Here is a 40,559-nt window from a genome sequence, read left to right on the forward strand (position 1 = left end):
GTCGCCGATGCTCTCGAAGGCCATCGCGTCCACGATGTTGAGGGCCTCGTTGAGCATCACTTCCTGGCCGCGCCGCAGCTCGTCGAGCTCGACGTTGGGGCTGACGTTCACGCGGAGCTTGCGGCCACCGGTGAAGATGTCGGCGGTGCCGTCCTCGTTCTGGCTGAGGAAGACGCCGAATCCGGCCGGGGGCTGTGCCAGCCGGTCCACTTCCTCCTTGAGGGCCACGATCTGGTCGCGGGCCTCTCGCAGGGTGGAGGCGAGCCGTTCGTTCTGGGCGGTCACGCCGGCCAGGTTGGTCTGGAGCTCGACGATCCGCTCTTCGAGGACTCTCGAATTGCGCGGCGAGTCGGCGAGCTTGCGGCGCAGGACGGCGATTTCCTGCTCAAGGTACGAGACCTGAGCGGTCTCGTCGGAACCACGAGCGGGCCTGCCGGTGCTGCGGTTGTAGTCGTCATCGTGGGCTGCCACGGTCCTCACCTCCTCCGGGGAGCTGGACGCTTCCAGACCCTACCTGGGACCAGGGGTCCGTAAACCCCTAGATCAAGAAAGATGGAACGGGCGTGTCCGATCTTCGCCCTCGCGTGCTTCCCCTCTGCTAGGGGGATACCCACCGCGCACCGGCCAAAGCGGACCAGATGTATCGTCGATCGAGTCGATATCCGATCGCGACCGCTGCCTGAGGTCCGATCGTTGTACGAATGGCGGGAATGCCCCGCGCGGGGACGTCCCGGGACAGAAACGGCGGAAAAGCATGTCGGTGAGCGAGTCGGAGACGGAGACCGGACCACTGGAGGTCTGGATCGACCAGGATCTGTGCACCGGCGACGGCATCTGCGCGCAGTACGCGCCCGAGGTCTTCGAACTGGACATCGACGGCCTGGCCTATGTGAAGGGCGCCGACGACGAGTTGCGCCAGCAGCCCGGCGAGACGGTGCCGGTGCCGCTGACGCTCCTTCAGGACGTGGTGGACTCGGTGAAGGACTGCCCGGGCGACTGCATCCACGTCCGCCGGGCCGCCGACCGGGTCGAGGTGTACGGCCCGGACGCGGAGTAGGCGCCCCCGGTCCTGGCGGAGTTCAGGTCCGGCTGAGCGGGGCGGCGGTCTGGGAACGGTCCCAGCCGCCGCCCTTGCGCGTCCAGGTGAGGTCGAGTGAGATGTCCGGTTCGAAGCGCGGCACGTCGTCACCGGAGTAGCCCTGGGCGTGGCCGGTCACGGCCCCGTCGCTGCGCAGCGCCAGCCGGCCGACCGTGAGGTTCTCACGCTCCGACAGCAGGGTGGCCAGGACGACGGGTCGGCCGCCGGCGGGGCCGGGGCCGAGCAGGTAGACGGCGTCCGGCGGGGTGCCGTTCTCGGCCGCGCAGTGCGCGGCGGCGACGGTGCCGGGCCGGCCGTCGCCCAGGTCGGCGGCGAAGCTGATGGCGATCTTGACCGGGAACGGTCCGCAGTCCAGGGGGAGTTCGGCCGCGGCCGGGTCGGGGGCGACGGCGGCCGGAAGGGCCTTCGGGGTCGGCCGGGCCGGGCCGGGGGTCCCGGTCGCGGGGGCGGCGGCGAGTGCGGCCGCCACCACGGCGGCGCAGCCGGCGACGGTGAGGGCCCAGTGCCAGGGGGCGGTCCCGGCCCGGCCGGGCGCGGTGCCGCCCCCGGGGCCCTGCCGTCCGGAAGTGTGCTGTCCAGCCGTCGTCCCGACCGCGGTCTCCACCAGGCGTCCCCTCCAGTGGTCTGTGTGAGCGAGCATCGTCCCACACCGGGGCGGCCGTTGGAGGGCCCGGGGTGCCCCTCCGGGCAGCGCGAAGGGGCGGTACGACGACGCGTACCGCCCCTTCGACGGAGTGCTAGCCGAGGTCGGTCGGACCGTCGGTCTCGGTACGGGCTGCGGCGCGGGCCGCGGCGCGCTCCTGCAACGAGCGCTCGGGCGACCCGTTGTCGTAGTCCTCGCCGTAGGCGCCCTTGGCCGGGCGGCGGCGGCGCAGCGGCGGCTCGACGCCGTCGGCCAGCCGGCGGGAGGTGAGCAGGAAGCCGGTGTGACCGATCATCCGGTGGTCCGGGCGGACCGCCAGGCCCTCCAGGTGCCAGGTGCGGACCATGGTCTCCCAGGCCTGCGGCTCGGTGAAGGTGCCGTGCTCGCGCAGCGCCTCGACGGTCTTGGACATCTGCGTGGTGGTGGCCACGTAGCAGCAGATGAGGCCACCGGGGACGAGCGCCTTGGAGGCGACGTCCAGACACTCCCAGGGGGCGAGCATGTCCAGGATGACGCGGTCGACGTCGGCCTCGACCAGGTTGTCCTGGAGGTCGCCGACGGTGAGCTTCCACGCCGGGTGGGGCCCGCCGAAGTAGCGCTCGACGTTGCCCTTGGCGATGTCGGCGAAGTCCTGCCGGCGCTCGTAGGAGGCGAGCATGCCGGTGTCTCCGACGGCGCGCAGCAGGTAGGTGGAGAGCGCGCCGGATCCGACGCCGGCCTCCACCACGCGGGCGCCCGCGAAGATGTCGGCCATCGCCAGGATCTGCCCCGCGTCCTTGGGGTAGATCACGGCGGCGCCGCGCGGCATGGACAGGACGTAGTCGGGGAGCAGGGGGCGCAGCGCGAGGTACGGGACGTTCCCCGTGGTGCGCACGACCGTGCCCTCGGGGGCGCCGATCAGCTCGTCGTGGGGGAACGCACCCTTGTGGGTGTGGAACTGGTTCCCGGCCTGGAGCGTGAACGTGTAGTGGCGGCCCTTGGGGTCGGTCAGCTGGACCTGGTCCCCGACCTGGAAGGGCCCGCGTCGGCGGGTGGCACCGGTCGGTTCGGACATGCGGACAATCCTAAGGGAAGCGGACGGCCCCGCCCGACCGGGGTGATCGTCGGCCCCGGCGGCGCGGTCAGGACCGGCCGGTGACCGCCGCGGTCAGACGCTGTTCGATGTCGGTGAGCGCGGCCACCCCGTACACCCGGCCGTCCTCCTCGACGACCAGGTACTCGCCGGCCGGGGTCGCCCGGACGGCACGCAGCAGGTCCTCGCCGGCGAGGTCGGCGGAGAGCCGCAGGCCGGGTTCGAGGTCGCGGGCGAGCGGGCCGACGGCGACCCAGGGACGGCGGTGCTCGGGGATGCCCCGGACGGCGGACTCCCGGACGATGGCGATCGGGTCGCCGCGCCCGTCGACCACGACGACGGCACCGGCCCCGGCCTCGCCGGCGCGGCGCATGGCCTCGCCGAGCGGGGTGTCGGCGGTGACCTCGACGGTCCGGCGGGCGAGGTCGCGCAGCCGCAGCCCGGGCAGGACCTCCTTCAGCCGGGCGTTGCGCAGGGCGCCGCCGGCGCCGTTCCAGATGACGGCGGCCAGGACGGCGGCCAGGACGGCGTCGATCATGGTGTCGGTGCGGCTGCGTTCGAGGTCGCGGGCGGCGCTGACCAGGGGCAGCCCGATCAGCACGGCGACGGCCAGGCCGCGGCCGGCCCAGGCGGCCGCGACGGTGCCGGCCATCGGGCGGCCGGTGGCCGCCCAGACCACGGCGCGCAGCATCCGGCCGCCGTCCAGCGGCAGGCCGGGCAGCAGGTTGAAGGCGGCGACGACGAGGTTGGAGACCATCAGGCCGGTGAGCAGCACCCCGGGGACGGTGGTCAACTCGACGGCCTGGAGCGCGAGGAAGAAGAGACCGCCCAGGACCAGCGAGAGCAGCGGTCCGACGAAGGCGAGCCAGAACTCGCGCCCGGGGCTCTCGGCCTCCTTCTCGATCTCGGAGACGCCGCCGAAGAACTGGAGCTGGATGCGGCGGACACCGAGCCGGTAGCGGAGCGCGACCAGCGTGTGGGCCAGCTCGTGCACCAGGACGGAGCCGTAGAACGCGACCGCGAAGGAGAACGCGACGAGGTAGCGGGCGCCGCCGAGCTCGGGCAGGACGCGGTCGAGCTGGCCGCCGAAGACCCAGGTGATCAGCGCGGCGATGACGAACCAGGACGGGGTGACGTACACCGGGACGCCGAAGGGGCGGCCCACCAGGATGCCGCCGCGGGGCTCCGGGTCCTCGGACGGCGGGGCTCCGGGACGGTTGCCGCCGCCGTGCGGTGGCTGGTCGGAGGTCTGCTGCCCCCTGCTGTCGCTCACCGGTGTCCCTTCGTCCGTCTCCCCCGCGCCGCGCCTCACGCCGGTGCGCCCACGCTACGTGATCGGGACGGCCGGGCGCCGCGCGCCCCTCGCTTCTCCCTGCCTCATACCCCGTGGCGGGTTCCGGCAGCACCGTGGCAGCGGGATGACGGCGCAGGGCAATAGGGTCGGGGTATGCAGCAGACCGACACCAGCAGCGCCGAGGTGGTCGCGCCCCGCCCGGCGGCGCCCCCGACCGGCCTGTCCCCGTCCCGCGCGGGGGACTTCCTGACCTGCCCGCTGCTGTACCGGCTGCGGGTGATCGACCGGCTCCCGGAGCCGCCGAGCTCGGCGGCGACCAGGGGCACCCTGGTGCACGCGGTGCTGGAGCGGCTGTTCGACAGCCCGGCGGCCGAGCGGACGCCGGAGCGGGCCCTGGGCCTGCTGCGCCCGCAGTGGGAGCGGCTGCTGGGCGAGCGCCCGGAGCTGTCCGGCCTCTTCCCGGAGGACCCGGACGGCGCGGCGCTGACCCTCTGGCTGGCCGACGCCGAGAAGCTGCTCGCCCAGTGGTTCCGGCTGGAGGACCCGACCCGGCTGCATCCGGTGGAGCGCGAGCTCTACGTGGAGACGGCGCTGGACTCCGGGCTGCTGCTGCGCGGCTACATCGACCGGGTGGACGTCGCCCCCACCGGCGAGGTGCGGCTGGTCGACTACAAGACCGGCCGGGCGCCCTCGCGGGACTTCGAGGGCAAGGCGATGTTCCAGATGAAGTTCTACGCGCTGGTGGTCTGGCGGTGGAAGGGCGTGATCCCCCGGCGGCTGCAGCTGGTCTACCTGGGCGGCGGCGGGGACGTGGTCAGCTACGACCCGGACGAGGCCGACCTGCTCGCGGTGGAGCGCAAGCTGCTGGCGCTGTGGGAGCGGATCGGCCACGCGGTGGCGACCGGTGACTTCCCGGCGACCCGCAACCGGCTCTGCGGCTGGTGCGACCACCAGGCCAGCTGCCCGGAGTTCGGCGGCACGCCCCCGCCGTACCCGCTGCCGCTGGCGCGCACGTCTGACGAGGACGATCCCACGGGGGATCCGATGAGCAAGGAGTCCTAGGTGACGATCCGAGTGCTGCTGGTCGACGACCAGCCGCTGCTCCGCACCGGTTTCCGGATGATCCTGGAGGCCGAGTCCGACCTGGTGGTGGTCGGCGAGGCCGGCGACGGCCAGCAGGCCCTGGACCAGGTGCGGGCGCTGCAGCCCGACGTGGTGCTGATGGACATCCGGATGCCGCGGATGGACGGCGTGGAGGCGACCCGCCGGATCGCCGGTCCGGGGCGGGACGGCCCGGCCAAGGTGCTGGTGCTGACCACCTTCGACCTGGACGAGTACGTGGTGGAGGCGCTGCGCGCGGGTGCGAGCGGCTTCCTGCTGAAGGACGTGCCGGCCGAGGAGCTGGTGCAGGCGATCCGGGTGGTGGCGGACGGTGCGGCGATGCTGGCGCCGTCGATCACCCGGCGGCTGCTGGACATGTACGCCACCAAGCTGCCCTCCGGTGAGGAGGCCCCGCCGCAGGCGCTGAACGCGCTGACCGAGCGGGAGCTGGAGGTGCTGAAGCTGGTGGCGCGCGGGCTGTCGAACGCGGAGATCGCCGCGGAGCTGTTCGTCAGCGAGACGACGGTGAAGACGCACGTCGGCCACGTGCTGACCAAACTGCAGCTGCGCGACCGGGTGCAGGCGGCGGTGTACGCGTACGAGAGCGGGCTGGTCCGTCCCGGCGCGCTCTGACCCGGACGTGCCGGAGGCCCGGCCGCTCCCCTGCCGGGGGGCGGCCGGGCCTCCGTACGGGGGCTACTTGCCGACCCGGCCGATCTCCCAGAAGCGGAAGAAGCCGGTGGTGTCGACGGTCGACTCCACGCCGGTGATGTTGGAGCGGGAGGCGAAGAACGACTTGTTCTGGAACAGCGGGATCAGCGGGGCGTTCGTGGCCACGATGCCCTGGATCTGGCCGTAGGCCGTCGTCGCGGCGGCGCGGTCGGCCTGCTTGAGGGTGTCCGGCACGAGCTTCTGGCTGATCTGCGGGTCGTCCCAGCCGTGGTGGTAGGCGCCGCCCTCGACGACCAGCGGGGCGACGTAGTTGTCCGGGTCCGGGTAGTCGGCGAACCAGCCGATCGTGTACATCTGGTACTTGCCCTCGGCCCAGCCCTTCTTGAAGGCGTCCCAGTCGGGCTCGTGCTGGACGGTCACCTGGAACAGGCCGCCGGCCTCAAGCTGCTTCTTCAGCGTCTCGGACTCGGCGCCCTCGGCGCGCGAGCGCGACCAGGTGAGGGTGATCTTGACCGGCGTCTGGACCTTGGCGGCGGTGAGGATCGCCTTCGCCTTGGTGACGTCCTGGTCGCCGTAGCGGTCGAAGAAGGCCGTGTTGTGGCCGCTGACGCCGGCCGGGACCATCGAGTAGAGCGGCTGGACGGTGCGGGCGAAGACGTCGCGGGCCAGGGCCTTGCGGTCGACCAGCTGGGCGGCGGCCTGCCGGACGGCGACGTTGCCGCCGACCGGGTCCTTGGTGTTGAAGACCAGGTAGCGGGTGTCGCTGCTGTCGCCCTCGACGACGCGCAGGTCGGTCTTGCCGCCCTGCTGGTCGGAGAGGATCTGGGCGGCGGTGTTGGGCTCCAGGCTGTTGTCGGCGAGGTCGACCTCGCCCTTGTCCAGCGAGGCCTTGAGGTCGGCGGGCTTGTCGAAGTACCGCAGGGTGAACTTCTTGTTCCGCAGCTTGGCGTCGCCGGTGTACTTGTCGTTGGGCGACAGCACGACCTTGCCCGGGCCGCCGGTGCCGCCGGCCATCGGCTCGATCGAGTCGATCTTGTACGGGCCGGAGCCGACCAGCTTGTCGTTGCCGAGCAGCTTGTCGGCCGGGAAGACCTCCTGGTCGACGATGGCGCCGGCCGGACCGGCCAGCTTGGCCGGGAGGGTGGCGTCGGGCTGGCCCAGGTGGAAGACCACCTCGGTGTCGCCCTTGGCCTCGACCGACTTGATCGAGGAGAGCAGCCCGGCCGGGCCGCTCTGGTCGTTGATCTTCAGCGTCCGCTGGATCGAGAAGACGACGTCGGCGGCGGTGAGCGCGTGCCCGTTGGAGAACTTCAGGCCGGACTTCAGCGTGCAGCGGTACTGGGTGGCCTCGCCCGCGGTGAACTCGCAGGACTGGGCGGCGTCCGGGCCGGGCGCGCTGGAGGCGGCCGGGTAGCTGAGCAGCGACTGGAAGGTGTTGCGCAGCAGCAGCCAGGAGCCGGCGTCGTACGCGCCGGCCGGGTCCAGGGCGTTGGTCACCGAGGTGGTGCCCATGGTGATCGCCTTGTCGCCGTCCCCCTTGACGGCGTCGGTCACCGAGCCGCAGCCGGCCACCGAGGCGGCCACGAGTCCGGCGCAGCCGAGCACGGCCAGTCGTTCAGCTGAAGTCTTCACGGGTCGCGTCCTTCGGGGTGCGGTCCGGCCGGAGGGCCGGGGGCCCGCGAGCCGGTTGCCTCCTGGGTTGCGGAGGGGGGCGCGCGCGAGCCGGGCGCCCGTGCGACCGCGGGCAGGACGGGGTTGCCCGTCAGCGGCGGTGCCTGGGCTCGGGGGTGGGGAACGAACTGGAGTAGCGTGCCATATCGAACACACACCCCCGATACCCCCACAGGTGACAGTTGGGACACGGGGGGACGGCACCGGACAGGGCCGTCCTGCGAGTTGTCAGCCAATGCCCGTTTTCTCCCCGGGCCGTCGAGGGCCGGAGCCGGTCCGGACCGACTACCGGCCGGTAGTGCTCATGTGCAATGAGACGACAATCACACCCGTGAGGCGACGAGGGAGCGGAGCAGCTCGAGGTCGACCTGCTCCAGCGACGACAGCACCAGCCGGCCGGGCGCCGGCTCGATCGCCGCCACCGAGGGCACCGCGATCACGGGACAGCCGGCCGCCTCGGCCGCGCGCACCCCGGTCGGCGCGTCCTCCACCACCACGCAGCGGGCCGGATCGGCGCCCAGCCGGCGCGCCGCCTCCAGGTACGGGTCAGGGTGCGGCTTGGTGCGCGGCACCTCGTCCCCCGCGACCGTGAAGGCGAAGTGCTCGGCGCCCAGCGAGCGCAGCACGATGTCGATGATGTGCCGGTGGGAGGCGGAGACCAGGGCGGCCGGGACGCCGTGCGCGGCGAGCGTGTTGAGCAGCCGCTCCGCACCCGGCATCAGCGGCACCCCGCCGGCCAGCAGGTCCACGAACCGCTGGTTGATCAGCACGGTCAGGTCGGCCGGTGCGAGGTCCACGCCCGTGGTGGCGAGCAGGTAGTCGATCACCCGGCTCATCGGGCCGCCGACCACCTGCGCACGGTCCTTCTCGTCGAGCGCGTAGCCGAGCTCGGCGAAGAGCGAGGCCTCCGCCTGCCACCAGTAGTCCTCGGTGTCCACCAGCGTTCCGTCCATGTCCAGCAGCACCGCCTGCAGGCCCTGCCCGTCGCCCGGGTCGAGGGTCTGGATGGCGGTGGAGATGGTGGTCATGGCGGGATCCTTCCGTCCGTGCCCCCGGATCGGCTCCGGGGATGACACAGGCCGGCCCGCTGGTGAGCGGACCGGCCCGTTCAGGATCATCAAGGATACGCCCGGCCCGTCCGGATCGGGCGAACGCTGCGCAGCATCCGGATTACCGCGCGTTGAAGTACTTGGCCTCCGGGTGGTGGATCACGATCGCGTCGGTGGACTGCTCCGGGTGCAGCTGGAACTCCTCGGAGAGGACCACGCCGATCCGCTCGGGCTTCAGCAGGTCGGCGATCTTGGCGCGGTCCTCCAGCTCCGGGCACGCCCCGTAGCCGAGGGAGAACCGCGCGCCCCGGTACTTCAGCGCGAACATGTCCCGGACGTCCTGCGGGTCCTCGTCGCCGAAGCCCAGCTCGAAGCGGACCCGGGCGTGCCAGAACTCGGCCAGCGCCTCGGCCAGCTGGACGGAGAGGCCGTGCAGCTCCAGGTAGTCGCGGTAGGAGTTGTCGGCGAACAGCTCGTTGGCCGCCTCGGAGATCCGGTTGCCCATGGTGACCACCTGGAGGCCGAGCACGTCGCGGACCCCGGACTCCTCCGGGCGGAAGAAGTCGGCCAGGCAGAGCCGGCGCCCGCGCCGCTGGCGCGGGAAGGTGAAGCGGGTCCGCTCGGTGCCGTCCTCGTGGAAGACGATCAGGTCGTCGCCCTTGGAGTTGGCCGGGTAGAAGCCGTAGATGACGGCCGCCTCCAGCCATCCCTCGGTCTGCAGCCGGTCCAGCCACATCCGCAGCCGCGGCCGGCCCTCGGTCTCCACCAGCTCCTCGTACGAGGGGCCGTCCCCGCTCCGGGCGGCCTTCAGGCCCCACTGGCCCTTGAACAGGGCGTCCTCGTCCAGCCAGCTCGCGTAGTCGGCGAACGGCACGCCCTTGACGATCCGGTCGCCCCAGAACGGCGGCTCGGGCACCCGGTTGTCGACGGCGACGTCCGAGCGGATCTGGCCGAGGTTGACCTCCTCGGGCTCCTCGACCTCCACCCGTGCGTGCCGGCGCTGCTTCAGCTCCGGCAGGGTGGCGCCCGGCACACCGCGCTTGACCGCGATCAGCGCGTCCATCAGCCGCAGGCCCTCGAAGGCGTCCCGGGCGTAGCGGACCTCGCCCTCGTAGATCTCGTGCAGGTCCTGCTCGACGTAGGCGCGGGTGAGCGCGGCACCGCCGAGGATCACCGGGTAGTCGGCCGCCAGCTTGCGCTGGTTCAGCTCCTCCAGGTTCTCCTTCATGATCACGGTGGACTTCACCAGCAGGCCGGACATCCCGATGACGTCGGCCCGGTGCTCCTGCGCGGCGTCCAGGATCGCCGAGACCGGCTGCTTGATGCCCAGGTTGACCACGTTGTAGCCGTTGTTGGACAGGATGATGTCGACCAGGTTCTTGCCGATGTCGTGGACGTCGCCCTTGACGGTGGCCAGCACGATGGTGCCCTTGCCCTCGTCGTCGGACTTCTCCATGTGCGGCTCCAGGTGCGCCACCGCGGTCTTCATCACCTCGGCGGACTGGAGCACGAACGGCAGCTGCATCTGGCCGGAGCCGAACAGCTCGCCGACCACCTTCATGCCGGCCAGCAGCGTGCTGTTGACGATCTCCAGCGCCGGGCGCTCCGTCAGCGCCTCGTCGAGGTCGGCCTCCAGGCCGTTCCGCTCGCCGTCGATGATCCGCCGCTGCAGGCGCTCCTCCAGCGGAAGCGCGGCCAGCTCCTCCGCCTTGGACGCCCGGACGGAGGCCGAGGAGACGCCCTCGAAGAGCCGGAGCAGCTTCTGCAGCGGGTCGTAGCCCTCGCTGCGGCGGTCGTAGACCAGGTCGAGGGCGACCTCGCGCTGGTCCTCGGGGATCCGGGCCATCGGCACGATCTTGGAGGCGTGCACGATCGCCGAGTCCAGGCCCGCCTCGACGCACTCGTTCAGGAAGACCGAGTTGATCACCATGCGGGCGGCCGGGCTGAGGCCGAAGGAGATGTTGGACAGGCCGAGGGTGGTCTGCACGTCCGGGTGGCGGCGCTTGAGCTCGCGGATCGCCTCGATGGTCTCGATGCCGTCGCGGCGGGACTCCTCCTGCCCGGTGCCCAGGGTGAACGCCAGGCAGTCGACCAGGATCGAGCCCTCGTCGATGCCGTACTCGGTGGTGAGCTGGGCGATCAGCCGCTCGGCGATCTCGACCTTCTTGTCGGCGGTGCGGGCCTGGCCCTCCTCGTCGATGGTCAGCGCGATCAGGCCGGCGCCGTGCTCGCGGGCCAGCGAGGCGATCCGCCCGAAGCGGGTGTCCGGGCCGTCGCCGTCCTCGTAGTTCACCGAGTTCAGCAGGGCGCGCCCGCCGAGCGACTCCAGACCCGCGCGCAGCACCTCCGGCTCGGTGGAGTCCAGCACGATCGGCAGGGTGGAGGCCGTCGCCAGCCGGCCGGCGATCTCCTTCATGTCGGCGACGCCGTCGCGGCCGACGTAGTCCACGCAGAGGTCCAGCAGGTGCGAGCCGTCCCGGATCTGGTCCCGGGCGATCTCCACGCAGGCCTGCCAGTCGCCGGCCAGCATCGACTCGCGGAACTTCTTCGAACCGTTGGCGTTGGTGCGCTCGCCGATCGCCAGGTACGAGGTGTCCTGGCGGAAGGGCACCGCCTGGTAGAGCGAGGCCGCCGAGGGCTCGGGACGCGGGTCGCGCACGGTGACCGGCCGGCCCTGGACCCGCTCGACCACCTGGCGCAGGTGCTCGGGGGTGGTGCCGCAGCAGCCGCCGACCAGCGACAGCCCGTACTCGCGGGTGAAGACGTCGTGCGCGTCGGCCAGCTCGGCCGGGCTCAGCGGGTAGTGCGCGCCGTCCTTGCCCAGCACCGGCAGACCGGCGTTCGGCATGCAGGAGAGGCCGATCCGCGCGTTCTTGGCCAGGTACCGCAGGTGCTCGCTCATCTCGGCCGGGCCGGTGGCGCAGTTCAGCCCGATGTAGTCGACGCCGAGCGGCTCCAGCGCGGTCAGCGCGGCTCCGATCTCGGAGCCCAGCAGCATGGTGCCGGTGGTCTCCACGGTCACCTGGACCAGCACCGGGAGGTCGAGGCCCGCGTCCGCGAGGGCGGCCTTGGAACCCAGGATCGCGGCCTTGGTCTGCAGCAGGTCCTGGCTGGTCTCCACCAGCAGGGCGTCCGCACCGCCGGCGATCAGGCCCGCCGCGTTCTGCCGGAAGCCCTCGCGGAGCGTCGCGTACGGGGCGTGGCCGAGGGTCGGCAGCTTGGTGCCGGGGCCGATCGAGCCGAGCACCCAGCGGGTCCGGCCGTCGGTCCCGGTGTGCTGGTCGGCGGCCTCGCGGGCGATCCGGGCCCCGGCCTCGGAGAGCTCGAAGACGCGCTCCGGGATGTCGTACTCGCCGAGCGCCGAGTGGTTGGCGCCGAAGGTGTTGGTCTCCACGCAGTCCACGCCCACCGCGAAGTACGCGTCGTGGACGGAGCGGACGATGTCGGGCCGGGTCAGGTTGAGGACCTCGTTGCAGCCCTCCAGGTCCTGGAAGTCCTCCAGCGTCGGGTCCTGGGCCTGGAGCATGGTGCCCATCGCCCCGTCGGCGACCACCACACGGGTGGCCAGCGCCTCACGCAGCGCGTTCGCGCGGCTCTGCTGGGTGACGGACGGGTCGGCTGCAGTGGCCATGGGGCTTCTCCCTGGGTGCGACGGCTGTCGGCTTTGCGCACCCGCTGAGTCGGGGACGCACGTGGCCAGGGTATCCGGCCCCTGCTGGGAGCAGAGCACCCATTTCGTATCCTGAGCCCTCGTCCGCGAGGGGAGAGCGACGCTATGGGTGGATTCCGGACACGTGCGGGTCGGATCGGGGCGGTTCCCGCCGCCTGGGCCCGGGCGCTGCGCGTCCGCTGGCGGAGCTGGTCCCGATGGCGGAAGTCGCTGGCAACGGCGCTGGTGGCGCTGGCCGTCGTGGTGGTGCCGATCGGCTCGGCGGCCCTCGCGCTGCGCCTCCAGTACGTCGGCGACCCGTCGCCCGAGGCGCGTACCCGCGGTCGCGACGCGGTCTGGCTCGGCCACGCCTGGGTCGACGGCCGGAAGGGTGACGCGGACATCGCCGCGCTCGCCCGGCGGCTGGCCGGAACCGGCATCCGGGACCTGTACGTGCACACCGGCCCGCTGGAGCACGACGGCTCCCTGCCGCCCTCCGTGCACCCCCGGGCCCGCTGGTTCACCGAGGAGGCGCACCGGGCGCTGCCCGGGATCCGGGTGCAGAGCTGGCTGGGCGACGAGGTCAAGCCCGAGAAGGACGCGCTGGACCTGGAGGACGCCGCCACCCGGGACCGGGTCACCGCCTCCGCCCGCCAGGTGCTCGATCTCGGCTTCGACGGCGTGCACTTCGACATGGAGCCGATCCGGCCCGGTTCGAAGGGCTGGCTCGCCCTGCTCGACCAGGTCCGCCCGGTCACGGCCGAACGCGGCACCAGGCTCTCGGTGGCCGTCCCGCAGATCGATCCGCTGCCTTACCAGCACAACGTGGCCATCGCGTTGACCGACCACGGCAAGTGGTGGGATCAGGCCTATTTCGCCGAGACCGCCCGCCGGGTCGACCAGGTCGCCGTGATGACGTACGACTCCAGCATGCCGACCGAGTCGCTGTACGGCGGCTACAACGCCTACCAGACCGAGCTCGCGCTGGAGGCCACCCCGGAGGACGTGGACCTGCTGATGGGCCTGCCGTTCTACTGGGAGGACAAGTGGGGCCACTGGGGTCGCGCCGAGACGGTGACCGCCGGCATCCGGGGCATCCGGCTGGGCCTGGGCCGGTACGACCTCGACCGGCAGAACTTCGGTGTCGGGCTGTACGTGGACTTCGCCGCGACCGAGCAGAACTGGACGGACTACCGGCGCCACTGGGTCCGCTGAGCGGGGCCGGGGCCCGTACGGGCCCCGGCCTCAGGCCGGCGAGGCGGGGAGCGGGGCGGCCATCCGGTGGGCCAGGTCGCCCAGGAAGCGGCGGACGGTGGCGTCCTCGCCCGTCACGTAGTGCAGGACGGCCCGGTAGAACGGTCCGTAGACCTCGCCGCGTTCGGTGACGGTCAGCGTGCAGCCCCCGCCGACCGGCGTCAGCCGGTACGTCCAGGTGCCGCCGTACGGGAGGTCGCGGTCCGCGATCCCGGTCACCAGGCGGTGCGGGGCCTCGCTCTCCAGCACCTCGTAGGTGGTGTGCCCGTGCCGGCCGTACTCGCGCCAGCGGGCCAGGCCGTCGGCGGTCGCGGGCAGGACCTCGACGTGGGCCAGGCCCTGGCGCCAGGCCGGGTGGAGGCCGAGGTCGGTCAGCACCTCCCAGACCGCGCCGGGCGACTGGGTCAGCTCCAGACCGCCCTCGCTGACGTGCTCCACCGGCAGCCTCCGACCGGCGGCCAGCGTCGCCAGTACCGCACCGGCCCCGGTCGCCAGCACCACGCCGGCACCGGTCCACAGCCGTCCGTTCATCCGTCGGCTCCTCACGCCCCGCGTCCGGCCCCGCCTCCATCATCGCGCCGCACCGCCGGGCGGGCGCGCCGCGGCGGCCAGGCAGCGCGGCGACCGCCCGGACGAGCGGGGGGAGGAGGGGCCGGCCGGGGAACGGGCGAGCGGCGGGATAACCGCTGGATCGTGGCGCCCGCCTCCCCCAGACTGTCCCGGTGCCCGCCGGAACGGGGCTTCAAAGCCCGTAGGCTGGGCAGGTAGGGACCATGGAGCGAGGCGTTCCATGGGTGACGAGAGGTTCGACCGTCGGCATCCGGCCCGCCGGCATCCGGGCACGGCCGGATGGGGCGGCGGCAGCCGACCGGAGGGAGACGCTGGGTGATCGAGCTGGAAGATGTTCCCGAGTTGATCGACCCGGTGATGGTCTGCGCCTTCGAGGGGTGGAACGATGCGGGCGACGCCGCCTCCGCGGCACTGGCGCATCTGGACGAGACCTGGGGCGGCAAGGTCTTCGCCGCCCTCGACGCGGAGGACTACTACGACTTCCAGGTCAACCGGCCCACGGTCTGGCTGGACGGCGGCGTCCGCCGGATCACCTGGCCCACCACCCGGCTCTCGGTGATCCGGGTGACCGAGCCGACCACCCGGGACGTCGTGCTGGTGCGCGGCATCGAGCCCAGCATGCGCTGGCGCTCGTTCTGCAACGAGCTGCTCAACTTCGCGCACGAGCTCGGGGTCGAGCTGGTCGTGATCCTGGGCGCCCTGCTCGGCGACACCCCGCACAGCCGCCCGGTGCCGGTCAGCGGGGTCACCTCCGACCCCGATCTGGCCCGCCGCCTGGAGCTGGAGGAGAGCCGGTACGAGGGTCCGACCGGGATCGTCGGGGTGCTCCAGGAGGCGTGCACGCACGCCGGGGTGCCGGCGGTGACGCTCTGGGCCGCGGTGCCGCACTACGTCGCGCAGCCCCCCAACCCGAAGGCGACCCTCGCGCTGGTGAACAAGCTGGAGGACCTGCTGGACCTGCGCATCCCCCCGGGCGAGCTCGGCGAGGACGCCCGGGCCTGGCAGCTGGGGGTGGACCAGCTGGCCGCCGAGGACAGCGAGGTCGCCGAGTACGTCCAGCAGCTGGAGGAGGCCCAGGACACCGCCGACCTGCCGGAGGCCTCGGGCGACGCGATCGCCCGCGAGTTCGAGCGGTACCTGCGGCGGCGGGAGAACGTCGGACCGACCGGTGAGAAGCCGGTCGCCGGGCACGCCACGGCGGAGCGCCCGAGCGAGCCGGAGTCACCCGGCTCCCGGGAGAGTCAGGACGGCGCCGAGGAGGACTGACACCTCCCCGCGCGGTCGTCGGCGCAGCCGCTCACCGCACTCCACCGCCTGCGTCGAGGGGGTGACGGGACCGTGGTCCCGTCACCCCCTCGACGTGTCCGCGCCCGCGCGGCGGTGGCGTCCTCGGCCGGACGCCCGCGCCGCGGAGCGGCCGACGGCTACAGCGCGATGCCGAGCAGCGCGTCCACGGTGCGGGTGACCAGGCCGGGCGCGCCGATGTCGGACCCGCCCCCGGTCTGCTGGCGCTCCGCCCAGCGGTCCACCGCGGCGAGCGCGGCGGGCGCGTCCAGGTCCTCGGCGAGCGCCGCGCGGACCTCGGTGAGCAGCTGCTCGGCGTCCGGTCCGTCCGGGCGGCTGACCGCGGCGCGCCAGCGGGCGAGGCGCTCGACGGCCTCGTCCAGGGTGGCCTTGGTCCACTCCCAGTCCTCGCGGTAGTGGTGCGAGAGCAGGGCGAGGCGGATCGCGGCCGGGTCGACGCCCTCCCGGCGCAGGGCCGAGACGAAGACCAGGTTGCCGCGGGACTTCGACATCTTGTGCCCGTCCAGGCCGACCATGCCGGCGTGCACGTACGTCTTGGCGTACGGGTGGGCGCCGGTGGCGACCTGGGCGTGCGCGGCGCCCATCTCGTGGTGCGGGAAGGACAGGTCGCTGCCGCCGCCCTGGATGTCGAAGGACATCCCCAGGTACTGCAGGGCGATCGCGACGCACTCGATGTGCCAGCCGGGGCGGCCGTGGCCGAGCTCGGTGTCCCAGGCCGGCTCGCCCGGACGGGCGGCGAGCCAGAGCAGCGCGTCCAGCGGGTGGCGCTTGCCGGGGCGGTCCGGGTCGCCGCCACGCTCGGCGAAGACCGGGTGCATGGCCTCGCGGGCGAGCCCGGAGACCTCGCCGAAGTGCGGGTCGGACTCGACGGAGAAGTAGATGTCGCCGTCCAGCTCGTAGGCGGCCCCGCTCGCCAGCAGCTTCTGGACCAGCGGGACGATCCACGGGATCGACTCCACGGCGCCGATGTAGTGGGCCGGCGGGAGCAGCCTCAGGGCGGTCATGTCCTCGCGGAAGAGCGCGGTCTCGCGCTCGGCCAGCACCGTCCAGTCCTGTCCGGTGGCGACGGCGCGCTCCAGCAGCGGGTCGTCCACGTCGGTGACGTTCTGGACGTACAGGACGTCGTGGCCGGCGTCCTTCCACACGCGCTGCACCAGGTCGAAGGCGTTGTAGGTGGCGGCGTGGCCCATGTGGGTCGCGTCGTAGGGCGTGATGCCGCAGACGTAGATCCGGGCGGCGCCGTCCTGCGGCACGACCTCCCGGACGACACCCGTAGCGGTGTCGTGGATACGAAGGGGGAGCCCCTGACCAGGCAGGGCGGGAACCTCGGAAGCGGGCCAGGCATGCATGGGAATGACTTTAACCGCGCGAACATTTGAAAGCCTAACCAGTCGGGAAGATCGACTGGATTCGCCTGCTTTCGTTGCCTGAGCGGTTCTGGACTGATAGTGCGCATGGCTTGACGACCCCTGCCCGTTGGTGGGAGGGGTCCGATCGAGGCGCCCGGCCGGCCCTGCCGCCGACCGGGCGCTCGCGACCCACTGGTGATACGGCCGGAGCCGCTACAGCCGCTGCCAGAGGGCCGGAACGTTCGGCGGCTCCCAGCCCGGGAAGGCTGTGTGCCCCTGGAGGCAGCGGTAGGAGACGCCGGCATAGGTGACGCGGTCGCCCGCGTTGTAGGAGGTGCCCACGGTCCACGTCGTGGTCCCGCCCGTGGGGGTCGACGTCGGGGTCGAGGTCGGGGTCTGGGTGGGCGTCTGGGTGGGGGTCTGGGTCGGGTTGGGCGTCTGCGGCACGTTGAGGACGAAGTCGTACGTGCCCTCCTTCGCCGACCCGACCTGGCGGACGTTCATCAGCAGCCGCGCGTCGTAGATGGTGTCGGTGCTGTTGCGCGGCTCGTTCGGGAAGTAGAGCTGGGTGGTGAGCACCGGCCGGCCGGGCGCCTGGAGCTTGACGTGGATGTGCCGGGTGCGGCCCGGGTAGAGGCCGGGCACGATCGTGGTCAGGCTGAACGCGCCCTTGGCGTCGGTGAACTGGTGGCCGCGGAAGTTGAAGCCGGCGTTGTCGTAGGCGCCGTTGACGTCGGCCTGCCAGAAGTCCAGCAGTACACCGGAGATCGGCAGGCACGCGCGGCCGAAGACGAAGCCGCTGACGGTGAGCCGGGTGCCCGGCGTGCTGCTGGTGATCAGCGAGCTGCGCAGCGGGGAGTTGGGCTTGAAGTACGGGCCTTCGGTCTGCTCGATGGTGGGAGCGTCGCCGTCGTGGCAGGCCGGGGTGAAATCGGGGGTCTCGCCGGTGCCGACCCGGTCACGGGCCAGTGCGACGCCACCGCCGACCAGCAGCGGTGCGGTGCCGAGCACGGCGGCGGCCCTCAGGACGGTCTTGCGGCTGATCCGGCGGTCGATCGGACCGTCCGTCCCGGTGGTGGGCTCTTCGGACGCGGGCATGCGCCGACTCCTTCGGTGTGAGTGTGGGGGATCGTTCGTGCCAGGGGTAGGGGGACGGTGCAGGGACCCGCACCGGAGCCCGTGGGGGGCGGTCTGGGGGCGGCCCTTGCCATGGTGGGGGCATGACAAGGACCCGGCCGGCGACCGACCCGCTCGCGCCGGGCGGGCCGCCGGTGGCCAGCAGTCAAACTACGGGCCGTCCGGAGCCGCCGCGATGGACCTGATCCGGGGATCGTGGTGATTTCCTCCGACCCGGGTACGGAACTCCCCCGGCGTCATCCCGGTCTCCCGGCGGAAGAACCGGCAGAAGTACGCCGGATCACCGAACCCGGCCTCCCTGGAGACCTGGCGGACCGTCAGTTCGGTGCAGGCCAGCAGGCGTTTCGCCTCCAGGGTCTGCTGCTGGCGGATCAGCCGGCCCGGCGTCCGACCGGTCGCCTGTTTGACCATGGCCTGCAGGTGGCTCACCGAGACGCCCAGCTCGTGGGCGCAGGAGGCGACCGAACGCTGCACCCCGCCCGAGGTCGCGACCAGCCGGGTGAAGGCGGCGGCCAGATCGCCGGTGCGACCGGGGGACGCCCCCGGCCCGGCCGGCGAACAGGCCCGCAGCGCACGGACGATGAGAATGTGCAGACTGGCCCGCAGGACCCCCGGGTAGCCGGTCGGCCGGGCCCGGAACTCCTCCTCCATGTCGGCCAGCAGCGCGGCGATCGGGCCGGCCTGCTCGCCCAGCCGCACGGCCGGACGGGCCGCCAGGGTGCGCAGCGCGGCGAGGTCCTGGGGGTGGGCGAGCAGGAAGTCCTCGTTGAAGAGGACCACCTGCCCGGTGAGGTCGTCCGCGTCCGCCCAGTAGTGCACCTGGCCGGGCGCGATCACGCACAACTGCGGTGGTTGCAGCGACCGGTGGGCCAGGTCGAGGACGTGGGCGCCGCGTCCGCCGGTGACGTACACGATCTCGTAGAAGGAGTGCCGGTGGGGGAAGCCCGCGCGGGAGAGCGGGCCGATGGTGTCGAAACTGCCGATCGCGAAGGGGAGCAGATGCGGCAACGGGACCTGTAAGCGGTGCAGCGGCAGGTCCAGGTGGGGGGTGGTCCGTCGCTCGTCCATCGTCGCAGTGTGCGGCCGGTCCGGCATACCGGTCCAGACCACTTCCGGCTGCGGAGGCCCGTCGGACGCACGGGCGCGGCCGCGGCCGGGTGGTTCGGACACGGTGGTGTCGCGACGGGCCGGGCGCTACGGGCCGGATTCTGCGGCCGGGCCCCACCGCAGGGTTCCACGGCCGGGTCCTACGGCAGGGCGCCGCGGGCCGGGCTGCACGGCCGGACGGGGCGCTCCCCGCCCGGGTGTGCCCGGGTCAGATCGGCGGCCACGGGATGGACGGCCAGTCGTCGGACGGCAGCGGGTGGGCCCCGGTGACGCGCAGCGCCGCCACCCGCGCCCGGGTGGCGTCCAGTTCGGCGACGGTCAGGTGCGGCGCCAGCCGCGCCCCCAGCGCGCCGTCCAACTCCTCGGCCAGTCCGGCCAGCACCTCCGCGGACTCGGCGGGCAACGGCTGCCCGGCCCAGCCCCAGAGCAGGGTGCGCAGCTTGCCCTCGGTGTTGAAGGTGACGCCGTGGTCGATGCCGTAGATCCGGCCGTCGGCGGCCGGGATCAGGTGGCCGCCCTTGCGGTCCGCGTTGTTGAGCACGGCGTCCAGCACCGCGAGCCGCCGCAGCCGCTCGTCGTCGGGGTGCACCAGCAGGGCGGTGCGCCCGCCGCCCACCTCGGCCCGGACGATCGGCAACCAGCCCGCCTCCGCGCCGCGCGGGTCCTGGAGTGCGAGCAGCGGCTCGGCGTCCGGGTCCGGCTCCACCCAGAGCTGCACCATGCCCGGCCCGTGCGGGCCCTCGCGCAGCACGGTCGGCGGGATCAGCGCCCAACCGGTGGCGGCCGACACCTCGTACGCGGCGATCTCGCGGCCGGCCAGGGTGCCGTCCGGGAAGTCCCACAGCGGACGTTCGCCGGCCACCGGCTTGTAGACCGCCTGGGCGGTGCGGTCGTCCAGCGCGACGGTGCAGTAGAGCGCGGCGTTGGAGGCGTCGGTGAGCCGCCCGTGGACGGTCAGCGTGCCCTCGCGGAGCAGGCGCAGCGCGGTGGACGGGTCGGCGGCGAGCGCGGCGGCCGCCGCCGGGTCGGCCCGGGGCGCCTCGACGGTGTCGGCGCCCGTGTCGCCGTCGGTGGCCGTGTCACTACCGGTGGCCGTGTCGCCGTCGGTGGCCGTTCCGGGCCCGGGGGCGTCCGGCGCGGCGGTCGCGGGCCCGGCGGCGTCGGGGCCCTCGGCCCGGGGCGGGGTCCCGGTGTTCAGCGCCGGTAGCCGTTCGCGCGCGGGCACAGGTGGCCCTCCGGGTCGAGCGGCAGGTTGCAGAACGGGCAGGGCTTGCGACCGGCCGCCACCAGGTCCAGCGCCCGCTTGGCGAACACCCGGGCCATCGCGCCGGAGAGCCGCACCCGGAGCATGTCCGGGCCGTTCTCGTCGTCCTCGAAGACGGCGGCGCCCTCCTCCTCCTCGTCCTCGACCAGGGCCTGCGCCTCGACCACCAGGCAGCTGTCCACGGTGTCCCACGCCAGCGCCATCGTGCCGACCCGGAACTCCTGCTCCAGCGGCAGGTCCAGCGGCGCGGTGTCGAGCAGGTCCTGCGGGGCGGTCGGCGGGATGGACGCCGATCCGCCGCTGCGGCGCAGCGCCTCGTCGAGGACCTCCTCGATCCGCTCGGCGAGCGCGGTCACCTGGGTCTTCTCCAGCAGCACGCTGGTGATCCGCCCCCGGGCGCTCGCCTGGAGGTAGAACGCCCGGGCGCCGGGCTGGCCGACGGTGCCGGCCACGAACCGTTCGGGCTGGTCGTAGAAGTAGACCTGACGGGGCACGCTCTCGCTCCGGATCGTCTCGATCGTCGTAGGGATCGTTCGGGGATATGGGGGTCGGCCGGGGTCCGGGGGACTCATGGTCACCCTACGACCTCCCGGGCCGCGCCGGGGAGCCGAGCCCCGGGCGGGGAGGCCCGCGAACAGGGCACCGCGGGCGGAGGTTCGCCGCGACGGGCTGTCCGGCGCGGCCCCGGGCCGTGCGGTGGTGCTCAGGCCGTCCCGGTGGAGCCGCCGACCACGGCGTCCCCGCTCGACGCCGGGTCGCCCTCGGGCGCCCCCGGACCCCCCGGCCGGCCCGGGCCGGCCGGCCTCGGGGCCAGCGAGGTGAGGTCGCCGGAGTCACCCATCCTCAGCACGAAGGGGCGCCGCGCGGTGTAGCGGATCGCGGTCACCGAACAGGGGTCGACGTTGATCCGCTGGAAGTGGTCGAGGTGCAGACCGAGCGCGTCGGCCACCACCGCCTTGATCACGTCGCCGTGCGAGCAGGCGATCCAGACCGCGTCCTCGCCGTGCTCGGCCGCGACCTTCTCGTTCCACTCGCGGACCGCGCCGACCGTCCGGTGGCTCAGTTCGCGCAGCGACTCCCCGCCGGGGAACGCCGCCGCCGCCGCGTGGTCCTGGACGGTGCGCCAGAGCGGCTCCTTCGCCAGCTCCGCGAGCGGCCGGCCGGTCCAGTCGCCGTAGTGGCACTCGCCGAGCCGCTCGTCGAGGGCGGGCTCGCCCGGTGCGGAACCGCCCCTCTCGGGACCGGCCAGCTCGGGCCGGACCGCGAGCAGCGGCTCCAGGGTCTGCCGGCACCGCTCCAGGGGGCTGCTGACCGCCTGGACCAGCGGGATCCCGGCGAGTCGGCCGGCCAGCGCGGCCGCCTGCTCGCGCCCGGTGTCGTCGAGGTCCACCCCCGGGGTCCAACCGGCCAGGATTCCGGCGGTGTTCGCGGTGGAGCGGCCGTGGCGGACGAGCAGCAGGGTCGGCATGGGGCCCACCCTACGGCTTCCCGGCTCCCCGCGGGGTCGAAAGGATCTTGCCGGGCCGGGCTGAGGATCGCGCCGAGCCCGGCCGACGGCCCGCACCGCCGGTCGCGGCAGGTACCCCCCGGGGCGCCCCAGGGGCGACAATGACCCGCATGATCGTCCACTGCGCCATCTACCGGGACGGCCGCCCGGTCGCGACGCCCGCGGACCCCGCCGGCTCCCTCGCCGCCGCGCGGGCGGCAGGCCGGGGCGGCTTCGTCTGGATAGGCCTGTTCGAACCCACCACCGAGGAACTCGACGAGGTCAGCACCGAGTTCGGTCTGCACCCGCTGTCGGTCGAGGACGCGGTCAGCGCCCACCAGCGCCCCAAGGTGGAGGTCTACCAGGGATCGCTCTTCGTCGCCCTCAAGACGCTCGGCTACCACCCCGACGGCCACGCCGTCACCAGTGGCGAGGTGATGCTCTTCGTCGGCGAGGACTTCGTGATGACGGTCCGCCACGGTGCCGACACCCCGCTCGGCGAGCTGCGCCACGAGCTGGAGGAGCAGCCCGAGCTGCTCAGGTACGGCCCGAGCGCCGTGCTGCACTCGGTCTGCGACCGGGTGGTGGACGGGTACGTGGACGTGGCCGTCGGGCTCCAGGCGGACCTCGACGAGCTGGAGGCCGACGTGTTCGCCCCCGGCCGGGTCGGCCGCGACATCGCGAGCCGGATCTACGGATACAAGCGGCAGCTGGTGACCGTCCGCCGGGCCACCGGGCCGCTGCTCGACCCGATGCTGCGGCTGGAGCGCGGCGGCGTCCCGTTCGTCCGGCCCGAGGCGCTGCCCTACCTGCGGGACGTCGCCGACCACCTGGCCCGGGCCAACGACCAGGTGGAGGGCATGGACCGGCTGCTCTCCGACATCCTCGCCGCCAACCTGGCGCAGGTGAGCGTGCAGCAGAACAACGACATGCGGAAGATCTCCGCCTGGGCGGCGCTGGCCGCCGTGCCGACGATGATCGCCGGCGTGTACGGCATGAACTTCGACGACATGCCCGAGCTCCGCCAGCCCTGGGGGTACCCGGCCGCGGTCGGGGTGATGGTGACGGTCTGCCTGGTGCTGCACCGGGTGTTCAAGCGGCACGGCTGGCTGTGAGACGGGCCGGGGCGGGGGCCTCGCGCCACCTCCCCGGCTCCGGTCCCTCCACCCCGGTCCCCGGTCCCTGCTCCGGTCCCGCTCCGGCCCCGGCCTCGCGGGTCCGCCCCGGGCCCGCTCCGGCCCCGCGGGTCCGCCCCGGGCCCGCTCCGGCCCCGCGGGTCAGGCCAGCCCGGCGCGCTCCAGCGCCTCGACACCGGTGCGCAGCGCCCGGAGCCGCTCGTCCAGGGTGAAGCCGGACGGCGCCAGGGTCAGCGTGGTGACGCCCGCGTCCGCGTAGGCCTGCATCCGGTCGGCGATCCGCGCGGTGTCGCCGACCAGCGAGGTGGCGTCGATCAGGTCGTGCGGGACGGCCGCCGCGGCACCGGCGTAGTCCTTGGCCAGGTAGCGCTCCTGGATCTCGTCGGCGGCCTGCTCGTAGCCCATGCGGCGCGTGAGCTGGTTGTAGAAGTTCTTCTCCTTGCTGCCCATTCCGCCGATGTAGAGCGCGGCGTAGGAGCGCTGGGAGTCGACGCCCGCCTTGATGTCCTCGCCGACCGCGATGGTGACGGTCGGGCAGAGGTCGAAGCCCTCCAGCTCCCTGCCCGCCTTGGCCCGGCCGGCCTTCAGCGGGTCGAGCGAGAGCGCGGCGTGCTCGGGGGCGAAGAAGATGCCCAGCCAGCCGTCGGCGATCTCGCCGGTCTGTTCGAGGTTCTTCGGGCCGATCGCGGCGATGTACAGCGGGATGTGCTCTCGCACCGGGTGCACGGTGAGCTTGATCGGCTTGCCGGGCCCGCCGGGCAACGGCAGCGTCCAGTGCTCGCCCTCGTGGACCAGCCGCTCGCGGGACATCGCCTTGCGGATGATCTCGACGTACTCGCGCGTGCGGGCCAGCGGCTTGTCGAACTTCACGCCGTACCAGCCCTCGGAGACCTGGGGGCCCGAGACGCCGAGGCCCAGCCGGAACCGGCCGCCGGAGAGGGTGTCCAGGGTCGCCGCGGTCATCGCGGTCATCGCCGGGGTGCGGGCCGGGATCTGGAAGATGGCCGAGCCGACGTCGATCCGCTCGGTCCTGGCCGCGACGAACGACAGCACGGTGGCCGCGTCCGACCCGTAGGCCTCGGCCGCCCAGCAGACCGAGTAACCGAGCCGGTCGGCCTCCTGCGCGACGGCGACGTTGTCGGCGTCCATGCCGAGTCCCCAGTAGCCGAGGTTGATACCGAGTCGCATGGCACTGCCTTCCAGTCAGGTGTTCCGTGAGGGTAACCGGGCGTCCGGCGGCCATGCTACTGGCCGGTAGAGGTGACCCGGGTCACATTCGGGCCGCGCCCCGGACGACCGGGCGGGCGGTGATCGTTCTGCGGGTCTGCACACCTGCCCGGGCACCGGCCGCTACGCTCAGCCGACGTGGGGGCGCCATGCCCCACCTGCGCGTTTGCCCCCCGATCTCCCCCAGATCTCCCCCCGACGTCCGCCCGATGTCCCCTCGATATCGGCCAGTGAGAGGGCCCGTCCGATGGAAAAGCGTCACCTCGGCCGCACCGGGCTGCAGGTCTCCCGGCTCGGCCTCGGCACCATGACCTGGGGCCGCGACACCGACGAGCAGACGGCCGCCGAGCAGCTCAAGGAGTTCGTGGACGCCGGCGGCGACCTGGTCGACACCGCCGACGTCTACGCCGACGGCGACGCCGAGTACCTGCTCTCCCGGCTCACCGACAGCCTGATCCCCCGCTCCGACCTGGTCATCGCCACCAAGGCGGGCAGCGTCCCCGCCTCCGGCCGCCGTTTCGACGGCTCCCGCGGCCACCTGCTCGCCGCCCTCGACGCCTCGCTGCGCCGGCTCGGCACCGACTACGTCGACCTCTGGCAGGTGCACGCCTTCGACCCGGCCACGCCGGTCGAGGAGACCCTCAGCGCCCTGGACATCGCCGTCGCCTCCGGGCGCGCCCGGTACGTCGGGGTCTGCGACTACAGCGGCTGGCAGCTCGCCAGGGCGGCCACCTGGCAGAACGCCCACCACGGCCGGGTCCCGCTGGCCGGCGCGCAGCTGGAGTACTCGCTGCTCCAGCGCGGGATCGAGCGGGAGGCGGTGCCCGCCGCGAAGGACGGCGGGGTCGGCCTGCTCGCCTCCTCCCCGCTCGGGCGCGGCGTGCTCACCGGGAAGTACCGGCACGGCGTCCCGCAGGACTCGCGCGGCGCCTCGCCGTACCTCACCGGGTTCGTGCAGCCGTACCTCGGGGAGCGGTCCCGACGGATCGTGGACGCCGTCGCCACCGCCGCCGACGGGCTCGGCAGCAGCCCGCTGGCGGTGGCACTGGCGTGGGTCCGGGACCGGCCCGGGGTGGCGAGCGCGCTGGTCGGCGCGCGGACGGTGGCGCAGTTGCAGGCGTCGTTGTCGGTGGAGGCACTTACGCTTCCGAGTGAGATCCGCGGTGCGCTCGACGACATCTCGGCGCCGGTCCACCGCTACCCCGACCAGGGGTGGAGCGAGCTGTAGGACGGCCCGCCCCCGCCCCGCGACCCGACGGACCGGACCCGACCCCGTAACGAACGACGTGATGTAGTGCCTGTGGCCGTCCGTACCGCCTGCGGCGTCCGTACGGCCCGCCGGCGTGTGCCGACCCTGTAGTACCGAACCGACCGATCGTCGGCCCGGCCGCCCCGCGCGGCGCGCGGCCGGCCCGAATCTGCCGACCGCCCGCACGACGGGGCGGCCGGTGCCCAGCAGTGGAGTTGAGCTTTTGTGGAGCGAACGATGAGTGACACGGAGAACGGCGCTCCGGAGGAGACTTCGGCGACCCCGGGCACCGGCGGCTCCGCCGCCGTCCCCGCACCCTCTCCCGACCCCTCGTCCACGCCCGCACCTGCGTCCGCGTCTGCGCCCGCGTCCGTCCCTGCGCCCGCGTCCGACGACGAGGCCGGCAAGGCCGACAAGGCGGCGGCCGTGGCGGCGCTGGCCGAGGCGGTCCGGGCCGTCGGGCGGCCCGGCGGGGGCGACCGCGGCGGCAGCAGGGACGGTGGCGGGGCGGCCGGCACCACATCGGCGGCCGGGTCCCCCGCCGCTCACCGGGCTTCCGCCACCGAGGCTCCGACCGATCGGCCCGCGCCCGGGAGCGCCGCGACCGCAGCCGCCGGGCCCGTCACCGACGAGCAGCGGGACCAGGCGCTGCGGGACACGGCCGAGGTGCTCGCCGCAGGCGGCGCCCCGGCCGACCTGGCACCGGCCGCCGTGGCCGCGTTCGGCGACGGCGCCGCCGAGCAGCTGCGCAGGGACCCGTGGGCGGTACTGACCCTGCCCGCCGTCCGGCCCGAGCACGCGGACGGCTTCGCCCGCGGCCTGCTCGGCCCCGAAGCCGGTCCCGGCGACCCGCGCCGCGCCCAGGCGCTGGTCGGCTGGCTGCTGGAGCAGGCGGCCCTGCGCGGCCACTCGGCCCTGGAGATCGGCGAGGTCACGGCCGGACTCGACCGCCTCGGCGTGCCGGACTCCGCCGCCGCCGTCCAGGCCGCCGTACTCGACGGCCGGGCGATGCCCTTCCAGGAGGAACTCACCGGCGCCGAGGCCCACACCACCGGCGCCGACGACGAGGAGGACGAGCCGCCGACCCGCACGCTGCTCACGCTGGAGCGGCTGGCGCTGGCGGAGGAGAGCCTGGCGGACGGGCTGGTCCGGCTGATGTCGACCTTCGTTCCGGGGGAGGACCCGGCGGACGAGGACACCCGCGAGGACACGGGCGGGGACACCGGCGAGGACACGGGCGGGGACGCCGGCGGGGAGCAGGCCGCCGCCGAGCCTTCCGAGGGATCGTCGGAGGAGTCGTCCGGCGACTCGTCGAACGACTCGTCCGACGGCGAGGACGACGGGACCCTGGCCGACGAGGAGGGCCCGGCCGCCGCAGAGGCCGCCGCGGGGACCGCCGACACCGGGCAGTCCCCCGAGGAGTTCCCCGAGCCGCCCCTCGCACCCGGTCCGACCGCCTGGGAGGAGGCCGCCGCCGCAGCCCCGTCCTCCTCCGCGACCGCCCTGATCCGGGCCACCGCCGAGAGCGCCCTCGTCCTGCACACCGGCGGCGAGGCCGCCCGCGCCGAACCCGCCGCCCTGCTGACCGCCGCCACCGGCCTCGGTCTGCGCGCCTGGGCCGCCACCTGGACCGACCAGGGCCGGACCGCCTTCGCCGCGCTCACCGGGGCACCCGGCACCGCGCCCGTCGTCACCCTGGCCGAACTCCTGGCCGGCGTGGCCGGACCGGGGCGCTCCCCGGACGGCTCGCTCGCGCTCGACGTCCTGATCGTCCTGGACGCCCCGCTGCTGGACGTCGAACTGGCCGCCACCCTGCTGGAGTCGCTGGCCGACGGCACCCGGCTGGTGCTCAGCGGCGACCCGGGCCAGCTCTGGTCGGCGGGCCCCGGCCGGTTCTTCGCCGACCTGCTCACCGCCAAGGTCTGCCCGGCGGTGGCCTCCCGGACGCCGGACTTCGGCCCGATCGGCGAGCTGGTCTCCGGCATCGGCATCGGCGAGCTCCAGCCGGTCGACGCGCCCGACAAGGAGGTGGTCATCCTGACCGCCAAGGACGGCGGCGAGGCCGTCCACCGGGCCATCCAGCTGCTCACCGACTCCATCCCGCGCGCCCTCGGCATCCCGGCCGAGCAGGTGGTGCTGCTCACCCCCGGCCACGGCGGCACCGCCGGCACCCGGGCCCTGAACGCCGCGGCCAAGGCCAGGCTCAACCCGGGCCCGGGCCGGTTCGGCGGCTTCGACCCGGGCGACCGGGTGGCCGACTCGCCCGCCCCCGGCCACACCCGCCTGGCCCGGGTGGTCGACGGTGACGCCACCGGCCTGCACCTGGAGTACACGGACGGCGCCCGCCGGACGGTCCCGCCGGCCGAGGCCGCCCGGCTCCGGCACGGCTGGGCCTTGACCGTCCACCAGGCGGTCGGCCGCCGCTGGCCGGGTGCCGTGGTCGTCCTGCCCGACGACGCGGCCGCGGCGCTCACCCGCCAGTGGGTCTACACCGCCTTCGGCCGCGGCGAACGCCACCTCTCGGTGGTCCACGCCGCCGGCCCGGCGCTCCCCCAGGCGGTCACCGAGCGCCCGGCGTCGCCCCGCACCACCCGGCTCCGCGCCGTCCTGGCCGAGAACGCCGCCCAGGCGTACTGACCCGGCCCCCGCCGGCCGCACCCACGGCCGCACCCACGGGAGGGCTCCTCGTTCACGAGGGGCCCTCCCGTCGCGTTCCGTCACCCTCACCGTTCGCCCGCCGCCGGCCCTGCCACGGGTCCGGCCGCCGGTCCGGCCGGGACGGGGGCGGCGCACGCCGGCCGTTCGCCGCGGGGTCCATGAGCACAAGTCATCATTCCGGTAGAAATCAAGCCTTGGACGCATGGCACCAGCTCGGCGGAGGGTGGAGGCAGTTCGCCGGCCCGTCCCCCGGCGAACCCGGACCGACCGAGGAGTGCCGCCCATGGATCTTCAGCTCACCGACAAGGTGGTCGTCGTCACCGGCGCCTCCGCCGGGATCGGCGAGGCCACCGTGCGGCTGCTCGCCGCCGAGGGCGCGGTCGTGGTCGGCGTCGCCCGCTCGCCGGAGGGCGTCCCGGCACTCGGCGAGCGGGTGGAGGCCGTGGCCGCCGACGTGACCGACCCCGGCGCCGCCGACCGCGTCGTCGGGCAGGTGCTGGCCCGGCACGGGCGGCTGGACGCCCTGGTGAACAACGCCGGCGGCCTGGACGCCCGGCCCGGCTTCCTGGAGGTCACCGACGAGCAGTGGCGCGCCACCTTCGACCTCAACTTCCACTCCGCGGTCCGGATGAGCCGCGCCGCCGTACCCGCGCTGCTGCGCGGGGGCGGCTCGCTGGTGCACCTCGCCAGCGAGGCCGCCCGGCTGCCCGACAGCCCGCTGGTGGACTACGCGGCTGCCAAGACCGCCCTGCTCTCGCTCTCCAAGTCACTCGCCGTGGAGTTCGGCCCGCGCGGCGTCCGCTCCAACGTGGTCTCCCCCGGCCCGACCCGGACCCGGCTCTGGGACGCGCCCGGCGGCTTCGCCGAGCAGCTCGCCGAGGGCTTCGGGCTGCCCGTCGAGGCGGCCGTCGACCACTTCGTCCGCGAGGTCCGGCGCCTGCCGAGCGCCCGGCTGGGCACGCCCGAGGACGTCGCCCGGGTGGTCGCCTACCTGGTCTCGCCGCTCGCCCGGCAGGTCACCGGCGCCGAGTGGGCCGTCGACGGCGGCGCGCTGCGGCAGCTCTGACCCGCCGGGGGCACCTTCACGGCGCCCGCCGTTCGCCGTTCGCAGTTCGCCGTTCGCAGTTCGCAGTTCGCCGCCCACCGTCCTACGAGAGGAATGTCCGAAACCATGCGCTCGCCGAAGCGTCTCCGCACCTCCGCCCTCGCCGCCGCCGGTCTGCTCGCCGCCGTCGTCGCACTCGGTACCACCACTGCCACCGCCCAGGGTTCCGCGGACGCCCGCGGCTCCGGTGCCGGCGCGGCCTCCGCCCGGGCCTGGCGCCTGGTGGACCGCTCGCCGGAGCTCGTCCGGCCGCGCGCCCTGACCGTCGACGGGTCGCTCGGCAAGCGCCGGGCCGCCCAGGAGATCCGGCTCGCGCAGCAGCTCTACACCTTCTGGAACACCGGGGAACAGCGCCACCTGGACGCCGCCGTCGACCGGGGATTCCGGGACAACACCCTCCCGGACGGCCGCCCGCAGGGCCCGGCGGGCCCCGCCTTCGCCTCCCGCGCCTTCCGCGCGGCCGTACCGGACCTCACCTGCGAGCTCGCCGACCTACTGATCACCGGCGACATGATCACCGCCCGCCTGGTCTTCCGCGGCCACTTCACCGGAGTCTTCGACGGCGTGGCCGGGCGAGGGCAGCGGGTCGAGTTCAACGCGATCGACATCCAGCACGTCGGGACCGACCGGATCACCGAGGACTGGCACATCGAGGACAACCGGACGCTGCTCGCCCAACTCGGCGCCGCCGCCCGCTGAGCGTCCGTACGGACGGTCCGGCGCGCATCACTCGGCGCCCGTCACTCGCGCACGGGGTCGGTACCGGGGAGGCTCTCTCGGTCCACCCCCGACCCGCCCGCGACCCGCCCGCCCCGCCCGCGCCCCGGTGTTCGGGCCGACGGGCGGGGGGCGGGTGCGGGGCGGGCGAGGACCGGACGCGCGGGTCAGTCGTCGAGGTCCTCGTCGTCGTAGACCTCGCTGACGTCGAAGCGGCAGATCAGCAGCTGCGGATCCGCGTGCTCGAAGGGTTCCGGCAGCCACTCCCCCGGCTCGGTCGGCTCGGCCGCGGCCACCCAGAGCGTCGAGTCGGCCTCCTCCAGCCCGAACTCCTCGCTGCGGGCGGCGATCTCGTCCGGCTCGAACTCGCCGAACAGCACGCCGATCGCGGCGTTCACCCCACCACTGTCCGCGCCTCCGCCGGGGGTCAGCGAATCGTCCAGCCGCTCCGCCTGGGCGCGCAGCCGCTTCGGGTCGACGATGTGGTAGTCGCGGCGGATCAGCACGCTGATCGCCTCGGGCTGCTCGGGGCCGTGGTACCCGCCCGGGCCCTCGTCACCGGGGACCTCGAAGGGGGTGACCTCGTCGTAGACCTCGTACAGGATTTGGTCGTACGCGATCGCCGCCGTCGCCAGCTGCTCGTAGGCGGTGGACACAGCGGAGTCGTCCACTGCGGTCGGGGTCGACACCGCTTCCAGATGACGGTCGATGGCGGCCTTGACCGCCTCGGCGGCGGCGCGTACCTCGGCAATGGTGGGCTGCGCGGCATCAGACATGGTGCAGACGCTATCTCCCCTCGGTGCCGGTACGCACAGCGGTTGTCACCTACACCCGCGATTTCACCGCAACTTCCTCCGTGATGTCCGTTCCGCGTGCTTCTGTCCCCGCGGTCCACCCGCCCCCCGGGGGCGCGGGACGGGCCTGCTGAGCCGTACGGGTGTCGCTTCACGAGCCGCGTTCGGGGTATGCCGACCACAGGCGCAACGGAACTGATGCACTGTCAGTCACAGGTCGGGGGCCGCCGGCCGACCCGGCGGGAGGACGGCGGGCATCGCGGCCGAAAATACCCGGGCCGGTTGTCGGAGCCAGGCCGTAGGCTTGCCCGCAGGTGTCCCACAGGAGGAGAATCTTGACCCCACCGCAGCCGGTCCGGCAGCCGGAGTACGAGTACCAGTCACTGCGCATGCCTCGCGGGACGTCCCGCAACGCGGCACGCCAACTACTCACCGATCACGCCGAGTACGGACACTGGGAACTGGACAGGCTTCGCCTGTTCCCGGACGGCAGCCGAACCGTGCTGCTGCGCCGGCGGATCATCCGGCAGGTCCGGAGCTGGTGACGGCTTCCACCTGTTGAGACGGCGTGTTGCCGTCTCCGACCGACCTCTTCACCGACTCCCCCGGGCTGCCCCAGGGCCGGTCTTCCGCTGTTCCGCGGCCGGCTCGCTCCGGCCGGTCCGCTCCGGCGTCGGCTCCCCGCCCGCCCTCTCGCCGGGGCCTCCTTCCGTTCCGGACCCCGGCCCCGCCCTCCCGCCGTCCTCCTGCCATGCCTCGCCGCGCGTCCGCGACCGTCCGAGGTTCGACGGTCGAGGACGCGCGGCGGCCCGGCCTGCCCGCGGCGTCTCAGCCGACGCGGGCGTCCCGCAGGTGCGCGGAGCTCGGACGGGGGCGCCGCACCGGTCGTGCGGCGGCGCGGCTACTCAGCGGGCACCGGCGCGGGCGCGACGGTAGAGGACGCCGCCGCCGATCAGCAGCGCGAGGCCTGCCGCGCCGAGCATCTCGGTGCCGCCGGCGCCGGTCGAGGCCAGCTGGCCGCCGTCGGTGGAGCCGACCGGGGCCGCGGACGGGCTGCCGGTGCGCGCGGAGGCGGGCACCGCCTGTCGGCTCGGGCTCGCGACGCCCGGGCCGGCGTTCGGGCTGCTGCTCGCGGACGGGGCGGACGGCGTCGGGCTGCCGTTCCGCGGCACGCCGGGGGTGGTCTCGCCGGCACTCGGGCTCGGGGTGGGCGGCGGGGGCGGCTGGCTGGTGACCGGCGGCGGCGGGTTGTGCGGGTTGTGGCCCTCCGGGCAGTCCTCCTCCGGGACGGCGGGCGGGGTGTGCACCGGGGCGGGCGCGTTCGCGCAGTCGTTGCCGAAGGCGGGGTTGGCGGCGCCCACCACGTCGACCGAGTTGCCGCAGGCGTTCACCGGGATGTGCACGGGGGCCTGGACGCTGTTGCCCGAGACCACACCGGGCGACCCGGCCGCGACTCCGGAGGCTCCGGACCCCGCGGCCGCGGTGCCCGAGGCCGCGGTGCCCGAACCGGCGTGCCCGCCGGCGCCCGAGCGTCCGGAGGCGTTGGCGCAGTTGTTGCCGTACGCCGGGTTCAGCACGCCGATCACGTCGACCGTGTTGCCACAGGCGTTGATCGGCACGTGGACCGGCACCTGCACCGAGTTGCCGGAGGCCACGCCCGGTGACCCCACCGCGTCCCCCTCCGCCCCGGCGCTCGCATAGGCGTAGCCGGCGGTCGAAGCCAGCACACTGCCGGTGGCCACGGCCGTGAGGAGCCCCTTCTTGGCTGCATTCCTCATATTTTCCCCTGACGTATCGAGACGACGTGATGACCTACCGAAAGTCGGAATTTCCGAATGAGCGGAGAGGTCTTCGGCTGCATGGGAGAGAACGAAGAAGTCCGCGCGGAGGTTGACCCGAACCAGCCCTATTCATCCGTTCGAGGGATGTCATGAGGGAGGTACGGGGCGGGCCCGCGCAGACAAGCGCCCCCGGCGCGGCGCAACCGCCACCGGGGGCCCGACTCAACGACTGGTGTGGGCTCAGGCGTTGACGCAGTGGTTGCCGAACGCGGGGTTCAGCACGCCGATCACGCTGATGGTGTTGCCGCACAGGTTGACCGGGATGTGCACCGGGATCTGGATCTGGTTGCCCGACACGACGCCGGGGGAACCGGCGGCCACGCCCTGGGCACCGGCCCCGCCGTGCGCGGAGGCGACACCGGCGGCGGCGATCAGCAGGCCACCGGTGGCGGCGGTAACGGCGGCAATCTTCTTGACCTTCATCATTCCTCCTGTAAAAACACCCGGACATCGGTTCCGGGCCGTCACAGAAGTGAACGACGGTGCGGCCGAACGGGGTACGGAACAGGCGTCCCATTCACTCGCAGTGGTGATACGACGAACAGGTAATCGACTTACGGCGGCCGACGCGACCCTCCGTACGGCACGGGCCCGCCCACCCCTGCCACGACAAACGGCCCGCCCCCGGGGATCCGGGGGCGGGCCGGTCGCCCGACCGGAGCCGCCCGCCGGGGCGACCGGCGGTCCGACGGCTCCGCGAACCGCCTCAGCAGGCGTCGATGAACCGGTCCAGCACCCGCACACCGAACTTCAGCCCGTCCACCGGCACCCGCTCGTCCACGCCGTGGAACATGCCGGCGAAGTCCAGCTCCGGCGGCAGCTGCAGCGGGGCGAACCCGAAGCAACGGATCCCGAGGTCCTGGAACGACTTGGCGTCCGTGCCGCCGGAGAGGCAGTACGGCACGGCCCGGGCGATCGGGTCCTCGGCGCGCAGCGCGGTCTGCATCGCCTCGACCAGGGCGCCGTCGAAGCTGGTCTCGATCGCCTTGTCGGAGTGCAGGCTCTCGCGCTTCACGCGCGGACCCAGCACGCTGTCCAGCTCGGCCAGGAACTCCTCCTCGTAGCCGGGCAGGAACCGCCCGTCCACGTGCGCGGTGGCCTGCCCGGGGATCACGTTCACCTTGTAGCCGGCGCCGAGCATGGTGGGCTGGGCGGTGTTGCGCAGCGTGGTGCCGATCATCTTGGCGATGCCGCCGAGCACCCGGAGCGTCTCGTCCATGTTCTCCGGGTCGAGCTCGACGCCGAGCGCGTCCGACAGCTCGTCCAGGAAGGCCCGGACGGTCTTGGTGATCCGCAGCGGGAACTGGTGGCGCCCCAGCCGGGCCACCGCCTCGCACAGCTCGGTGATCGCGTTGTCGTCGTTCTCCATCGACCCGTGCCCGGCCCGGCCGTCGACCGTGAGCCGCATCCAGTGCATGCCCTTCTCGGCCGTCTCCACCAGGTAGAGCCGGGCCTTGTCGTTGACCGTGAAGGAGAAGCCGCCGACCTCACCGATCGCCTCGGTCACGCCCTCGAACAGCGCCGGGTGCTTGTCGACCAGGTACCGGGCGCCGTACGTGCCGCCCGCCTCCTCGTCGGCGAGGAAGGCCAGCACCAGGTCACGCGGGGGCTTGCGGCCGGTGCGCAGCCGGTCCCGGACGACCGCCAGGGTCATCGCGTCCATGTCCTTCATGTCCACCGCGCCGCGGCCCCAGACGCAGCCGTCCGCGATCTCCCCGGCGAACGGGTCGTACGTCCAGTCCGCGGCGTTGGCCGGCACCACGTCCGTGTGCCCGTGGATCAGCAGACCGGGCCGCGACCGGTCCTCGCCCTCGATCCGGACGACGGTGGACGCCCGGCCCTTCGCCGACTCGAAGATCTGCGGTTCGAGACCGAACTCGGCGAGCTGCTCGGCCACGTACTCGGCGGCCTTGCGCTCCCCCGGACCGGAACCGTCGCCGTAGTTGCTGGTGTCGATCCGGATCAGATCACGGCAGATGTCGGCAACCTCGGACTCGCCCGTCACCTTCGCCGCCGACCGCCCCGCCGACTCGCTCCGCTCGCTCACGGTCACTCCTCGTCTCTGGCCCGCACCGGCGCCCCAGCGCGCCATTCCCCGGGACCTGCACCCGGGCCGTACGAGCACGTCCGCCCATCCTCTCCCAGCCCCCGACCCGGATCCACCCCCACGAAACACGCCGACACGCCCCCGCAACCCCCACTCCCCCACCCGGAGCCGTTTTGGGACCGCAAGCCGATCACTGCTACAGTTACATCTGTCAGCGCGGCCGACGAACAGAAGGAAGCCGCAAAGACAACACCCCGTCCGGGTGGCGGAATGGCAGACGCGCTAGCTTGAGGTGCTAGTGCCCTTTATCGGGCGTGGGGGTTCAAGTCCCCCCTCGGACACCATGTGCGGGCCAGGAGAAATCCTGGCCCGCATTTTGCGTTGTGCACTGCGGGGGGCCGTCGCTCTGCGCAGCGGCGGGCCCCGCGCAGAGCGAAGGGCGTTCCCCGCTCGCGGGCCACACCGACGGGCGCCGGCGGAGTCGTCCCACACGTCACCGGGCCCGGCGCGGACTTCCCTCCACATACGCGCAGCTCAGCGGCCCTGCGCGTGCGACGGGGGCTGCGGGGGCTCGGATAGCCTGGCGGGATGAGTGAGAATCTGCCGCCCTGCCCCAAGTGCTCCGGTGAGTACACCTACGCGATGGACGCCCTGATCGTCTGCCCGGAGTGCGGGCACGAGTGGGCGGCGGCAGCCGAGGGAGGCGTCGGCGAGGCGGGGGCCTCCGGGGGCCGGGCCGTGCGGGACGCGGTCGGGAACGTGTTGAACGACGGGGACACCGTGACCGTGGTCAAGGCTCTCAAGGTGAAGGGGAGCGCCTCGGGGATCAAGGCGAGCACGAAGGTACGGAACATCCGGCTGGTCGACGGAGTGGACGGGCATGACATCGACTGCCGGATCGAGGGGTTCGGCGCCATGCAGCTGAAGTCGAGCGTGGTGAAGAAGGCCTGACCTCGGCAGGGCCGGTCGTGGGGCGTCGTGCGCGGGCGGTGCCCGGGGTCAGCGGGCGGTCCAGACCGGGCAGGCGGCCTGGTGGCGGTGGGTGCGGATGACGGTGCCGCCGAGGGACCGGTGCTCGGTGGTCGCGATGGCGCAGCACGGCCGTGCGGACGCTGCCGGTACTGCCGGTGCGTGAGCGGAGGTGTGCCTGCGGGTGGGCGAGCACGCGGCGGCGTGCACGGAAGCGCGCGGAGCCGGGGCGCCGGGCTTGGGACCCGTGGAGATGCACGCGGAGGCGGGCGGCTGCTTCCGGCAGGCCATCGGTGCGGCGGCGGCCGCGGTGGTCGTACCGATGGTGCCGGAGCGGCGGGCCCCCTTCCGCGGGGTGCTGGCGCGGTGGGCGGTGGGCCGACGGCCGCGTCGGCGGCGGGGTGAGGACGTGGTCATGGTGGCGAGGTTGCCCCGGCCGGAGCCGCCCAATCCGGCACCCACTCGAACGAGTGTGGGGCGGAGTTTCATTGACGCCGACCCGGACCGGGCGGAGAACTGCCTCCTCGTGAGGGACGTGTACTTCTCCGGGCCTGCCGCCGCCGGGCGGCCTGGCGGCAGGCTCAGGCCGCCGGCGCGGGGGTGCGGGCCGGGGTGCGGCGGTCGGTCAGGTTGCGGACCAGTTCGCCGGTGATGAAGGCCGTCACCGAGGCGACGATCAGCAGCGGCATCTCGTCCGTCGCGTTCGATCCCAGCAGCGCCGCCGCCAGCACGGTGCTGGTGAGGGGCAAGCGGGTGACCGCCGCGCCGGCGGCGGCCAGCCCGGCCGCCATGCCCGGAGCGACGCCGAAACCGGGCAGCGGACCGCACGCCACCCCGATGGTGGCGCCGATCAGGATCGCCGGGAAGATCGGGCCGCCGCGCAGGCTGCCCAGCGCGATGCCCCAACCGACCGTCTTGCAGAGCGCGAGCGCCAGCAGCGCGCCCTCCGACCAGGCCCCCGGGTTCGCGGCGAGGGCGCCGAGGGTCGCCTGTCCGGAGAGCGCGTCCTCCTCCGGTGAACGGCCGGTCATCAGCGCGTACGCGGCGATGACGACGCCGACCGCGACCGCGCAGAGCACCGTCCGGATCGCCGTCTGCCGGACCGTCGGCACGGAAGCGGGGCCGCCGGGGCCGTTCGGGTCACCGACGGTGAAGACCTTGACCCGGCGGCCGAGCATCTGGCCGGCCACGCAGACCACGGCGACGAGGACCGCGACCGGCACGCCCCAGAGGAAGTCGCCCGGGTCGGGCGTGCCGCTGGACGGCACCGAGGGCAGCGAGAGCGCGCCGATCGACAGCCCGGTCCAGTGGCCGAAGCCGGTGAACACCAGCGCGCCGATCCCGCTGGCCAGCAGGCAGGGCAGGATCAGCGCCACCAGCTGCGGACCCCCCAGCCCGGCCGCCTCGATCATCATCACGGCGGCGACCAGCGGACTGCCGAAGATGGTGGAGATCGCCGCCGTCGAACCGGCCGCGCCGAGCACGGGCGCCAGTCGGGGCTGGGCCGCGCGGCGCGCGGAGCTCACGGCGAGCAGGGCCAGTCCGCTGCCCATCGCCATCAGCGGCGCCTCCGGGCCGAGCAGCGCGCCGAGCGGCAGGCAGACGAGCGCCGCCAGGATGACGCCGGGCACGGCCTTCGGCAGGGTCGGGGCCCCGCCGAGCCCGTCGACCGGGACGTGCCCGCCGCGGCCGGGCATCCGGGTCACGATCGGGGCCACCAGCAGCCCGGCGATCAGCAGCAGGGGCAGCGGCCACCACCAGGGCGCGCGGTCGTGGCCGAGCGCCTCGGGCAGGCTCTCCCAGATCCAGTGCTGGAGTTCGTGCTCCAGGCTGACGAACCCGAAGGCCGCCAGCGACACCGGGACGCCGACCAGCGCCGCGATCAGAAGGAGGCCCAGGTATCCCCTGGTCAGCAGCAGACCGCGCAGGGTGGGGTCACCGCTCTGCTGGGGCATGCCGGCTCCTTCGCGCTCCCCGGCCGGTCCACCCCCGGCCGCGTCCTGCGACCGAGTCTCGCCCGCGACCCGGCGCCCTGCACGGCAGGCGGCGTCCGGAACACGGCGCGTCCCGCCGGGTTGCGCCGGGCGGGTGAGCGGGGAACGGGGCCGGGCGGGCGGCCGGGCGGGCGCGAAGGGCACGGGCGAGCGGGTGGGTGCCGGGGCGGACGGGGTCGGTCCTGCCGGACCGTCAGTCCTGCCGGACCCGGTGGGACTCCCCCAGCGCGCTCTCGATCCCCTGGACCATCCGCCAGAGCGGCATGCGGCGGCTGGCGACCAGCACCACGACGTCGTCGTCAGGCCCGGCCTCGTCCCGGCCGTCCGGGCCGCGGCCCGGGCCGACCTCCGGGTCCACCCTCGACCCCGTGCCCGCGCCGTCGGCCGGGGCCGGGGCCGCGCCACCGGGCCGGTCGCTCCACGTCTCGGTGACGAAGGCCATCGCCCGGTCCACCTCGGCCACCCAGTCGCTCTCGCCGCCCGAACGCAGCCAGGTGCGCAGCGCGTGGTTGTGCGCGGCGACCACGGCGGCGGCGATCACGTCGGCCCGCAGGGCCCCGTCCGGCCGGTCGGCGAAGCGGCCGCGCAGGTAGTGCGCGAGCGTGTGCTCGTAGCGCCAGACCACGGAGAGCTCGTAGGCCCGCAGGCCGGGCACCTTACGGGTGAGCCGGTAGCGCTGGACGGAGAAGGACGGCTGCTCGGCGTACATCCGCAGGACCAGCCGGGCGGCGTCGCTGGCACGCCGGACGGGGTCCTCCTCGCCGGTGCCGGACTCCAGGAACTCCGTCATCTCGGCGAGGCTGCGCTCGTGGTCGGGGAAGACCACGTCCTCCTTGGCCGGGAAGTAGCGGAAGAACGAGCGCCGGCCGACCCCGGCGAGCGAGACGATGTCGTCGATCGTGGTCTGTTCGAATCCGCGCTCCAGGAAGAGCTCGAAGGCGGCGGCGACCAGCGCCTCGCGCATCGCGGGCTTGGGGGGCCCGTCGTTCATGGGCTGGTCCTGCGCTTCCTTCTCGCTCATTCCCGGAACATAGCATCGGCTTCGAACACCAGGACCAGCGCGCGCACGCCGCGTACAGCTCGTGCGACGTACGGCGCGCCGGTCCGGACGCCCGAAGGGTGACGGCGGGTTACGGCAGGTTCCGGGCCATGACGATGCGCTGGATCTGGTTGGTGCCCTCGTAGATCTGGGTGATCTTCGCGTCCCGCATCATTCGCTCCAACGGGTAGTCACGCGTGTACCCGTACCCGCCGAGCAGCTGCACCGCGTCCGTCGTGATCTCCATCGCGGCGTCCGACGCGAAGCACTTCGCCGCCGCCCCGAAGAACGTCAGGTCGCCGTCCCCGCGCTGCGACTTCGCCGCCGCCGCGTACGTCAGCTGCCGCGCCGCCTCCAGCTTCATCGCCATGTCCGCCAGCATGAACTGCACGCCCTGGAAGTCACCGATCGGCTTCCCGAACTGCTTGCGCTCGCGCACGTACCCCTTCGCGTAGTCCAGCGCCCCCTGCGCGATCCCCAGCGCCTGCGCCGCGATCGTCACCCGGGTGTGGTCCAGCGTCCGCATCGCCGTCGCGAAGCCCGTGCCCTCCGCACCGATCATCCGGTCGGCCGGGATCCGCACGTTGTCGAAGTACACCTCGCGCGTGGGCGACCCCTTGATGCCCAGCTTCCGCTCCGGCGCACCGAACGACACGCCCGCGTCGCCCTTCTCCACCACGAACGCCGAGATGCCCTTCGACCGCGCCTCGGGGTCGGTCACGGCCATCACCGTGTAGAACTCGGACACCCCCGCGTTGGTGATCCAGCGCTTCACGCCGTTCAGCACCCAGAAGTCCCCGTCCCGCACCGCACGGGTCTTCATCCCCGCCGCGTCCGAACCCGCCTCCGGCTCCGACAGGCAGTACGAGAACATCCCCTCGCCGCGGGCCAGCGCCCCCAGGTACTTCGCCTTCAGCTCGGGCGACCCCGACAGCTGCACCGGCAGCGACCCCAGCTTGTTCACCGCCGGGATCAGCGACGACGAGGCGCACACCCGTGCCACCTCCTCGATCACGATCACCGTCGCCAGCGCGTCCGCCCCGGCACCGCCGAACTCCTCCGGCACGTGCACCGCGTGCAGGTCGTTGCTCTGCAGCGCGTCCAGCGCCTCCTGCGGGAACCGCCCCTGCTCGTCCACCTCCGCCGCGAACGGAGCGATCTTCGCCTCGGCCAGCGATCGCACCGCCTCACGAAGCATTCCGTGCTCCTCGGAGATCCGGAAGAGATCGAAGTCCTGGCTCATGAGCGGCCACTCCTGTTTCACGACGTTCACGACGGTACTCAGTACCCTTCATTATGCACGTGCGGAGCAGATAGGGAACTCAGTGCCTTCACAGAGCGGCACTGAGTTCCCTATCCTTTTCGGGGCGGAAGCCACCGAACCGTAAGCCGCCCGAGCGCAGGGAGATGACAACGTGGTCCACTCAGCCATCGACGCCGACATCGACATCGCCAACGCCCCGCTGTTGTTCCAGCGCTGCGCCTGGTGCAGCAACCCGACCTTCCAACGGCTGCTCTGCCCCACCTGCGGCTCCACCGACCTGCGCCTGGAGCGCAGCGAGGGCACCGGGGTCGTGCGGCGCTGCGCCGTCGAACAGGCCCGCACCCCGCTGGCCCGGCAGAAGTCGCTGATCCGGATGGCCGAGGGGTTCGACGTCTGGTGCATCGTCAACGGTCTGCGCTCCACCGTGCCGGTGGGCACGAGGGTCCGGCTGAGTGCGGCGGAGGGCTCGGAGCACCCGGCCCTGACGGTGTTGTCGCACGAGGAGCCCGAACGGCTCCCGTCGCCGGACCCGCGCCCGCTGCCACCGGTCCAGGGCGGGTTCACCCAGCACCTGGCGATGTTCGCGGAGTAGCGCAGGGGCCCTCGTCCGGTGCGACGCAGCCCGGGCACGGGCCCGGCCGCGGGCGGCCTCGTAGGCCCCGGCCGCACCGAGTGCCGGAGGGCGTGGCACCGAGTACCCCGGGGTACTCGGGGGCCGGCCCCCCGCCGGGCGCCGCGGGCCCCCCACCCCCGAGGGGGGGTGACACCAAGGGAGGGGGCCGCCGAAGACACCAAAG

Annotated in this window: 35 protein-coding genes, 1 tRNA gene and 1 pseudogene; 14 read left to right on the forward strand and 23 right to left on the reverse strand. The window is 73.5% G+C overall.

The genetic code is table 11. From position 1 onward, the window contains the following. Nucleotides 1-471 (reverse strand): annotated as a pseudogene (locus ACFWIC_RS35975) (proteasome ATPase); the annotation flags it as partial. A 283-nt stretch (nt 472-754) separates the two neighbouring features. Between ACFWIC_RS35975 and ACFWIC_RS35980 the strand changes: the two are divergent. Then, nucleotides 755-1,057, forward strand: a complete 303-nt coding sequence (locus ACFWIC_RS35980) for a ferredoxin (RefSeq protein ID WP_329877712.1) — start codon at nt 755-757, stop codon at nt 1,055-1,057. 22 nt (nt 1,058-1,079) lie between these two features. On the opposite strand, the gene ACFWIC_RS35985 is transcribed toward ACFWIC_RS35980, so the two are convergent. The 3 genes from ACFWIC_RS35985 to ACFWIC_RS35995 form a co-directional block, all read right to left on the reverse strand. Beyond that, nucleotides 1,080-1,739: a hypothetical protein gene (locus ACFWIC_RS35985; protein ID WP_329950189.1), complete on the reverse strand. Its 660-nt coding sequence runs from the start codon at nt 1,737-1,739 to the stop codon at nt 1,080-1,082. A gap of 97 nt (nt 1,740-1,836) precedes the next feature. After that, nucleotides 1,837-2,796, reverse strand: a complete 960-nt coding sequence (locus tag ACFWIC_RS35990; RefSeq protein ID WP_329877716.1) for a tRNA (adenine-N1)-methyltransferase — start codon at nt 2,794-2,796, stop codon at nt 1,837-1,839. A 67-nt stretch (nt 2,797-2,863) separates the two neighbouring features. Next, the gene (locus tag ACFWIC_RS35995) at nt 2,864-4,087 is read right to left on the reverse strand and encodes a site-2 protease family protein (protein WP_355406603.1); all 1,224 of its coding nucleotides are present in this window, start codon (nt 4,085-4,087) and stop codon (nt 2,864-2,866) included. Nucleotides 4,088-4,261: 174 nt separating this feature from the next. Here ACFWIC_RS35995 and ACFWIC_RS36000 point away from each other — a divergent pair, with 174 nt between their 5' ends. Both ACFWIC_RS36000 and ACFWIC_RS36005 read left to right on the forward strand, forming a co-directional pair. Then, nucleotides 4,262-5,170: a RecB family exonuclease gene (locus ACFWIC_RS36000; RefSeq protein WP_329877720.1), complete on the forward strand. Its 909-nt coding sequence runs from the start codon at nt 4,262-4,264 to the stop codon at nt 5,168-5,170. Continuing rightward, a complete protein-coding gene (locus ACFWIC_RS36005; RefSeq protein ID WP_030299918.1) occupies nt 5,171-5,842 on the forward strand; it encodes a response regulator transcription factor in 672 nt (223 codons plus the stop codon). It begins immediately after the preceding gene. Between the two features lie 63 nt (nt 5,843-5,905). Here the strand turns inward: ACFWIC_RS36005 and ACFWIC_RS36010 are convergent, their stop codons facing one another. From ACFWIC_RS36010 to metH, 3 genes are all read right to left on the reverse strand, one after another. Then, nucleotides 5,906-7,513 (reverse strand): ABC transporter substrate-binding protein, encoded by a 1,608-nt coding sequence (locus ACFWIC_RS36010; RefSeq protein WP_355406600.1) that lies wholly within the window; start codon nt 7,511-7,513, stop codon nt 5,906-5,908. A 362-nt stretch (nt 7,514-7,875) separates the two neighbouring features. After that, on the reverse strand, nt 7,876-8,580 hold the full coding sequence (locus ACFWIC_RS36015; protein WP_329877729.1) for an HAD family phosphatase: 705 nt from the start codon (nt 8,578-8,580) through the stop codon (nt 7,876-7,878). 142 nt (nt 8,581-8,722) lie between these two features. After that, nucleotides 8,723-12,232: a methionine synthase gene (gene metH / locus ACFWIC_RS36020; RefSeq protein ID WP_329877731.1), complete on the reverse strand. Its 3,510-nt coding sequence runs from the start codon at nt 12,230-12,232 to the stop codon at nt 8,723-8,725. A gap of 144 nt (nt 12,233-12,376) precedes the next feature. On the opposite strand from metH, the gene ACFWIC_RS36025 reads away from it, so the two are divergent. Further along, complete coding sequence (locus ACFWIC_RS36025; protein ID WP_329950187.1) at nt 12,377-13,465, forward strand: glycosyl hydrolase family 18 protein; 1,089 nt, start codon at nt 12,377-12,379, stop codon at nt 13,463-13,465. 30 nt (nt 13,466-13,495) lie between these two features. Here the strand turns inward: ACFWIC_RS36025 and ACFWIC_RS36030 are convergent, their stop codons facing one another. Further along, entirely contained in the window at nt 13,496-14,035 is a 540-nt protein-coding gene (locus ACFWIC_RS36030; RefSeq protein WP_380361036.1) for an SRPBCC family protein, read from the reverse strand. Between the two features lie 354 nt (nt 14,036-14,389). Between ACFWIC_RS36030 and ACFWIC_RS36035 the strand changes: the two genes are divergently transcribed. After that, a complete protein-coding gene (locus ACFWIC_RS36035; protein ID WP_329877737.1) occupies nt 14,390-15,340 on the forward strand; it encodes a PAC2 family protein in 951 nt (316 codons plus the stop codon). Between the two features lie 158 nt (nt 15,341-15,498). Here ACFWIC_RS36035 and mshC read toward each other — a convergent pair whose 3' ends face one another. From mshC to ACFWIC_RS36065, 6 genes are all read right to left on the reverse strand, one after another. Continuing rightward, nucleotides 15,499-16,728, reverse strand: a complete 1,230-nt coding sequence (gene mshC, locus ACFWIC_RS36040) for a cysteine--1-D-myo-inosityl 2-amino-2-deoxy-alpha-D-glucopyranoside ligase (RefSeq protein WP_329877739.1) — start codon at nt 16,726-16,728, stop codon at nt 15,499-15,501. Between the two features lie 213 nt (nt 16,729-16,941). Next, nucleotides 16,942-17,826, reverse strand: coding sequence for a carbohydrate-binding protein (locus ACFWIC_RS36045; protein ID WP_355406591.1), 885 nt, complete (start codon nt 17,824-17,826; stop codon nt 16,942-16,944). A gap of 189 nt (nt 17,827-18,015) precedes the next feature. Further along, nucleotides 18,016-18,933 carry a helix-turn-helix domain-containing protein gene (locus ACFWIC_RS36050; RefSeq protein ID WP_329950184.1) on the reverse strand — a complete coding sequence of 306 codons (918 nt, stop codon included), beginning with the start codon at nt 18,931-18,933 and terminating at the stop codon, nt 18,016-18,018. A gap of 247 nt (nt 18,934-19,180) precedes the next feature. After that, nucleotides 19,181-19,948, reverse strand: coding sequence for an SCO1664 family protein (locus ACFWIC_RS36055; RefSeq protein WP_380361038.1), 768 nt, complete (start codon nt 19,946-19,948; stop codon nt 19,181-19,183). Nucleotides 19,949-20,166: 218 nt separating this feature from the next. Continuing rightward, nucleotides 20,167-20,730, reverse strand: coding sequence for a DUF3090 domain-containing protein (locus ACFWIC_RS36060; protein WP_329877745.1), 564 nt, complete (start codon nt 20,728-20,730; stop codon nt 20,167-20,169). Between the two features lie 209 nt (nt 20,731-20,939). Next, nucleotides 20,940-21,704: a histidine phosphatase family protein gene (locus ACFWIC_RS36065; RefSeq protein WP_380361035.1), complete on the reverse strand. Its 765-nt coding sequence runs from the start codon at nt 21,702-21,704 to the stop codon at nt 20,940-20,942. A 140-nt stretch (nt 21,705-21,844) separates the two neighbouring features. On the opposite strand from ACFWIC_RS36065, the gene ACFWIC_RS36070 reads away from it, so the two are divergent. Beyond that, nucleotides 21,845-22,837 carry a magnesium and cobalt transport protein CorA gene (locus ACFWIC_RS36070; RefSeq protein ID WP_329877749.1) on the forward strand — a complete coding sequence of 331 codons (993 nt, stop codon included), beginning with the start codon at nt 21,845-21,847 and terminating at the stop codon, nt 22,835-22,837. A gap of 162 nt (nt 22,838-22,999) precedes the next feature. On the opposite strand, the gene ACFWIC_RS36075 is transcribed toward ACFWIC_RS36070, so the two are convergent. After that, on the reverse strand, nt 23,000-24,046 hold the full coding sequence (locus ACFWIC_RS36075; protein WP_329950182.1) for an LLM class F420-dependent oxidoreductase: 1,047 nt from the start codon (nt 24,044-24,046) through the stop codon (nt 23,000-23,002). A gap of 286 nt (nt 24,047-24,332) precedes the next feature. On the opposite strand from ACFWIC_RS36075, the gene ACFWIC_RS36080 reads away from it, so the two are divergent. From ACFWIC_RS36080 to ACFWIC_RS36095, 4 genes are all read left to right on the forward strand, one after another. Continuing rightward, nucleotides 24,333-25,313 (forward strand): aldo/keto reductase, encoded by a 981-nt coding sequence (locus tag ACFWIC_RS36080; RefSeq protein WP_380361034.1) that lies wholly within the window; start codon nt 24,333-24,335, stop codon nt 25,311-25,313. Nucleotides 25,314-25,571: 258 nt separating this feature from the next. Continuing rightward, entirely contained in the window at nt 25,572-27,971 is a 2,400-nt protein-coding gene (locus ACFWIC_RS36085) for an ATP-binding domain-containing protein (protein WP_380521159.1), read from the forward strand. Between the two features lie 304 nt (nt 27,972-28,275). Then, nucleotides 28,276-29,058, forward strand: a complete 783-nt coding sequence (locus tag ACFWIC_RS36090) for an SDR family oxidoreductase (protein WP_329877757.1) — start codon at nt 28,276-28,278, stop codon at nt 29,056-29,058. A 105-nt stretch (nt 29,059-29,163) separates the two neighbouring features. After that, nucleotides 29,164-29,796: an ester cyclase gene (locus tag ACFWIC_RS36095; RefSeq protein ID WP_380521161.1), complete on the forward strand. Its 633-nt coding sequence runs from the start codon at nt 29,164-29,166 to the stop codon at nt 29,794-29,796. Between the two features lie 185 nt (nt 29,797-29,981). Here the strand turns inward: ACFWIC_RS36095 and ACFWIC_RS36100 are convergent, their stop codons facing one another. Continuing rightward, nucleotides 29,982-30,590: a hypothetical protein gene (locus ACFWIC_RS36100; RefSeq protein ID WP_329877761.1), complete on the reverse strand. Its 609-nt coding sequence runs from the start codon at nt 30,588-30,590 to the stop codon at nt 29,982-29,984. 353 nt (nt 30,591-30,943) lie between these two features. Here ACFWIC_RS36100 and ACFWIC_RS36105 point away from each other — a divergent pair, with 353 nt between their 5' ends. Continuing rightward, on the forward strand, nt 30,944-31,153 hold the full coding sequence (locus ACFWIC_RS36105) for a DUF5703 family protein (RefSeq protein ID WP_329877763.1): 210 nt from the start codon (nt 30,944-30,946) through the stop codon (nt 31,151-31,153). 360 nt (nt 31,154-31,513) lie between these two features. Here the strand turns inward: ACFWIC_RS36105 and ACFWIC_RS36110 are convergent, their stop codons facing one another. The 3 genes from ACFWIC_RS36110 to ACFWIC_RS36120 form a co-directional block, all read right to left on the reverse strand. Further along, entirely contained in the window at nt 31,514-32,386 is an 873-nt protein-coding gene (locus ACFWIC_RS36110) for a chaplin family protein (protein WP_380521162.1), read from the reverse strand. 243 nt (nt 32,387-32,629) lie between these two features. Then, nucleotides 32,630-32,872 (reverse strand): chaplin, encoded by a 243-nt coding sequence (locus tag ACFWIC_RS36115; RefSeq protein WP_380362713.1) that lies wholly within the window; start codon nt 32,870-32,872, stop codon nt 32,630-32,632. Nucleotides 32,873-33,155: 283 nt separating this feature from the next. Continuing rightward, nucleotides 33,156-34,541, reverse strand: a complete 1,386-nt coding sequence (locus tag ACFWIC_RS36120) for a M20/M25/M40 family metallo-hydrolase (RefSeq protein WP_380362698.1) — start codon at nt 34,539-34,541, stop codon at nt 33,156-33,158. 211 nt (nt 34,542-34,752) lie between these two features. Between ACFWIC_RS36120 and ACFWIC_RS36125 the strand changes: the two genes are divergently transcribed. Beyond that, nucleotides 34,753-34,840, forward strand: a tRNA-Leu gene (locus ACFWIC_RS36125). Between the two features lie 244 nt (nt 34,841-35,084). Continuing rightward, nucleotides 35,085-35,447: a zinc ribbon domain-containing protein YjdM gene (locus tag ACFWIC_RS36130; protein ID WP_380521164.1), complete on the forward strand. Its 363-nt coding sequence runs from the start codon at nt 35,085-35,087 to the stop codon at nt 35,445-35,447. Between the two features lie 48 nt (nt 35,448-35,495). On the opposite strand, the gene ACFWIC_RS36135 is transcribed toward ACFWIC_RS36130, so the two are convergent. The 4 genes from ACFWIC_RS36135 to ACFWIC_RS36150 form a co-directional block, all read right to left on the reverse strand. Next, the gene (locus ACFWIC_RS36135) at nt 35,496-35,927 is read right to left on the reverse strand and encodes a hypothetical protein (RefSeq protein ID WP_380521166.1); all 432 of its coding nucleotides are present in this window, start codon (nt 35,925-35,927) and stop codon (nt 35,496-35,498) included. Nucleotides 35,928-36,046: 119 nt separating this feature from the next. Then, a complete protein-coding gene (locus ACFWIC_RS36140; protein ID WP_355409041.1) occupies nt 36,047-37,420 on the reverse strand; it encodes a chloride channel protein in 1,374 nt (457 codons plus the stop codon). Nucleotides 37,421-37,652: 232 nt separating this feature from the next. Next, nucleotides 37,653-38,423 (reverse strand): TetR family transcriptional regulator, encoded by a 771-nt coding sequence (locus ACFWIC_RS36145; RefSeq protein WP_380362715.1) that lies wholly within the window; start codon nt 38,421-38,423, stop codon nt 37,653-37,655. Nucleotides 38,424-38,589: 166 nt separating this feature from the next. Further along, nucleotides 38,590-39,741 (reverse strand): acyl-CoA dehydrogenase family protein, encoded by a 1,152-nt coding sequence (locus ACFWIC_RS36150; protein WP_329877786.1) that lies wholly within the window; start codon nt 39,739-39,741, stop codon nt 38,590-38,592. A gap of 172 nt (nt 39,742-39,913) precedes the next feature. On the opposite strand from ACFWIC_RS36150, the gene ACFWIC_RS36155 reads away from it, so the two are divergent. Further along, nucleotides 39,914-40,354 carry a hypothetical protein gene (locus tag ACFWIC_RS36155; RefSeq protein ID WP_329950175.1) on the forward strand — a complete coding sequence of 147 codons (441 nt, stop codon included), beginning with the start codon at nt 39,914-39,916 and terminating at the stop codon, nt 40,352-40,354. The last annotated feature ends 205 nt before the right edge of the window (nt 40,355-40,559 follow it).

This window comes from Kitasatospora sp. NPDC127035 (assembly GCF_042726075.1).
Classification (GTDB): domain Bacteria; phylum Actinomycetota; class Actinomycetes; order Streptomycetales; family Streptomycetaceae; genus Kitasatospora.

Coding starts and splice junctions, on each gene's coding strand:
- ACFWIC_RS36130 (WP_380521164.1), top strand. CDS start 35,085: ATGAGTGAGAATCTGCCGCCCTGCCCCAAGTGCTCCGGTGAGTACACC.
- ACFWIC_RS36110 (WP_380521162.1), bottom strand. CDS start 32,386: ATGAGGAATGCAGCCAAGAAGGGGCTCCTCACGGCCGTGGCCACCGGC.
- ACFWIC_RS36095 (WP_380521161.1), top strand. CDS start 29,164: ATGCGCTCGCCGAAGCGTCTCCGCACCTCCGCCCTCGCCGCCGCCGGT.
- ACFWIC_RS36030 (WP_380361036.1), bottom strand. CDS start 14,035: ATGAACGGACGGCTGTGGACCGGTGCCGGCGTGGTGCTGGCGACCGGG.
- ACFWIC_RS36120 (WP_380362698.1), bottom strand. CDS start 34,541: ATGGCGCGCTGGGGCGCCGGTGCGGGCCAGAGACGAGGAGTGACCGTG.
- ACFWIC_RS35985 (WP_329950189.1), bottom strand. CDS start 1,739: ATGCTCGCTCACACAGACCACTGGAGGGGACGCCTGGTGGAGACCGCG.
- ACFWIC_RS36145 (WP_380362715.1), bottom strand. CDS start 38,423: ATGCGCGAGGCGCTGGTCGCCGCCGCCTTCGAGCTCTTCCTGGAGCGC.
- ACFWIC_RS36045 (WP_355406591.1), bottom strand. CDS start 17,826: ATGCCCGCGTCCGAAGAGCCCACCACCGGGACGGACGGTCCGATCGAC.
- ACFWIC_RS36140 (WP_355409041.1), bottom strand. CDS start 37,420: ATGCCCCAGCAGAGCGGTGACCCCACCCTGCGCGGTCTGCTGCTGACC.
- ACFWIC_RS36115 (WP_380362713.1), bottom strand. CDS start 32,872: ATGAAGGTCAAGAAGATTGCCGCCGTTACCGCCGCCACCGGTGGCCTG.
- ACFWIC_RS36070 (WP_329877749.1), top strand. CDS start 21,845: ATGACCCGCATGATCGTCCACTGCGCCATCTACCGGGACGGCCGCCCG.
- ACFWIC_RS36025 (WP_329950187.1), top strand. CDS start 12,377: ATGGGTGGATTCCGGACACGTGCGGGTCGGATCGGGGCGGTTCCCGCC.
- ACFWIC_RS36075 (WP_329950182.1), bottom strand. CDS start 24,046: ATGCGACTCGGTATCAACCTCGGCTACTGGGGACTCGGCATGGACGCC.
- metH (WP_329877731.1), bottom strand. CDS start 12,232: ATGGCCACTGCAGCCGACCCGTCCGTCACCCAGCAGAGCCGCGCGAAC.
- ACFWIC_RS36100 (WP_329877761.1), bottom strand. CDS start 30,590: ATGTCTGATGCCGCGCAGCCCACCATTGCCGAGGTACGCGCCGCCGCC.
- ACFWIC_RS36015 (WP_329877729.1), bottom strand. CDS start 8,580: ATGACCACCATCTCCACCGCCATCCAGACCCTCGACCCGGGCGACGGG.
- ACFWIC_RS35990 (WP_329877716.1), bottom strand. CDS start 2,796: ATGTCCGAACCGACCGGTGCCACCCGCCGACGCGGGCCCTTCCAGGTC.
- ACFWIC_RS36050 (WP_329950184.1), bottom strand. CDS start 18,933: ATGGACGAGCGACGGACCACCCCCCACCTGGACCTGCCGCTGCACCGC.
- ACFWIC_RS35980 (WP_329877712.1), top strand. CDS start 755: ATGTCGGTGAGCGAGTCGGAGACGGAGACCGGACCACTGGAGGTCTGG.
- mshC (WP_329877739.1), bottom strand. CDS start 16,728: ATGCATGCCTGGCCCGCTTCCGAGGTTCCCGCCCTGCCTGGTCAGGGG.
- ACFWIC_RS36090 (WP_329877757.1), top strand. CDS start 28,276: ATGGATCTTCAGCTCACCGACAAGGTGGTCGTCGTCACCGGCGCCTCC.
- ACFWIC_RS36000 (WP_329877720.1), top strand. CDS start 4,262: ATGCAGCAGACCGACACCAGCAGCGCCGAGGTGGTCGCGCCCCGCCCG.
- ACFWIC_RS36150 (WP_329877786.1), bottom strand. CDS start 39,741: ATGAGCCAGGACTTCGATCTCTTCCGGATCTCCGAGGAGCACGGAATG.
- ACFWIC_RS36065 (WP_380361035.1), bottom strand. CDS start 21,704: ATGCCGACCCTGCTGCTCGTCCGCCACGGCCGCTCCACCGCGAACACC.
- ACFWIC_RS36080 (WP_380361034.1), top strand. CDS start 24,333: ATGGAAAAGCGTCACCTCGGCCGCACCGGGCTGCAGGTCTCCCGGCTC.
- ACFWIC_RS36085 (WP_380521159.1), top strand. CDS start 25,572: ATGAGTGACACGGAGAACGGCGCTCCGGAGGAGACTTCGGCGACCCCG.